The 57,671-nt window shown below is 29.6% G+C and carries 60 protein-coding genes, 1 tRNA gene and 2 riboswitches (1 of these 63 cut by a window edge); of the genes, 13 read left to right on the top strand and 48 right to left on the bottom strand.

Going from position 1 to position 57,671, the window contains the following annotated elements; genetic code table 11:
* From FYJ27_RS02785 to FYJ27_RS02775, 3 genes are all read right to left on the bottom strand, one after another.
* A protein-coding gene (locus FYJ27_RS02785; protein WP_154482785.1) for a Fur family transcriptional regulator crosses the window boundary here: on the bottom strand, positions 1-249 show its 5' portion. The gene continues 222 nt to the left of window position 1, outside the view; only the first 249 of its 471 coding nucleotides appear in the window; it begins with the start codon at positions 247-249; its stop codon lies off the left edge, out of view.
* Between the two features lie 84 nt (positions 250-333).
* A complete protein-coding gene (locus FYJ27_RS02780; RefSeq protein ID WP_154482782.1) occupies positions 334-576 on the bottom strand; it encodes a DUF5320 domain-containing protein in 243 nt (80 codons plus the stop codon).
* A 262-nt stretch (positions 577-838) separates the two neighbouring features.
* Positions 839-2,599 (bottom strand): DUF4153 domain-containing protein, encoded by a 1,761-nt coding sequence (locus tag FYJ27_RS02775; protein WP_154482779.1) that lies wholly within the window; start codon positions 2,597-2,599, stop codon positions 839-841.
* Positions 2,600-2,771: 172 nt separating this feature from the next.
* On the opposite strand from FYJ27_RS02775, the gene FYJ27_RS02770 reads away from it, so the two are divergent.
* On the top strand, positions 2,772-4,700 hold the full coding sequence (locus tag FYJ27_RS02770) for an amidohydrolase family protein (protein ID WP_154482776.1): 1,929 nt from the start codon (positions 2,772-2,774) through the stop codon (positions 4,698-4,700).
* Positions 4,701-4,743: 43 nt separating this feature from the next.
* On the opposite strand, the gene FYJ27_RS02765 is transcribed toward FYJ27_RS02770, so the two are convergent.
* The 12 genes from FYJ27_RS02765 to FYJ27_RS02710 all read right to left on the bottom strand — a co-directional run bounded on the left by FYJ27_RS02765 (position 4,744) and on the right by FYJ27_RS02710 (position 15,648).
* Positions 4,744-5,493 (bottom strand): peptidylprolyl isomerase, encoded by a 750-nt coding sequence (locus FYJ27_RS02765; RefSeq protein ID WP_154482773.1) that lies wholly within the window; start codon positions 5,491-5,493, stop codon positions 4,744-4,746.
* A 56-nt stretch (positions 5,494-5,549) separates the two neighbouring features.
* A complete protein-coding gene (locus tag FYJ27_RS02760; protein ID WP_154482770.1) occupies positions 5,550-5,891 on the bottom strand; it encodes a thioredoxin family protein in 342 nt (113 codons plus the stop codon).
* Positions 5,892-5,962: 71 nt separating this feature from the next.
* Entirely contained in the window at positions 5,963-6,109 is a 147-nt protein-coding gene (locus FYJ27_RS02755; protein WP_154482767.1) for a hypothetical protein, read from the bottom strand.
* 128 nt (positions 6,110-6,237) lie between these two features.
* Positions 6,238-6,834 carry a peptidylprolyl isomerase gene (locus FYJ27_RS02750; protein WP_154482764.1) on the bottom strand — a complete coding sequence of 199 codons (597 nt, stop codon included), beginning with the start codon at positions 6,832-6,834 and terminating at the stop codon, positions 6,238-6,240.
* 92 nt (positions 6,835-6,926) lie between these two features.
* Positions 6,927-8,102, bottom strand: coding sequence for an iron-containing alcohol dehydrogenase (locus FYJ27_RS02745; RefSeq protein WP_154482761.1), 1,176 nt, complete (start codon positions 8,100-8,102; stop codon positions 6,927-6,929).
* A 96-nt stretch (positions 8,103-8,198) separates the two neighbouring features.
* Positions 8,199-9,560 (bottom strand): MATE family efflux transporter, encoded by a 1,362-nt coding sequence (locus FYJ27_RS02740; protein ID WP_154482758.1) that lies wholly within the window; start codon positions 9,558-9,560, stop codon positions 8,199-8,201.
* Between the two features lie 145 nt (positions 9,561-9,705).
* Entirely contained in the window at positions 9,706-10,044 is a 339-nt protein-coding gene (locus FYJ27_RS02735) for a hypothetical protein (protein ID WP_154482755.1), read from the bottom strand.
* 16 nt (positions 10,045-10,060) lie between these two features.
* Positions 10,061-11,089, bottom strand: a complete 1,029-nt coding sequence (gene add, locus FYJ27_RS02730; RefSeq protein ID WP_154482752.1) for an adenosine deaminase — start codon at positions 11,087-11,089, stop codon at positions 10,061-10,063.
* Between the two features lie 26 nt (positions 11,090-11,115).
* Complete coding sequence (recQ, locus tag FYJ27_RS02725; RefSeq protein WP_154482749.1) at positions 11,116-13,248, bottom strand: DNA helicase RecQ; 2,133 nt, start codon at positions 13,246-13,248, stop codon at positions 11,116-11,118.
* A 124-nt stretch (positions 13,249-13,372) separates the two neighbouring features.
* On the bottom strand, positions 13,373-13,873 hold the full coding sequence (gene thiW / locus FYJ27_RS02720) for an energy coupling factor transporter S component ThiW (protein WP_154482746.1): 501 nt from the start codon (positions 13,871-13,873) through the stop codon (positions 13,373-13,375).
* Positions 13,874-13,892: 19 nt separating this feature from the next.
* Positions 13,893-15,206, bottom strand: a complete 1,314-nt coding sequence (gene thiC, locus FYJ27_RS02715) for a phosphomethylpyrimidine synthase ThiC (RefSeq protein WP_154482743.1) — start codon at positions 15,204-15,206, stop codon at positions 13,893-13,895.
* Positions 15,207-15,222: 16 nt separating this feature from the next.
* Entirely contained in the window at positions 15,223-15,648 is a 426-nt protein-coding gene (locus FYJ27_RS02710; RefSeq protein WP_154482740.1) for a thiamine-phosphate pyrophosphorylase, read from the bottom strand.
* Positions 15,649-15,718: 70 nt separating this feature from the next.
* A riboswitch (TPP riboswitch) is annotated at positions 15,719-15,827 on the bottom strand.
* Positions 15,828-15,988: 161 nt separating this feature from the next.
* On the opposite strand from FYJ27_RS02710, the gene FYJ27_RS02705 reads away from it, so the two are divergent.
* Positions 15,989-16,438: a DUF441 family protein gene (locus FYJ27_RS02705; protein WP_154482737.1), complete on the top strand. Its 450-nt coding sequence runs from the start codon at positions 15,989-15,991 to the stop codon at positions 16,436-16,438.
* Between the two features lie 339 nt (positions 16,439-16,777).
* A complete protein-coding gene (gene rpsD, locus FYJ27_RS02700) occupies positions 16,778-17,377 on the top strand; it encodes a 30S ribosomal protein S4 (protein ID WP_154482734.1) in 600 nt (199 codons plus the stop codon).
* A 44-nt stretch (positions 17,378-17,421) separates the two neighbouring features.
* Here the strand turns inward: rpsD and FYJ27_RS02695 are convergent, their stop codons facing one another.
* Together FYJ27_RS02695 and FYJ27_RS02690 are read right to left on the bottom strand one after the other, a co-directional pair.
* A complete protein-coding gene (locus tag FYJ27_RS02695) occupies positions 17,422-18,261 on the bottom strand; it encodes a CvfB family protein (protein ID WP_154482731.1) in 840 nt (279 codons plus the stop codon).
* 66 nt (positions 18,262-18,327) lie between these two features.
* Positions 18,328-18,792, bottom strand: coding sequence for a methylglyoxal synthase (locus FYJ27_RS02690; RefSeq protein WP_154482728.1), 465 nt, complete (start codon positions 18,790-18,792; stop codon positions 18,328-18,330).
* A gap of 138 nt (positions 18,793-18,930) precedes the next feature.
* Here FYJ27_RS02690 and FYJ27_RS02685 point away from each other — a divergent pair, with 138 nt between their 5' ends.
* A complete protein-coding gene (locus FYJ27_RS02685) occupies positions 18,931-20,046 on the top strand; it encodes an amidase domain-containing protein (protein WP_154482725.1) in 1,116 nt (371 codons plus the stop codon).
* Between the two features lie 37 nt (positions 20,047-20,083).
* Here the strand turns inward: FYJ27_RS02685 and FYJ27_RS02680 are convergent, their stop codons facing one another.
* Positions 20,084-20,665 carry a TetR/AcrR family transcriptional regulator gene (locus tag FYJ27_RS02680; protein ID WP_154482722.1) on the bottom strand — a complete coding sequence of 194 codons (582 nt, stop codon included), beginning with the start codon at positions 20,663-20,665 and terminating at the stop codon, positions 20,084-20,086.
* 129 nt (positions 20,666-20,794) lie between these two features.
* Between FYJ27_RS02680 and FYJ27_RS02675 the strand changes: the two genes are divergently transcribed.
* Entirely contained in the window at positions 20,795-20,974 is a 180-nt protein-coding gene (locus FYJ27_RS02675; RefSeq protein ID WP_154482719.1) for a hypothetical protein, read from the top strand.
* Between the two features lie 43 nt (positions 20,975-21,017).
* Here the strand turns inward: FYJ27_RS02675 and FYJ27_RS02670 are convergent, their stop codons facing one another.
* From FYJ27_RS02670 to FYJ27_RS02655, 4 genes are all read right to left on the bottom strand, one after another.
* On the bottom strand, positions 21,018-22,109 hold the full coding sequence (locus FYJ27_RS02670) for a glycerol dehydrogenase (protein ID WP_154482716.1): 1,092 nt from the start codon (positions 22,107-22,109) through the stop codon (positions 21,018-21,020).
* 108 nt (positions 22,110-22,217) lie between these two features.
* Positions 22,218-22,700, bottom strand: a complete 483-nt coding sequence (locus tag FYJ27_RS02665; protein WP_154482713.1) for an AI-2E family transporter — start codon at positions 22,698-22,700, stop codon at positions 22,218-22,220.
* A 251-nt stretch (positions 22,701-22,951) separates the two neighbouring features.
* Complete coding sequence (locus FYJ27_RS02660; protein WP_154482710.1) at positions 22,952-23,713, bottom strand: AIR synthase related protein; 762 nt, start codon at positions 23,711-23,713, stop codon at positions 22,952-22,954.
* 9 nt (positions 23,714-23,722) lie between these two features.
* Positions 23,723-24,232, bottom strand: a complete 510-nt coding sequence (locus tag FYJ27_RS02655; RefSeq protein WP_154482707.1) for an ECF transporter S component — start codon at positions 24,230-24,232, stop codon at positions 23,723-23,725.
* Between the two features lie 201 nt (positions 24,233-24,433).
* Here FYJ27_RS02655 and FYJ27_RS02650 point away from each other — a divergent pair, with 201 nt between their 5' ends.
* Complete coding sequence (locus tag FYJ27_RS02650) at positions 24,434-25,849, top strand: alanine/glycine:cation symporter family protein (protein WP_154482704.1); 1,416 nt, start codon at positions 24,434-24,436, stop codon at positions 25,847-25,849.
* 25 nt (positions 25,850-25,874) lie between these two features.
* Here the strand turns inward: FYJ27_RS02650 and FYJ27_RS02645 are convergent, their stop codons facing one another.
* The 4 genes from FYJ27_RS02645 to FYJ27_RS02630 all read right to left on the bottom strand — a co-directional run bounded on the left by FYJ27_RS02645 (position 25,875) and on the right by FYJ27_RS02630 (position 31,393).
* Complete coding sequence (locus tag FYJ27_RS02645; protein WP_154482701.1) at positions 25,875-27,296, bottom strand: carbon starvation CstA family protein; 1,422 nt, start codon at positions 27,294-27,296, stop codon at positions 25,875-25,877.
* Between the two features lie 134 nt (positions 27,297-27,430).
* Positions 27,431-28,198 carry a LytR/AlgR family response regulator transcription factor gene (locus FYJ27_RS13005; protein WP_216382893.1) on the bottom strand — a complete coding sequence of 256 codons (768 nt, stop codon included), beginning with the start codon at positions 28,196-28,198 and terminating at the stop codon, positions 27,431-27,433.
* Positions 28,195-29,895 (bottom strand): sensor histidine kinase, encoded by a 1,701-nt coding sequence (locus tag FYJ27_RS02635; protein WP_229775445.1) that lies wholly within the window; start codon positions 29,893-29,895, stop codon positions 28,195-28,197. The genes FYJ27_RS13005 and FYJ27_RS02635 overlap by 4 nt, the downstream gene beginning before the upstream one ends.
* A 34-nt stretch (positions 29,896-29,929) precedes the next feature.
* On the bottom strand, positions 29,930-31,393 hold the full coding sequence (locus FYJ27_RS02630; protein ID WP_154482698.1) for a DUF445 family protein: 1,464 nt from the start codon (positions 31,391-31,393) through the stop codon (positions 29,930-29,932).
* Between the two features lie 215 nt (positions 31,394-31,608).
* Between FYJ27_RS02630 and FYJ27_RS02625 the strand changes: the two genes are divergently transcribed.
* Complete coding sequence (locus FYJ27_RS02625; protein ID WP_154482696.1) at positions 31,609-32,586, top strand: diaminopimelate dehydrogenase; 978 nt, start codon at positions 31,609-31,611, stop codon at positions 32,584-32,586.
* A 43-nt stretch (positions 32,587-32,629) separates the two neighbouring features.
* Positions 32,630-32,707 (top strand) — tRNA-Val (locus FYJ27_RS02620).
* Positions 32,708-32,740: 33 nt separating this feature from the next.
* Here FYJ27_RS02620 and FYJ27_RS02615 read toward each other — a convergent pair.
* From FYJ27_RS02615 to FYJ27_RS02605, 3 genes are all read right to left on the bottom strand, one after another.
* A complete protein-coding gene (locus FYJ27_RS02615; protein WP_154482693.1) occupies positions 32,741-33,748 on the bottom strand; it encodes a calcium/sodium antiporter in 1,008 nt (335 codons plus the stop codon).
* Positions 33,749-33,981: 233 nt separating this feature from the next.
* Complete coding sequence (proB, locus tag FYJ27_RS02610) at positions 33,982-34,767, bottom strand: glutamate 5-kinase (RefSeq protein ID WP_154482690.1); 786 nt, start codon at positions 34,765-34,767, stop codon at positions 33,982-33,984.
* Positions 34,768-34,777: 10 nt separating this feature from the next.
* Positions 34,778-36,019: a glutamate-5-semialdehyde dehydrogenase gene (locus FYJ27_RS02605; RefSeq protein WP_154482687.1), complete on the bottom strand. Its 1,242-nt coding sequence runs from the start codon at positions 36,017-36,019 to the stop codon at positions 34,778-34,780.
* A 175-nt stretch (positions 36,020-36,194) separates the two neighbouring features.
* Between FYJ27_RS02605 and FYJ27_RS02600 the strand changes: the two genes are divergently transcribed.
* Positions 36,195-36,860, top strand: coding sequence for a class A sortase (locus FYJ27_RS02600; protein ID WP_154482684.1), 666 nt, complete (start codon positions 36,195-36,197; stop codon positions 36,858-36,860).
* Between the two features lie 57 nt (positions 36,861-36,917).
* Here the strand turns inward: FYJ27_RS02600 and FYJ27_RS02595 are convergent, their stop codons facing one another.
* The 4 genes from FYJ27_RS02595 to thiM form a co-directional block, all read right to left on the bottom strand.
* Positions 36,918-37,409, bottom strand: coding sequence for a phosphatidylglycerophosphatase A family protein (locus FYJ27_RS02595; protein ID WP_154482681.1), 492 nt, complete (start codon positions 37,407-37,409; stop codon positions 36,918-36,920).
* A 140-nt stretch (positions 37,410-37,549) separates the two neighbouring features.
* Entirely contained in the window at positions 37,550-38,194 is a 645-nt protein-coding gene (locus tag FYJ27_RS02590; RefSeq protein WP_154482678.1) for an HAD family hydrolase, read from the bottom strand.
* On the bottom strand, positions 38,184-38,831 hold the full coding sequence (thiE, locus tag FYJ27_RS02585) for a thiamine phosphate synthase (RefSeq protein ID WP_154482675.1): 648 nt from the start codon (positions 38,829-38,831) through the stop codon (positions 38,184-38,186). Before thiE ends, FYJ27_RS02590 begins: the two co-directional genes overlap by 11 nt.
* Positions 38,818-39,642 (bottom strand): hydroxyethylthiazole kinase, encoded by an 825-nt coding sequence (thiM, locus tag FYJ27_RS02580; protein ID WP_154482672.1) that lies wholly within the window; start codon positions 39,640-39,642, stop codon positions 38,818-38,820. Before thiM ends, thiE begins: the two co-directional genes overlap by 14 nt.
* A gap of 86 nt (positions 39,643-39,728) precedes the next feature.
* Positions 39,729-39,838: riboswitch (TPP riboswitch) on the bottom strand.
* 111 nt (positions 39,839-39,949) lie between these two features.
* Here thiM and FYJ27_RS02575 point away from each other — a divergent pair.
* A complete protein-coding gene (locus FYJ27_RS02575) occupies positions 39,950-40,369 on the top strand; it encodes an OsmC family protein (protein WP_154482669.1) in 420 nt (139 codons plus the stop codon).
* A 47-nt stretch (positions 40,370-40,416) separates the two neighbouring features.
* Here FYJ27_RS02575 and FYJ27_RS02570 read toward each other — a convergent pair whose 3' ends face one another.
* The 7 genes from FYJ27_RS02570 to FYJ27_RS02540 form a co-directional block, all read right to left on the bottom strand.
* Entirely contained in the window at positions 40,417-40,662 is a 246-nt protein-coding gene (locus FYJ27_RS02570; RefSeq protein WP_154482666.1) for a hypothetical protein, read from the bottom strand.
* A gap of 23 nt (positions 40,663-40,685) precedes the next feature.
* Positions 40,686-41,108, bottom strand: coding sequence for a winged helix-turn-helix transcriptional regulator (locus FYJ27_RS02565; RefSeq protein ID WP_154482663.1), 423 nt, complete (start codon positions 41,106-41,108; stop codon positions 40,686-40,688).
* 52 nt (positions 41,109-41,160) lie between these two features.
* Entirely contained in the window at positions 41,161-42,399 is a 1,239-nt protein-coding gene (locus FYJ27_RS02560) for a cytochrome c biogenesis protein/redoxin (RefSeq protein WP_154482660.1), read from the bottom strand.
* Positions 42,400-42,583: 184 nt separating this feature from the next.
* Complete coding sequence (locus FYJ27_RS02555; protein ID WP_154482657.1) at positions 42,584-43,171, bottom strand: HD domain-containing protein; 588 nt, start codon at positions 43,169-43,171, stop codon at positions 42,584-42,586.
* A gap of 110 nt (positions 43,172-43,281) precedes the next feature.
* Positions 43,282-44,745 carry an NAD(P)/FAD-dependent oxidoreductase gene (locus FYJ27_RS02550; RefSeq protein ID WP_154482654.1) on the bottom strand — a complete coding sequence of 488 codons (1,464 nt, stop codon included), beginning with the start codon at positions 44,743-44,745 and terminating at the stop codon, positions 43,282-43,284.
* Between the two features lie 133 nt (positions 44,746-44,878).
* Positions 44,879-45,271: a hypothetical protein gene (locus tag FYJ27_RS02545; protein ID WP_154482651.1), complete on the bottom strand. Its 393-nt coding sequence runs from the start codon at positions 45,269-45,271 to the stop codon at positions 44,879-44,881.
* A gap of 15 nt (positions 45,272-45,286) precedes the next feature.
* A complete protein-coding gene (locus FYJ27_RS02540) occupies positions 45,287-46,081 on the bottom strand; it encodes a J domain-containing protein (RefSeq protein ID WP_154482648.1) in 795 nt (264 codons plus the stop codon).
* Between the two features lie 167 nt (positions 46,082-46,248).
* On the opposite strand from FYJ27_RS02540, the gene FYJ27_RS02535 reads away from it, so the two are divergent.
* On the top strand, positions 46,249-47,685 hold the full coding sequence (locus tag FYJ27_RS02535) for a leucyl aminopeptidase (RefSeq protein ID WP_154482645.1): 1,437 nt from the start codon (positions 46,249-46,251) through the stop codon (positions 47,683-47,685).
* Positions 47,686-47,816: 131 nt separating this feature from the next.
* On the top strand, positions 47,817-48,926 hold the full coding sequence (gene mnmA / locus FYJ27_RS02530) for a tRNA 2-thiouridine(34) synthase MnmA (RefSeq protein ID WP_154482642.1): 1,110 nt from the start codon (positions 47,817-47,819) through the stop codon (positions 48,924-48,926).
* Positions 48,927-48,962: 36 nt separating this feature from the next.
* Here the strand turns inward: mnmA and FYJ27_RS02525 are convergent, their stop codons facing one another.
* The gene (locus FYJ27_RS02525; RefSeq protein WP_154482640.1) at positions 48,963-49,349 is read right to left on the bottom strand and encodes a helix-turn-helix domain-containing protein; all 387 of its coding nucleotides are present in this window, start codon (positions 49,347-49,349) and stop codon (positions 48,963-48,965) included.
* Between the two features lie 129 nt (positions 49,350-49,478).
* The gene (locus FYJ27_RS02520) at positions 49,479-50,621 is read right to left on the bottom strand and encodes an MFS transporter (RefSeq protein ID WP_154482637.1); all 1,143 of its coding nucleotides are present in this window, start codon (positions 50,619-50,621) and stop codon (positions 49,479-49,481) included.
* A gap of 271 nt (positions 50,622-50,892) precedes the next feature.
* On the opposite strand from FYJ27_RS02520, the gene cls reads away from it, so the two are divergent.
* Complete coding sequence (gene cls, locus FYJ27_RS02515) at positions 50,893-52,428, top strand: cardiolipin synthase (RefSeq protein WP_154482634.1); 1,536 nt, start codon at positions 50,893-50,895, stop codon at positions 52,426-52,428.
* A gap of 22 nt (positions 52,429-52,450) precedes the next feature.
* On the opposite strand, the gene FYJ27_RS02510 is transcribed toward cls, so the two are convergent.
* The 6 genes from FYJ27_RS02510 to FYJ27_RS02485 all read right to left on the bottom strand — a co-directional run bounded on the left by FYJ27_RS02510 (position 52,451) and on the right by FYJ27_RS02485 (position 57,551).
* Positions 52,451-52,678: an ATP-binding protein gene (locus tag FYJ27_RS02510; protein ID WP_326831026.1), complete on the bottom strand. Its 228-nt coding sequence runs from the start codon at positions 52,676-52,678 to the stop codon at positions 52,451-52,453.
* A 14-nt stretch (positions 52,679-52,692) separates the two neighbouring features.
* Positions 52,693-53,025: a lantibiotic immunity ABC transporter MutE/EpiE family permease subunit gene (locus tag FYJ27_RS02505; protein ID WP_154482631.1), complete on the bottom strand. Its 333-nt coding sequence runs from the start codon at positions 53,023-53,025 to the stop codon at positions 52,693-52,695.
* A gap of 45 nt (positions 53,026-53,070) precedes the next feature.
* Complete coding sequence (locus tag FYJ27_RS02500; protein ID WP_459410823.1) at positions 53,071-53,724, bottom strand: lantibiotic protection ABC transporter ATP-binding protein; 654 nt, start codon at positions 53,722-53,724, stop codon at positions 53,071-53,073.
* Between the two features lie 128 nt (positions 53,725-53,852).
* A complete protein-coding gene (locus tag FYJ27_RS02495; protein WP_154482628.1) occupies positions 53,853-54,512 on the bottom strand; it encodes an N-acetylmuramoyl-L-alanine amidase family protein in 660 nt (219 codons plus the stop codon).
* A gap of 168 nt (positions 54,513-54,680) precedes the next feature.
* Positions 54,681-55,829 carry a DUF4932 domain-containing protein gene (locus tag FYJ27_RS02490; protein WP_154482625.1) on the bottom strand — a complete coding sequence of 383 codons (1,149 nt, stop codon included), beginning with the start codon at positions 55,827-55,829 and terminating at the stop codon, positions 54,681-54,683.
* Between the two features lie 432 nt (positions 55,830-56,261).
* Positions 56,262-57,551: an IS110 family RNA-guided transposase gene (locus FYJ27_RS02485; RefSeq protein ID WP_154482622.1), complete on the bottom strand. Its 1,290-nt coding sequence runs from the start codon at positions 57,549-57,551 to the stop codon at positions 56,262-56,264.
* Positions 57,552-57,671: the final 120 nt, after the last annotated feature.

Below are 57,671 nucleotides of genomic sequence, written 5' to 3'. Positions count from 1 at the left end.
ATCGACTCTAAATTCTTTTAATATGTCTAAATCTACAAATATATTTATATTCCTATATACTGTTGAGATTCCAATTCCATTATCTTTTAGCATGTCATAAACTTTTTCTGCACTTAAATGATTATTTTTATTTATAATAAATTGAGATAATATTTCTCTTCTTTGATAAGTCATTTTATATCCATTATCTTCTATTAATTTTTTAATCAATAAATAGCTTTCTTTCTCATGTGCATTAAATTCTTTCATAGCATCAACACCTTTTAAAATAATAGAAAATATAACTATTTCTTATGTATCTGAGGAAAATAGAATTCTATTTTCCCCAATATACTACTCTTCTTCGTTTTCTAATGTATCTAGGGCTTTATTTATATACTCAAGTCTTTCCTCAAGTATTACTTTTTCATCTTCAAGAAAAGATTTTTCACTGCCATCTAATCTTCTATTGCAACCTAATCCATATCCTAGTCTTCTTGGTCGTCTATCGTCAAATTTTTCTGTTCCACATCTCCCTAATCCTCTTCCTGTCCTTGGTCCCATGCCTAATGGTCCAGTTCCATTTCTTCCAGCCATTTTAATAGCCTCCTTTTTTAATTTTGGGTTTATGTTCATTATAATTACATTATATATGATTATGGGCATATGTCAATAACATTTTCCTATTCTATATTTTAAAACTAAAAAATAAATTAATATAATAGTTTGAAAATATACTTAAATTAGTTTATAATTTTAGAGAATAATAAAAAAATTTGAACAAATAAAATATTCAAATTCAAATATAGAATACATTTGCTTAATAATAATGAGTCAAGGAAAAATCCTTGACTCATTATTACTTGATTTTAAGGACAATATCTAGTCCTATATCATTTATATTTTCAATAAGCCCCTCACCACTACTTTCCAAAGAAATATTATTAAATATAAATTTAATCTTTACTTTTTCATTTTCATCTTCAAATGTCATGTCTTCAATGTTTATCTCACTATTATCTAATTCATTGTTATACTTATTAAATATAATTTTTATAAATTCTTCTATATTTTTTTCATAGATTATATCTTCGCCATCTTTTATTTTTAACACATGGTTATATACTGTACAATTGATTTTTTCTGATATTTTAATTTCTACTCTACTATTAATTAAGTCATTTATACTAACTAAATAATCATAGTCTTTTATTTCAATAGTCTTTTCTAATTTATCGCTAGCAAAGTAATGATATTTTTTCCCATAGCCATTTTCAGCGAAAGTATAAGGAAAACCAAAAACCTCTGTCATATCATCTGTTTCAAAATTATTAGGAAGATATTTTACATTATTTAAACTATGTTTATCCTTAAAATATGATAAAATCATGCTCATCTCTATTTTGTCTTTTTCTGGTAACTTGGCTTTAGGCTTAACTATCTTCCCATTGTAGAGCATATTATTCTTAACTAATATTTCTTCAAACCTTTTATTCTGGCTATATTTAGATATGGAAAAACTGCTCAATGGTCCGAATACTGCGTTTAAAACTATTATTGAAAGAGATATAGGAATTATTATATTTTTCATTTTTCTTGCTGCTGAAAAATATATCATAATACCTAGAACCCATATTCCTAGAACAAGTACAAAATATCTATTTTCTGTTATACCATATTCTCTTATTCGAATTCCTATAGAGACAAACATCATGAAAATTATTGGAATAATAATCTTTGGAATCCAAAATGTAAAAACTTTAGCCAACTTATTCTTATCTACTAATGGATGAATAAAGAATACTACACCAACTGTTATGACTGAATACCATAAAACCAAGTGGGACACCAAACCCTCTGGCCAGTTTCTAGTTACAATTATCTTTATAAAATAAGCATAAAGTATGGTTGTATATATTGTAATAAGAGGGATTACTATATATAGTAACAGTACTTTGAGAGCTTTAGGATAATCAACTTTTGAAAAGTCATGATTATTATAAGGTATCTTAGCTAAAAACATAGATGGCATAAGAACTATGAATACAATAAGGGCCATATAATAATATATTTTCCATTCTATGTTTATTGAAAAAAGCTTGTCTATAGTAAAAATTATAGCTGAAAATCCAAAATAGATTACTACAGCATAAATAACTGTAAGAAAAAAGTTTCCCAATACCTTTATAATATAGTTTTCATAGTGCTTTTTATTTCCCAACCATGGTATATAGAGAAATCCAAGGTATAAGAAAATGCTTAGTCCTATATATCTTATTATGCTTGTGTCCTTAAAATCATTTAATAAATAAAAATAATATAATACTAAAGCTCCTATTCCTAGAATATAAATAAATACTTCATTTAATTTTTTCATGTCCTTCTTTTCAAATATCAATTTAAAACACAAGGATAATGGTATTCCAAGAGATATTATCATATTGATTCTTTGAATAATTTCAAAAGCTTCTTTACTTAAATTAGATTGATTTTCATTTGTTATAATAAGCATTATAACAAGAAGTATGCATACTCCTATAGTTATAGGAAATCTTTTAGTGCTTTCATATATAGATTTTACACTATCTTTTAAAAAGTTTTTTAATTTTATATTGACCAACCCCTTTCCCTTTATTTAATATTGTTGTGTATATTTTAATTGAAACAAAACAATAATACAAGAAATACTTATTCAAATAGGAAATCCAACTTGTAATCTTAGACATTTTTAAGAATCTCTAGTAAAATAAAAGGTGTGAAGAATTTTTACGCTAGAAAAAGGGGTGAAAGCTATGAGGAATAAACAACAGAGGGGACATGTAATAGCATTTATATTAGTAGGAATTTTAATATTTAACTTATTTCCATTAAATTTATATGCTGAAGGTGAAAATACATATGATATTGTAATTAAAGGTGGTACTATATATAACCCTTCTACAGAGCATGAATTGAAAGGATATAATTTAGGTATTATAGGTGATAAAATAGCAAGAATAACTATGGAAAATATTTCTGGAAAAGAAGAAATAGATGCCAGTGGTCTTGTTGTATCTCCTGGATTCATAGATCTTATATCCTATGATCCTAATCATGTAGGAATTAGATTAAAGGTGCTAGATGGAGTAACTAGCAACTTAGCTATGCATGGTGGCACTGATGATGCTGAAAATTGGTATAGAATCTGGTCTAAAAATAAAGTAATTACTAATTTTGGTGCCTCGTCATTTGTTACTAGACATCGCTGGCCTATTATAGGACAAAATGTAGACGCTACCATTGAAAATGAGGAAGATATTAATAAAATAGTAGAAGATGTTAGAAAAAATATTGAAGCTGGTGCCCTTGGCATATCCTTTAGCTTGGAATATGTACCAGGAGTTAAAAATGAAATAATTCCACTACTCAATTTAGCCAAGGAACTAAATGCTCCTACCTTTTTCCACCTAAGATATTCTGATGAAAAAAATGGACTAAAGGGAATAGAAGAAGTGGTGAACTATGGAAAAAAGACTGGAGCTCCTATACATATTATGCATATTAATAGTACTGGTGGTACTTTTCATATGGATAAAGCACTGGAAATGGTTAATGATGCTAAGAATGAAGGATTAGATATTACAACCTGTGTCTATCCTTATGATTTTTGGGCTACTTATATTGATTCAGCCCGTTTTAGACCTGGATGGCAAGATAGATTTAAAATCAGTTACGAAAATTTGCAAATTGGTGGAACAGATATAAGAATAACTGAAGATACCTTTGATAAATATAGAAGTCAGCATTTGTTAGTAGCTGCTCATGGCTCTTTACCTGAAGATGAACTTATTATGTCTTTAAAAGACCCAGAAATAATGATAGGTAGTGACACTATCATAGAACCTTCTGGAAATAACCACCCAAGAGGTTCTGGTACTTATAGTAGATTATTTGGTAGATACGTACGGGAAAAACAGGTCCTATCTATGATGGATGCTATAAAAAAGACATCCTATTTACCTGCAAAAAGAATGGAAGATATTGCACCTTCCATGAAAAATAAAGGTAGGATTGAAGTCGGCTCCGATGCAGATATTACTATATTTAATCCTGATACAATAATAGATAAAAGTACTGTTAAAGAATCAGATATGCCCTCTGAAGGGGTGGAATATGTTATTGTAAATGGTGTAGTAGTAAAAAATAGTGATGGAATAGTAGAAGGAGTCTATCCAGGGAGACCTATTAAATCATATTTTGCTGGTGGTATTCCTGAAAATAAACCTATAGACTTTAGTTTGAACATCAATGATAAAGCAGGAGATTTAAAAAATGTATATAAAGTCAATGATGAAACTTATATATCAATAAAAGAGCTTTCAACGGCTTTAGACTTAAATATTAAAGATGATAAAGACGGCAATATAAATTTAAATGACTCTTTAAATATTAAAATAGGGAATAGGAAAGCAGTCTTAAAAAATAAAGATATAAATTTAAAAACTGAGCCAATTATATATAAAGGTAATGTATATATTAACTCTTCAGATTTGGATACTATACTAAATGATAAATACAATATTGACATTTCGAATAATACAGTTTCTTTAAAATATAAGGAGGAGGAAAGTTCAGAAAAGCCTTCAACTTCTGATAATAATAAAAAAACCTATCTAGGTATATCAGCTTTTTCAATACTACTTATTGCCTTTGTCTTAACTCTTGATAAAAACAAAAAGTAGAAAAAATTCGCCTTAATTATATAAGGCGAATTTTCATATTTTATTAAAGGTTTATTTTTACTTCGTATTTGTTTCTTAGTTCTTCAGTTTTATTTAAATATTTTTCTTGTTGTTTCATAGCAACAATTTGTTGTGAAATTTGGTCTTTAACTTCTTCTAAAGTTCTAGTACTTGATTCTTTTTTATATTGAACTTTAATTATATGGTATCCAAATTGAGTCTTTACAGGTTCACTTAGTTTACCTTCTTCAATACTGAAAGCTGCTTCTTCAAATTCTGGTACCATCTTGCCTTTAGTAAATTCTCCTAAATCTCCACCATTGTCTTTTGAAGGACAAATAGAATACTTTCTAGCAGCATCTTCAAAAGATAGACCGCCATTTATTTCATCAACTATTTCTTTAGCTTTTTCTTCTTCTTCAACTAGTATATGACTAGCTCTAGCTGATTCTGGCATTTTAAATTGTTCTTTATTGTCTTCATAAAACTTAGATACTTCTCCTTCTGTAGCAGATATATTTGATAAAAGTTTATTTATAGAATATTGTTTTAAAACAAATTCTTTAACTTTCTCTAATTCTGCTTTAAAAGTTTCTTCTTCATCAAGTTTGTTTTCAATAGCATCTAGATACATAACTTCTTGGTTCACTAGCTCGTCTACTACTTTTTTTATACCATCTGGTGATTGAAATTGCATAGCAACTTGTGGTCCTAATCCATTTATAAAAGTATGTACCTCTTGTTCTGTAATTTCCTTGCCATTTACTGTTGCCAATACTTTATTTTCTTCCATAATTTAAATTCTCCTTTATTGTTTATTCGTCATAATTTTACTGCATATAAAACGTATCATATAGGATTTTCATTGTCAAATAACAAATTATAATATCTTAAAATTTTGTTGTCTATATCCTGTATGCTAATATGTCTAGCTTCTCTTATAGTCTCTTTTCCTTCAATGAATAAAAGTATAGCAGGAATAGTAAAAATATTATAACTGGCTGCTATCTTTAAAGATTTTTCCACATCAACTTTAAGGCTTTTTATTTTAGGATATTTTTTAAGAATTTCTTCCACCTTTGGTTGCATATCAGTACATACGCCACAATTATTGCTTCCAAAATAGAGCAATACTATTTTATTTTCATTTATTAACTCTTTTATAACTTCATTTGAATCAACAATATCCATTTTATAACCTCCTTTTAGCAATTATAAAACCTTCTACCCATTTTTAGAAAAGTAGAAGGTTTTAAAAATATCTATATACTACAAGGACTATAACCACAAGCTGGACAAACAAAACATCCACCAGATGGAGCCATCATACTTCCACATTCTGGACATGTATTTTTATTATTTCTTCTAATATTCTTAACTTTTTTTACTTTTGATTTAGCTTTAACCACACTATATTCCCCTTTCAAGTTTAAACTGTACTATATATTGTATATTATTTCAAATACCCTATCAACTCTATTTTAAACTTTTATAAAAAAAGTCTCAGATATTATTTTCTGAGACTTTTATATCTATATTAATATTCAACTATATTTACTCTCTCCATTACTACTGGCTCTATTGGTCTGTCATTCATATCTGTATCTACCTTTGCAATTTTATCTACTATATCCATTCCTTCAAAGACCTGACCAAATACTGTATGTCTACCATCTAGCCAATAAGTACCTCCAACTTTTTCATAATTTTCTATTACAAAATCAGGATAACCATTCTCTTCTCCTAATTCTTTCATCTGTTTTATAATATCTTTGTCTACTTTGGAGTTTTGTACTATAAAAAATTGGCTTCCATTTGTATTGGGACCTCTATTGGCCATAGACAAAGCACCTTTAAAATTTCTATAGTTTAAATCAAACTCATCTTCAAAAGGACTACCCCATATACTTTCTCCACCTGCTCCTGTTCCCTCTGGATCTCCTCCTTGAATCATAAAATCTTCAATAACTCTATGGAAAGTAACACCATTATAATAATCATTCTTTGCATGAGTTTTAAAATTTTCTACTGCCTTTGGTGCTACATTTGGAAAAAACTTTATTTTTATAGTCCCATAGTTTGTTACTATTTCTCCTATTTCTTCACCTTTTTTCGGTAAATCAGTAAGTTGCATTTAATTTTCCTCCTCACTTTAATTTCATATATGTTCTATTATATCCAATGAAATCCTATTATTACAGAGTTTTTTTATATAGTACAGAAATACTATAAAGAAGCCATATATATATTTAAGACATCTTCATATGTAAGAGGTTTAAAAGAACCTACTGTACCTTTATTGTGATCAACAGCCGCTTTAGCCATTTTTTCTAAGTTTTCTTTTCCAATGCCCACTTCTTTCAAAGTAGATGGAAGTCCCAATGAATTAAAATATTCTCTAGTCTTATCTATAGCTTCATTAGCTATAACATAGTCACTTTTATTTTCATCTATACCCCATATATTAACACCATATTCTACAAATTTATATACATTTTCGTCATCTAAAACATGTCTCATCCAATTAGGATATAGTATTGCAAGACCTACTCCATGTGTAATATCATAATAGGCACTCAGTTCATGTTCTATGGCATGAACGCTCCATCTGAAATCTTTCCCTTTACCATAACCTAATAGTCCGTTTATTGCAAGACTTGAAGCCCACATTATATTGCTTCTTGCTTCATAGTTTTCAGGTTCATCTATAGCTATCTTTCCGTATTTTATACAGGTTTTCAAAAGTGCTTCTGCCATTCTATCTTGTAAATAAGCCTCTTTTGTCCTACTAAAGTAGGATTCAAATATATGGCTCATAATATCTGCTACTCCTGCTGCTGTTTGACTCTTTGGAACTGTAAAAGTATATGTTGGATCTAGTATTGAAAATTTAGGAGCCATACTTGGATGACCTACACTTAACTTTTGATTTGTTTCCATATTAGTAATTACTGCGCCAGCATCCATTTCTGAACCTGTAGCAGATAATGTAAGTATCGCACCTAATGGAAGAGCTTTTTCTACTTTTGCTTTTTTAATTAAAAAATCCCAAGGATCTCCCTCATAATAATAGCCTGCAGCTATAACTTTTGCACAATCTATAGAACTGCCCCCACCTATAGGTAATATAAAATCTATACCTTCTTCTCTACAGATTTTTATTCCTTCTCTTACACTTGTTATTCTAGGATTAGGATCTACACCTGCCAATTCCCAATATTCTATATTATTACTTTTAAGTATATTTACTACTTCATCATATATACCAGTCTTTTTTATACTCCCTTTGCCATAAACAAGGAGAACTTTTGAACCATATTTTTTTATTTCATTACCTAGTACTTCTATCTGTCCATCTCCAAAAAATATTTTTGTTGGAATAGAATAATTAAAGTTTAGCATATTGCCAACTCCTTTCTAGATATTTAAACAGTATCTATAATATATTACCCTATTTTTTAAATACAAAACTCCCTTTATCTAAAAGGGAGTAACTTTTTAAGCGCTTATAACTTTTTCTTGCCAATTTTTCTTCTTATAAATAAATATTCCATATAAACATATTATTAAATTACTAAAACTCATGGAAAACCATATTCCTGTAGGACCTGCCTTTGTAAAATGCTTAAATATAAGTATCATAGGAAGTCTTACAAACCAAAGTCTGCCTACCTCCATTGACATAGAATACTTAGTATGACCTGACCCCTGGAATATTCCTTGAAGTACACTAAAAATCCCCATAAGTGGCATAGAAAAAGAAATATATCTAAGATAATTAATTCCTTGGGATATAACTTCTTTATCATCCTTTGAACGTATAAAAAAATTAATTATTTCATTATCTTTCCATAATATAAATAAAAGTCCTACCAGCGAAAAAGAAATCGTTAATATAAGTGATTTTTTAAATGCTTCTCTCACCCTGTCTAACTGATCTGCACCTATATTTTGTCCTACAATAGAAGTTAGTGCAGCTCCAATCCCCATAGCCGGCTGTGATATAAGTGAAGTAATTCTATTGACCATTCCAAAAGCAGCTATAGTAGCCGTTCCATAAGAAGCTATAAAACCATTAAGAACCATAAAACCCAGTGCTGATCCAGACTGCCCTAAAGAAGCAGGTAGTGATATATTTAAAATTCTTTTTATTATATTTTTATCAAATTTAAAATTTTTAAAACTTGGTTTAATTGTCTTTGAATGTTTTAACAATATGTATATACTAGCTAAAGCTAAGAAAACCCTTGAAATTATTGTTGCAATAGCAGCTCCTGCAATTCCCTTATTAAAATTAAATATGAAAATAGGATCTAATACTATATTCATTATGGCACTAATACCACTAATTATAGTTGGTAAAAGAGTATTTCCTTGAGCGTTCATAATAGAATTAAAATTAAAAAATAAAAACATAAAAGGTAAATCTATAAAACTTAATCTTAAATATATATTACTATATTCAGCTAAATCACCTTTCCCTCCCATTAACTTAATTACAAGAGGTGTTATTACATATCCAATGATAGTAAAACAAATAGCAGCTAATACAGATATTGCAATAAGTTGGCTAGAATATTTATTAGCTTCTTCTTCTTTTGAAGCTCCTATCAATTGTGACAAAATAGAAGTTCCAGCTACAGAAAGTCCTATTCCTATAGATATAAATAAATATAGTACTGGCCAAACAAAAGCTGTGGCTGCAAACTGGACTGAACCTAATTTACTTACCCACATTCCATCTACTAGATTATAAAGAGTTTGAATTAAATTGTTAATCATAATAGGTAATGATAGCGTAATAATTACCTTATACAAATTTCCCTTGAGCATAAGCTCTTTTCTTTGACCCTCTTTCATATAATTCCCCCAATTATAATTTATTTAGATACTCGAAGTAATATTTATATTATATCACTTTTTATTAAAAATTGCTTGGAAAATAATAAAAGACCACCTTCAACAATATAAAATAACTCTATACTATTAAAGGTAGCTTTTTATTTTAATAATCTTTATTCTCATATTTATTATATATACGTCTATAAACAATGACTAATATAAACAATCCTAATGTAGCTGATATAGCTGAAATTATTCCGCCTATATTGCTATCAAATATCAATGAAATTATAGCCGATATAATGAATATTAAGCCATATATAATCCACATAATCCCATTAGCCTTATTATATGCTTTTATATCAGAAATTTCTTCAGTTTTCACTATTGTTCCAGACCAAAAATGCATTGGTGTTTTTTTTTTTAATGCATATATGCCAATACAAATAAAAACTATAGCACATATAAATAAAATTACTGCTAATGGTATTATAGCCTCCATATAAAACACCTCTCGTTTAGGAAGATTTTAGGTTTTCTAACCCATTTTCTATTATTCTTTTTAAATAAGCCTTTTCTTCTTTAGGTAAGAATGTAGCTTCTGTTGAATTCTTTATAAGTTTTATTATATCTTCAATAGAAAATCCTAACTCATTTATTAAAAGCTCATATTCTTTATCCAATGAAGTATTTGAAACAGTTGTATTATCAGTATTTACCGTTACTAATATGTCATTATCTAAGAATTCTTTTATAGGATATTCATCTAATGACTCTACTGCTTTAGTCTGTAAATTACTTATAGGGCACATTTCTAAAAATATATTTTTATTTTTTATAAGTTCCATTACTTCTGGACTTTTTATAGCTGCTATTCCATGACCTATTCTCTCAGCATGTAAAAGTTCTATTGATTTAGTTATATTTTCATGTCTTCCAGTTTCCCCTGCATGGACCGTTATATTATATCCCTTTTTATAGGCAAGGTCAAAGGCCTCCTTGTGATTTTCTGGTGGAAACCCTTCTTCTGCTCCTGCTAAATCTACTGCTACAACCCCTTTTCCAAGGAACTTTTCTCCTTTTTCAACTAGTTCTATACTTTTCTCTACACTTTCATGTCTCATACATACCAGTATAGCATTTGATAGTATATTAAAATCTTCTTTAGCCCTTTCCATTCCCTTCAATACACTTTCTACAGATTCATCAAAGCTAAGTCCTTTTTCCATAAAAAGAAATGGAGCAAATCTTATTTCTACATATTTTACATTTTGTTTACTTAAGTCTTCTAAAAGTTCATATGTGATTCTTTCTATATTTTCTTTTCTTTGCATAACTTTCAAAGGATAAGAAAATCTTTCTAAATACTCAACTAATGAATTACACTCATCTACAACTTTAGCCATCTTCTCAAATTGCTCCAAGGAGATATCTTCCATATCTTCTCCTTCTTCTAATAACAGTTCATACATAGTTTCTGGTCTTACACTTCCATCTAAATGACAATGTAATTCGATTTTAGGAAGTTTTTTTAATATATCTTTCATAATTTTCCTCCTAGATTAATTATATTTTATGAATAAGTTCTTTTATATAATACTTTTTTTATGTCTAAGTACGAAATACTATCTGGTAATTTTTCTTTAATAGGTTTTAAATAACTTGAGCCTACTTCATCAACTACTTCCAGCACTTGTTTCTCTATACTTTCATCTACCATATTTGACCAATCTACTTTTTTTCCTTCGTTTTGGCATTTAACTAAATGATTAAAAATTGTTTCCTCAACTAAATTTCTTTCTTTTGCAATTTCTTCTATTGATTTTCCTTCAATATATAAATTATAGCTTATTTCATGGCTTTTTATTTTTCCACTATTTGATTTTGCACTATTATCTTTTTTCAACTTCTTAGGCGCATCTGAACCTGTTTTTTCCCTATACTCTAATATAGCATCTAAAAATATTTCTCCATATCTTTCATACTTTACATTCCCTATACCTTTCATAGTAAGCATTTCTTCTTTATTTTCTGGTAAATAGGTACACATCTCTCTTAGAGTACTATCTGAAAATATAACATAAGGAGGTACACTTTTTTTCATAGCTATTTCCATACGAATACCTCTAAGCTCTTTAAATAGCTCTCCATGTATAGGTAAATCTCTCTTAGGCAATTCTTCTTCCTTTTCTACTCTTTGATATACCTTCTTCTCTCCCTTTAGTATCTCCATAGATTTAGGAGTTAATTGGACAACAGGAAATTTTCCTTCTGTCATATGGAGGTATCCATCTGCTATAAGGAGTAAAATCATATCCTTTATAACTTTTTCAGTATATTCATCCATAATTCCATAGGTTGATAGTTTGTCTAATCCAAATTCTAAAATTCTTTTATCTCTTGAACCCATGAGAACTTTAGCAACCATAGTAGTGCCATATCTTTGTTCCATTCTATATACACAAGAAATTATCTTCTTTGCTTCTAAACTAATATCTTTTAGTTCCCTATCATCTAAACAGTTGCTGCAAAAATTACAGTTTTTATTTCCCACTTCATCGCCAAAATAATTAAGAAGCCTTCCCCTTAAACAATCTCTAGTATGGCAATAGTCTATCATATGTTGAAGATTTTTATATGATACTTCCTGTCTTTTAGGGTTATAAATACTTTGTTCAATAAGATATTTCTGTTTTATAACATCTTGAGGTGAGTATAGTAGAATACAATCACTTTTTTCTCCATCCCTTCCAGCACGTCCAGCTTCTTGATAATAGGCTTCTATATTCTGGGGCATATTGTGGTGGATTACAAATCTAACATTAGATTTATCTATACCCATTCCAAAGGCATTTGTTGCAACTATGACTAAAATTTTATCATATATAAAATCCTCTTGGGTTTTCTTCCTTTCTTCATTTGTTAGGCCAGCATGATATATGCCTACATTAAATCCTCTTTCACTTAAAAAGTTTCCTACACTTTCTACTTCTTTTCTAGTAGCACAATATATAATTCCCGATTCCTCAGGACTTTTTTCTAAGTAATTTAATATAAAAGATTTTTTATCTGAAGACTTTTTAACTTCAAAATATAGATTAGGACGATCGAAACCAGTTATTATCTTCAGTGGATTATTAAGATTTAATATCTTGCAAATGTCTTCTACTATTTCCTCAGTAGCCGTAGCAGTAAAAGCTCCTATTACTGGTCTATAATCTAGACTAGATATAAATTTAGGAATCTCCCTATAACTAGGACGAAAATCATGTCCCCATTGACTAATGCAATGGGCTTCATCTACAGCAACTAAAGGTATTTTTACCTTTCTAACGAAATTCAAAAATATCTCAGAATTAAGCCTCTCTGGTGCTATATATATAAGCTTGTATTTCCCTTTTATACTTTCATCTATTCTTAAGTTCTGTTCCTTTATAGATAATGTACTATTTATAAAAGTAGCAGGAATTCCAAATTCATTAAGTGCATCCACTTGGTCTTTCATTAAAGATATTAATGGGGAAATTACTAATGTGATGCCATCTAATAATAGAGCAGGAATTTGATAACATAATGATTTCCCTCCACTAGTAGGCATTATACCTAGTACATCTCTTCTACCTAAGGCCCCTTCTATTAGTTCTTTTTGTCCACTTCTGAATTCTTCAAATCCGAAATACTCCTGTAGTACTGCTTCTGCCTTCATTTAAATTTTCCCCCTTATAACCATAAAATAATACTAATAACTATTGTATCAAATAACATTTAAAAATAAAATAAGCCTATATCCAACAGGGTAACATTTCATTGGATATAGGCTACTAGGCCAGCTATTTAGCCTCTACTTGAAATTCTTTGTTCTTCTCCATTATTTTTAAAATAACTAAAGATAATATACTTCCTCCTATACTACTTAAGATAAAAGGATATATGAAGAAAAATGCTCCTACTTCATTTCCCATTATATATTTTGCAATTGGAAAAGCAAATAATCCTCCAAGGATTCCTGTCCCAAATACTTCTCCTACAGCTGAAATATATTTGTTTTTTGTATATCTATAAAGTACTCCAGCAAGAAATGCACCTATCATACTACCTGGAAAAGCTAATAGACTTCCTGTACCTAATATATTCCTTAAAAAAGATATTGAAAATGCTATTCCTACACTGTATAACGGACCTAATACTATAGAGGATAGAACATTTATAGCATGCTGAACAGGAAAACATTTTGAAACTCCAACTGGAATATATATTAAATTTCCAAGGGCTACTCCCATGGCTATGAACATTCCAGATATAGCCAACCTTTTACTCTTCTTTTCTACCATTTAGACCACCTTCAATTTATTAATCATCGTTTCTTAAAATATTTATATCTTTTCCGTCCATTATCCTATTCATATTCCTCACAGAACACATCTTTCCACACATTGTACAGCTATCCTCATGTTCTGGAGTAGATTCTTTTCTATATCTTCTTGCCTTTTCTTCATCTATTGCTAAGCTAAACATTTTCTCCCAATCTAATTTTCTCCTTGCTTTACTCATTTCTAAATCCCATTCTTTCGCTCCAGGTAATCCCTTAGCTAAATCCCCTACATGGGCCGCAATCTTTGAAGCAATAATTCCTTCCTTCATATCATCTAAATCTGGAAGTCTTAAATGTTCTGCTGGTGTTACATAGCATAGAAAATCTGCTCCACTACTTGCAGCTATAGCGCCTCCAATAGCACTAGTTATATGGTCATATCCAGGTGCTATATCAGTAACTATTGGTCCAAGAACATAGAAAGGAGCACCATGGCATAGTTTTTTCTCTAACAATACATTTGCTTCTATTTCTTCTATAGCTATATGGCCTGGTCCTTCTATCATAACTTGTACATTCCTTTCCCATGCTCTCTTTGCCAATTCTCCAAGAACTATAAGTTCTTCTATCTGTGGACCGTCTGTACCATCTTCAATACTTCCAGGTCTTAAAGCATCTCCAAGACTTATGGTCATATCGTATTCTTCACATATATCTAAAAGCTCATCATAGTATTCATAGAATGGATTTTCTTTATTATTTAATTCCATCCAAGCATATAAAAGTGATCCTCCTCTTGATACTATATTGGTAACCCTGTTATTCTTTTTAAAAACTTCAGCTGTCCTTCTATTCATTCCTGCATGAACTGTTATAAAATCCACTCCATCTTCCCCATGCTTTCTTGCTACATCTAAAAATTCCTTTGAAGTAATATCTTTTAATTCCTTATCATAAAAACCTACAGCATCATATACTGGAACAGTTCCTACTATAGCAGAAGACATTTCAACCAATCTTCTTCTAAATTCTTCAGTTTTTCCAAAAGAACTTAAATCCATTATGGCTTCTACATCCATATCTATAGCAGATTTTACTTTTTCAAGTTCTGCATCTACATTTGGACAATCTCTGGAAATACCTAAATTTACATTTATCTTTGTTTTTAGTCCTTCACCTATTCCCTCTGGACTTAGAGAATTATGTTTTTTGTTAGCAGGTATAACAATCTTGCCTTCAGCTATTCTACTTCTTAAAACTTCAATATCCATTCTTTCTTTTTCTGCTACCACCTCCATTTCCTTTGTAATAATTCCTTTCTTAGCTGCATCCATTTGAGTTGTATAATCCATTTTGAAACCCCCTTATTTATTTTTTAAAATCTGTTTCATCTTTCTTCATATTTAAAAAAACTTTCTTTTCCAATGTATATACTCTAAATCTTAATTCTTCATAGGCTTTTGATTCTTCATAATATTCTATGATTTTTAAGCATTCTTCAATGCTTCTTAACCCTTCCTCAACCCTTTTAAAATTAGAAACAATTAAATCTTCTATACTTCCTTTTCTATCTAAGCTACTTTCCTTTGAAGTTTTAAGTCCTACATCTTTTGAGGCCTCTCTACTTTTGATTAACTCTGTACTAGGAAAACCTTTCCTTACTAGATGGCGTATTTCCCTTAATTCTCTTGATATTTCAGCATCTTCAAATATAAATCTTTCTATATCCTCTATAACCCTAAGTCCTTCCGATACCCTGTTTATATTGGCATCTATTATCCTATATACACTCAAGTTAACACCTGCCTTTCAGACAAATAAAAAACTGTATATTCCAACAGAATATACAGTTAAGTATCAAAATAAATATAAAAAAACTGATCCCTCCGTTGGAATTACCCAAATCAGGTTCTTAGGGTCAGGAATAACATTCCTATCTCAGCCTATCAGTATAAGCCCCCCTTTAAGTTCCATATTAAGTTTTAATTTTAACAACTCCATCATATCATCTTTTAAAGATTATGTAAAATTAAATATATTAAATAAAAGATATAGTTGTATATTGATGTAACATATTTCCTAGGTATATGAATATTATATAAAGATACATATTATTTTGATTGGAGATATTTATATGACTAATAAGATTGTAATATCCATTATAATTTTAATATCTTTTCTAGCAAAAAATAAATCTATGGTTTTTGCTGGATTTGTTATTTTGTTGTTATCTTTTTTAAATAATGATAATTTAAATAATCTACCTAAAAACTATTTTTTAAACATAGGAATGACTTTTTTAATGATTTGGATGCTATCCCCTTTATTAGATAAGGAAAACAATCTACAACTATTAAATATGAAAAGCTATTTAAACATAGAAGCTATCGTTTCTTTCATAGTTGGTTTTTTTATTGTAATTATTGCTGCAAAAGGACTAAATTTTTTAAATAATAATCAATCTGTTTTAACCGGTGTAATAACTGGTTCTATTATTGGAGTAACCTTTTTTGGTGGAATCCCTGTAGGTATATTAACTGCTTCTGGTATAACTTTTTTAATAATAAAAATTATTAAACATTAACACTTTCCCATTAAAGAACATAGTCTTATAGTAGGAATTGGATTTTCCTATTCCTTATCAGGGGGTGTTGAGAGATGGCAGATAAACAATGTGGATGGAATAGAGGTTCTCCAGATACCTCACTATTATTCTTCTTTCTACTGCTAGTTGTTATTTTCTGTGACTATTGTTACGGATATTAGTGAAAAAAAGGGTCAGAGGCATATGAGCTATATGCCCTGACTTTTCTTTTTTTATTTTTATAAATGATAATAGTTATCATTTACATTAAGTTACTAATATGGTATACTATTATCGGTTTCAAATTATCGCGGCAAATATATTATTGGAGATGATAATTTGGCAACTATGCAATATCCTAGATTTAAACAATCTAGAAGATTAGGATTAAATGTTTGTGGTCATCCAAAAGCTATGAACAGGGCTCATAAAGGTACTTCAAGAGATGATAAAAAGCTTTCAAATTATGGAATGCAGTTATTAGAAAAACAAAGACTTCGTGCTTATTATGGAGTAATGGAAAAACAATTTCTAAGATATGTAAGAGAAGCAAAAAAAGCCGAAGAGCAAACTGGTCACGCTCTAGTTAAAATACTAGAGTCTAGGCTGGACAATTTAGTATATAGATTAGGATTTGCTTCATCTATCAGACAGGCAAGACAAATGGTTGTACATGGTCATATACTATTAAATGGTAAAAAGGTAGATATACCTTCCTATAGAGTAAAAATAGGAGATACTATTTCTTTGAAAGAAAAATCACAGAATGTAGAACTATTTAGGGACAATTTTTACTCCAGTTTCCCTATTAACTATCCTTATCTAGATAAGGATAAAGAAAATTTCTCTGGTAGATATTTAAGATATCCAGAAAGAGATGAAGTACCTATTGAAATTGATGACCAACTTGTAGTTGAATACTACTCAAAACTTATATAAATAAAAAAAGCACTTGGAGATTCCAAGTGTTTTTTTATTATAATTTATCTTTTGATTCTAATACCTTTTTTAGTAAATTCTATTTGTCTTTCTTTTAGTAGTCTTCCTACTGCCCTTTTAAATGAGCTTTTACTCATATTTAATTCTTTATAAATTTTCTCTGGCGAACTATTGTCATTTAATCCTAATTCACCATTGTTGCTTCTCAACTTTTTCAAAATTCTAGTTGCATCTCTGTCCATTTGTTTATATGATTTTTTTCTTAAACTTAAATTTAGTTTCCCATCCACTCTTACCATAGTTACCCTAACTTCTACTTCGTCACCAATCTTATATACACCATATAATTCATTTTTAGGAATTAGTCCATCATATTTATTATCAACAGCTACAAAAGCTCCCATATCATGGTTTATTCCATAGATTGTACCTTTGACCCTGTCATTTTCCTTATAAGGGGATTTGCTACTTAATATATTTTTTATTTTCATAGTAGCACAAGGTCTATTGCTTTTATCTATATATACTCCTACTAAATATTCTCTTCCCTTTTCAACTTTACCTATTTGCTCAGTAAAAGGAAGAAATAGATCTTTGTCAATTCCCCAATCTAAAAATGCACCTATTTTGGTATTTTGAACTACTCTGAGAAGCCCTATTTCACCAACAGTTAATTTAGGCTTCTTTGTTGTGGCTAAAATTTCATTCTTAGTTCCTTTATATATAAATACTTCTATCATATTTCCTTCCTTAGTATCTTTAGGCATTTCCTTTTTAGGAAGAAATATATCATCTTTGTTTTTCTCATCTTTAGTATTTAAATATAATCCTGATTGTGTTATTTTTACAACTTCTAATTTTTGTATTTTTCCAATTTCTATCATAATTCACCTTCTCTTTTTTATACTCTTATATAGCATTACATATTATAGAAAAATTATCAAGATATTTTATTTCCTATGCATTCTTTTAGAAAAATCTATTATTTTTCTATCATATTCTTCATACATTAATGGAGATGAAAGTAAAAAGTCTGCTGTCGATTTATTAGTTGCAATAGGTATATCATAGAGAACTGCAATACGAAGCAATGCTTTCACATCTGGATCATGAGGTTGGGCTGTCAATGGATCCCAGAAAAAAATCATAAAATCTATATCTCCCTCAACTATGCGGCAACCTATTTGCTGATCTCCCCCTAAAGGACCACTATTAAAAGCTTTAACAGGTAGATGGACTGCATTTGTAATCATCTTTGCAGTAGTTCCAGTTCCACATAAGAAATGTCTGCCAAGTTTGTCTTTATTAGTACTTACCCATTCAATTAAATCTTCTTTTCTATTATCATGAGCAATAAGAGCTATATGCTTTTGTTTTTTCATAGTAACTATTTGAAAATCCTTATCTACTTTCATATAAGTTCCCCCCTATGTAAGACTCCTTAATCACATTATACTATATATTTTATCTAATCTCCCAAAAATTATATTCTTAAGGAATAGTAAATAAATTTTATACATATAATCTTATGAGTATGTATCAGGAGGAATAAAATGATTGTTTTTATAAGGTTAAAGAAATTAAAAATTTTCTTTCTAGTTATAATCATCATATTATCTTGTCTACTTGGAGTCCATTTGTTGAATAACTTTTCTAAATCTTCAACTACATTTGCTAATAAAGATTTAGATACAGAACTACAGGAAATCTTTAATACTAGAAATCAGGCTTTGTTAGAAAAAAATATAGATATATTATCAGATCTATATAATAAAGAAGTTCGAAATGGACTATGGGCTTATGAACACGAGCTAAAAAAAATGGAGTGCCTTAAGAAATGGTCTGATAGGCAATCTGTCCAGTTCAAAAGAATCGATTCAGAAGTTATTTTAAGAAATGCTAAGAAAAAAGAAGATGGATATTCAGTCAATCTATTAGTTTCTACAGAATATGAATATGTATATAAAGATGATATCAATACAAGTAATTCCTTTAGAATAGGTACATATCATTCTTTAGATTTAATAAAAAATAAAGATAAATATATTATTACAAGGGAATGGTATACAGATCCTTTTGCTGATTCATTACATTTAGATGAAATGGAAAGTAAAGAAATCAAAGATACTATCTTATCAGGTAAACCTAAAGATTTATCTGATTTAAGTGAAAGAAGAAAAAAGGCAGTAGAATATGCATATAAATATAGTGGTGCTGCCAATTTACCAAAGTATGGCTTCCAGTATAATTCTGAATATAGAAATTATAATAACGAAGGAGGCGACTGTACTAATTTTGCTTCCCAAGTATTCTATGAAGGTGGTGATTTTGAAAAAAATTATACATGGAACTATAAAAAAGGATCTGGTAGTAAAGCCTGGGTAAATGCCCAAGCCTTCCATAACTACATGATATATAGTGGTAGAGCTTCTATAATTGCTGAAGGTAGCTATAATGAAGTTTTAAAACATTCATATGAACTTTTGCCTGGTGATTATATAGCTTACAAGAAAAAAGGAAAAGTGGAACATATATCTATTGTAACTGATATAGATTCTAAAGGATATTCTTTGGTAAATTCTCATAACTCTGATAGACATAGGGTACCTTGGGATTTAGGTTGGAACAATAAAGATATAATATTTCACTTGGTCCGTGTTCATTATTAAAAAAGCTAGTCCATAGGACTTAGCTTATATTTTTTTGTTAATTTATGATTTTCTTCACAGTTTCAAAAAGAATAGGCTTCATTTCATCTATATCCGCAGGCTCATTTAATATTATAGAGCTATAACATACAGAACCTGTCAACTCTAAAATAATAAACAATATCTTTTCAATATCATCATTGTGTAATGGAGATTTTTCATATCCTCTTTCAAACATAAGATATATTTCATGTATTTCTTCATAATCATTATAAGCTTTTTTAAATACTCCCCAAGATAAATTTTTATATATCAACTTCAACATAAGCTTATCTTTTCTTAAATATTCAATTATATAATCTATAAAATATAAAAGTTCTTCCTCAAAATCCTTAAATTCTCTGGCCTTCGTATGTCTAATAGCCTCGCTTAATACATGAGTGCTTTTATTTAAAATTATTTTATCCAATATATCGTATTTATTCTTAAAATATAGATAAAAAGTCCCTTTCCCTACTCCTGCTTTTTTTATTATATCACTTATAGCTGTATCATTTATTCCCTTTGTAGTAAATAAATCATAGGCCGCCTTATATAAAGAACTTTCCTTTTGTTTCTTGTTCTTTTCAACTTTAGACAATAAAAGATTCCTCCTTAATTTAAAGTATCACCTATCAATAAATATTATATCAAATTAATTATCTATTAGGTATTATTTTTAGGTATTTGGGAAATAATACTTATATATATGGATGAAAGGAAGATATATATGAATCAAAAATTTGTTGTAATAACTGAGGGAAAGTTTTCTCAACCTATGTCTAGGGAAGAAGCTGTAAAAACTGTTAAGGAATATGATCAAAAAGATATTATAGCATATGTAGTATCTGAAGAAGAAGCTAATAGAATAAAAACCCCTGATAATTTTAATGAACCTAAATGGAAATAACAAAACTGGACATGAAATATTTCATGTCCAGTTTTGTTATATATTACTTATACAACCTGCCTAAACTATCTGCACCTAATATAGCAGAATATACATCTTCTGGTTTTACTTCAAAAGGCATGTTATAAATAGTTTCGCCTTCAGCACATGCCAATTCAGCTACCTTCATAATGTCATCTTCTTTTATTTCCTTTATTCCCATATCTTCTAATGTTACAGGAAGTCCTATTTCTAAGCAAAAATTGATTACTTCTTCTATTTCCTCTATTGGACTATTTTCCAAAACTAATTGTACTAAAGTTCCAAAAGCTACTTTTTCTCCATGATATAGGTCATGGCTTTCCTCAAGAGCAGTAAATCCATTGTGAATAGCATGAGCAGCAGCTAATCCACAACTTTCAAAGCCTATTCCGCTTAAATAAGTATTTGCTTCTATAATATTTTCTACTGCTTTTGTAGATGTTTTATTTTCTACTGCTAATTTTGCTTTTAATCCATCATTTAAAAGGGTTTCATAACATAGTTCTGCAATGGCAAAAGCTGCTTTAGTGGCTTTTCCTCCTGCCATAGTGTTAGCATCAGATCTAATACAAGCCCTTGCTTCAAAATATGTGGCTAGAGCATCCCCTATACCTGCAACTAATAATCTGGCAGGAGCCTTTGATACTATGGATGTATCTACTAAAACTACCTCAGGATTCTTAGGTAACAATAGATACTCACTAAATTCCCCTTCTTCTGTATAGATTACAGATAATGCACTCGTAGGAGCATCTGTTGAAGCTATAGTAGGTACTATAACTACAGGGACATCATTATAATGTGCTACAGCTTTAGCTGTATCAAATATCTTGCCACCACCAACACCTACTACTACATCACAATTATTATTCTTTAGTACTTCTCCAAGTCTATCTATTTCATTTCTAGAACATTCCCCGTTGAAAGGTTCAAATACTAAATCAATATCACTACCCTTAAAACTTTCCTCAATTGTAGCTCTAGTACGTTTTATTCCATTTTCACTAGCCAATATTAAAATCTTATTACCTAATGAATGAATATGTTCATGTAAATTTTTAAGCTCTCCATTACCTTGAATATATTTACCAGGAGATATAATCACCCTTGTCATATTCTCACCTCTTTTATATTTTATAGTTCAATTTATAATATACCCTCCGCAAACCAATTTATAAACTAAAAATATGCTTTTTAAACAAAATTTTATAATTTATAATAATTAATTTCTTCTATCCCATTTCTTTTTTACTCTATATATTGAACTTATAATTACAGCTATCATAGGTCCAACTAAAACACCTATTGGTCCAAGTACTAGAGAACCTAATATTGTTGCTGCAAATGTATAAAGAGGTCTTATACCAATTTGATCTCCAACGATTTTAGGTTCAATTGTCTGTCTAAAAATAGATAAAATAACATAGAGTATTGCTAATTGAATACCTGTATCTGTATTTCCTTTTATAAAATTAATTATTGACCAAGGTACCATAACAATACCACTGCCAACAACTGGCATAATATCAAGTATTGCTATCACCAGTGCTATTAGTATTGGCCAAGGCATTCCTATAATTATAAGGCCAATACTAAGGACTAAAAAAGTTATTGTCATAAGTATTAGTTGAGATTTAATATATCCTTTAAGACCTTTTCCAGTATCATTAATTATCTCCATTATTAAATCAAAAATATTATTCAATATAAAAGCCCCTTTCTCCCTCTTTAATATTAGGTTTTATGATGGTTAAACTTCACTAATAAATACCCTTTACTTTATTGGTTAATCAATGAGTTTAATATTTCTTTATTATTCTATGGTCTTTTTTATAAATTAAACTAATTTTATATATTGTACAAAAAAAGATCCTATAATAATAGACTTTTTTTAATTGTCTACTATATAGGATCCATTTTAAATCCTTTGGTCTTTTAATAATTCCTATAATGTAATTATTTCATAGTCCTTTGTACAAATCTTCCTATTTTATTTACTGGTATGGAAAAGTTATTTTTAAATTCTTCATATTTATCTTCTTCTATAGATACCAATACACAGGTTGATGGTCCTGCTGATTTTTTAAGGTCTATATTTATATTTTTCTCTAATTGGAAATCTATATTGTTTGTTTTAGCCATTTCTTCTAATTCATATAGTATCCCTTTTGAACCTACTGGAAGAATCTCTTTTATGTATTCTTTTTCTTTTAGCTCTAATAATCTTGAAATATTCATTATAGTACTATTTTTGTCAGCTATTATTTCATCTCCTATTTTAGGTATTCCAACTACTGCAGAAAGTAAACCAGCCTGTGTATATGGTCTTTCCCAATTTTTCCTGTCAACAATCCCTATTATAGTTATACCCATTCCAGTTTGAATTACTGGGAAATTTTCTTCTGTACTACCTGTTATCACACTAGACATATCAAAATCTAGAGGTTCTAAGGCTTTCTTTATTCCATTTATTATCTTTTTCCCTGTATCATCCATTTCTACAGATAAGGTGTTTACAATTGTAATAGGTTCGGCCCCAAATGAAAGAATTTCCATAAGGGATACTTGAGTTGCATAATACCCTGTAACCTCTGGAGACACTTTCACTATATCCTTTTCTTTATTCCCTATTGCACCAGAAGAGTCACAAGATATTACTAACATTTGATCTTTATTTATATCTACTAATGTTAAATCTCTGTGTTTAGTTATTTTCATATTCTCACCCTATCTTGCTCGCTTTTCTATTATTTTATATATAATGCATGCTAGTATAATATTTACTGCAGATGCCAATGATAATGGTACTACCATAGCCATAATAAAGACTTTCCCATTTAAAGGTAATTGTAACCATGTAGTAATAGGCGCAAGAATCAACACTGACCCTATCCCATTTAACAATATACCTACTATGGATGCTATAATACCGTTAGATTTTTCATATACTACTCCAAATATGTAAGCAAATACTGCCATTTCCAATGTTATAACAATATGGATAGGAACTGTTAATAAAAAACCACTTGTAGCTGCTGTAAGTATATGTCCCAATCCTGCAACTAACGCTCCATATACTGGGCCTAAAAATAATGCTGCAAAAAATCCTGGCATTGAATCAAGGGCTATACTACCTTGTATTTTTATTAAAGAACCAACAAATGAAATTGCTATTAGCATACCAGTATATACTAGTTTAGTTGTAGTACTTCTAAGCTTTACATTTCTAGAATTCAATATTATCCATCCTTTCAAATATATTTTCTTCTCCTCATATATCTATTTTATCAGCGAAATCCTTAACTATCAATTTTATTTTCAATAGGCATTAAATACCATTGCTTTGATTTGGTAATAAGTTATTGAATCTATATGTTATTTTTGATATGATATAAACTTAATAATCAAAAAATTGCAATTGTAAAAGGAGGATAATTCATGACGAAATGGTTGAATACTTTAGTAGAATCTGCAAATACTTTTTTATGGTCCTATATATTAATCGGTCTTTTAATTTTATTAGGAATTTATTTTACTATTAAAACTAATTTTGTGCAATTTAGATATTTCCGTGAAATGTTTAGATTATTATCTGAGCAAACAGATAGTAAAAATAATGAAGAAGGTATTTCTTCATTTCAAGCTTTCTGTATCAGTGCAGCTTCAAGGATAGGTACAGGAAATATGGCAGGGGTTGCATTAGCTATTGCAATAGGAGGTCCAGGTTCTGTATTTTGGATGTGGATTATTGCACTAATTGGAAGTAGCTCCAGTTTTGTTGAAAGTACTCTAGGACAGATATATAAAGTAAAAGATGGTGACGAATTTAGAGGTGGACCAGCCTACTATATTGAAAAAGCTTTAAACAAACGATGGTTAGGTATTATCTTTTCAATATTAATAACTATTTCCTTTGGATTTGTATTTAATTCAGTACAATCTAACACCATAGCCAGTGCTTTTCAACAAGCATTTGGAATTAAAACATCTATAACTGGGCTCATTTTAGTTGTTCTCTCTGGATTAATCATATTTGGTGGTGTAAAAAGGATTGCCAATGTATCTTCCGTAATAGTTCCTATTATGGCTCTAATATATGTAGGTTTATCTATCTTTATCATGATAAAAAATATTACTTTAATACCAGAAATGATAAAAGTGATATTTACCAATGCTTTTGGTATAAACCAAACTATTGGTGGAACATTAGTCGGAATCATGCTTCAAGGTATAAAAAGAGGACTTTTCTCTAATGAAGCCGGTATGGGAAGTGTGCCAAATGCAGCAGCTGCTGCTGATACAAGCCATCCTGTAAAACAAGGATTGATACAAACCCTTGGTGTTTTTACAGATACCCTTCTAGTATGTAGTGCTACTGCTTTTATTATACTTTTATCTGGAATTTATAAAAATCCAGGAAATTTAACAGGGATTCAATTGACTCAAGCTGCTGTATCATCCCAAGTTGGTTCTTGGGGAAATTCATTTATAGCTGTCTCTATTTTCTTATTTGCCTTTAGCTCTATTATAGGTAATTATTACTATGGTGAAACAAATATAGAATTTATTAAATCAAATAAATCTATTCTTTTTATTTATAGAATTATTGTTCTATGTATGATCATGCTAGGTTCTATAGCTGAACTTTCAACTGTTTGGAATATGGCAGATCTTTTCATGGGACTCATGGCTGTAATAAACTTAGTTGTAATAGCTAAGCTAGGACCTATTGTTTATGAATCACTTAAAGACTATACAAGGCAAAGAGAAGAAGGAAAAAATCCTGTTTTCAAAGCAAGTTCTATACCTGGACTTAAAAATGTAGATTTTTGGAAAGAGGAGCATAAAAAATAGTCATTCCAACTGGAATGACTATTTTTTATGCTCCTTGGTAACTTTCTTTTTTATTTGCTTTTTTTATAAAATAAACTAGTACTACTATAGCTACTACAAATCCTACTGGATATGAAATTTTAGAAGATAGCTTAAATCCTTCTGGTGCCATCATTATATAAGTAATACTTACTGCTGTCATAAAAGTTGCTGGCAAGCTGGCAATCCAATGAGGCTTTTTAACTTTAACTAAATATGCTGCTGAAGCCCATAATACAATCATAGCTAAAGTTTGATTTGACCAAGCAAAATATCTCCATATAATATTAAAATCAATCCTTGTTAAAAGAAATCCAACTGCAAACAATGGTACAGCTATTGACAATCTATTTTTTATTGGCCCTTGATCATAACCAGCTGCATCTGCTATTGTTAATCTTGCACTTCTAAAAGCAGTATCTCCTGAAGTTATTGGTGCTGCTATTACTCCCAACATTGCCAATAGTCCACCTACTTTCCCTAAAAGAGAAGTGGAAATTGTATTTACAACTCCTGCTGCTCCACCACCATTAGCCATTGCTTCTCCTAATTGTGGTACACCACCAAAGAAAACCATAGCCGCTGCTGCCCAAATCATTGCTATTATTCCTTCTGCTATCATTGCACCATAAAATATCTTTCTACCTTCTCTTTCATTGTCTAAACATCTTGCCATCATTGGTGATTGAGTAGCATGAAATCCACTTATAGCTCCACATGCAATAGTAACAAATAACATTGGCCATAAAGGCAATCCATCAGGATGTAAACTAGATAGGGTAAACTCTGGCAATGTATATCCATCTATTACAAGTGCACCACCTATTCCAACTGCCATTATAAGCAGTGCTAAACCAAATACTGGATAAAACTTTCCTATGATCTTATCTACTGGTAGTATTGTAGCTAAGAAATAATAGGCTAATACTATCCCTAACCAAATATTTGCATTTCCTAATCCAAATAACTTTAAATTCGCCAATAAATCAACTGGTCCCATCATAAATACTGTTCCAACTAGTACAAGAAGTACAACTGAAAATACTCTCATTATTTTCCTTGCACCTTCTCCTAAATAAATGCCAACAATCTCTGATACACTTTGGCCTTCATGTCTTAGAGAAAGCATCCCTGAAAAATAGTCATGAACCCCTCCTGCAAAAATACTTCCAAAAGCTATCCAAAGAAATGCTGCCGGTCCAAATAATGCTCCTTGAATAGCTCCAAATATTGGCCCTAACCCAGCAATATTAAGTAACTGGATTAAAAATACTCTTGGCCAACTCATAGGAACATAATCAACACCATCATTTATTGCATTTGCAGGTGTTTCTCTACTTTCATCTACTCCGAAAGTCTTGTCTACTAATTTACCATAAGTAAAATAACCTACTATTAAAACTATAATACCTAGAATAAAAAAAGACATTAAAAAACCTCCTTATAATTTATATATAATTCACATTTATAATTATATATCTTTATTAATTATATAGAGGTTTTTTAGACAAGATGTCTATTATAAAATCTAAAATGCAATAATAAAGGATAATATGCAAAATTTCAATCTATATTCATAATACTTTTAAACTCTTTAGACTGACTCCTACTAACTGGTATCTTCTCCACAATATCTTTTAATTTAAGATTAAAAGTTGAATTGAACCAGGGTTCAATAACTTCAATTAAATTTAAATTAATTAAATAGCTTTTATGGCTTCTGAAAAAATTTTCTCTCCCTAACTTATCAGAAAGCTCTCCCAATGTATAGTTTGTTTCAAATTTCCCTTTTTTGCTGAAAATAACAGTGTTTTTATCTTCAATAGTAGCATAGATTATTTCTTTTGCATCTAGGGGAATAATTTTTCCATTATCTGATACAGATATTCTAATTTTATTTTCTGTTTCTTTATCTTTTAAGGTTTTAATTAGCTTATCAATTTTGCCAAGATAATCGGATTTGCCTATATTTATATTATTAATAATCTTATTCATACTTTTTGATAGTCTCTCTATTGAAATAGGTTTTAATATATAATCTATAGCATTTACCTCAAAAGCTTCTAATGCATGTTCTTCATAGGCAGTTACAAATACTATCAACGGAATATGAGGTTCTTGTAATATCTTCCTCGCCACATCAATACCACTAATCTTGGGCATTTGTATATCTAAAAATATTAAATCTGGTTTAAGCTTTCTATTTAACTCCAAAACTTCTACTCCATGAGAAGCCTCTCCTATAATCTCAATATCTTTAAAATTTTGTAAGATATAGATTAATTCCTCACGAGCAGGTACTTCATCATCTACAACTATAGCTCTAATCACACAAATTTCCCCCTTTGTTTCTTAGGAATTGTCATTGTAACTATTGTACCCTTATTCAATTTACTATCTATTTTTAATCTATACTCTTTACCATATTTATTTTTTAGTCTACTATTTACATTATTAAGACCTATACTATCTGAATTGTTATCCTCATTAAATAAAGAAGATAGTGTTTCGGGGCTCATTCCTACTCCATCATCTTTTACTATAAGTTCAGTTTCTATTTCGTTATCTATAGCAGTTATTTCTACAGTACCTCCTTCTATCTTCTCTAAAACACCATGTTTTACAGCATTTTCTACAATTGGTTGCAATAATAATGGAGGTAGTAGACAGTCTATTTCCTCAGGAATATTATATATTATTTTTAGTTTATCTCCAAATCTTGCTTTCTCTATTTCTAAATAAGAATTTATATTTTCTATTTCCTTATGAAGTTCTACTTCATCATTTCCTTCTTGTAAATTGTTTCTAAAATAATTTCCTAAATGTATAAGTAGATTTCTAGCGTTATCAGGTTGAGTACGTATTAAAGATACTATAGTATTTATTGCATTGAATAAAAAATGTGGATTTATTTGGGCTTGTAGCGCTTTTAATTCTGATTTTACTAACATCTCTCTTTGAAAATCTACTTTGCTAAGTTCAATTTGAGTAGAAAATATTTGGGCTAGTCCTAATGCTAACTCTTTTTCTACTTTAGTAATGGAATTTTCTTCTGTTTTATATAGTTTTAATGTTCCAATAACTTTATTCCCTTCAGTTAAAGGTACAATTATTGCAGATTTAAGGCTACAATTTTCATTTTCACATCCTATCTCGTCTTGAAAATTAGCCACTGAATATTTACCTTTTTTTATTGTTTCCCTAGTTAAATTAGTTTTTATTGGACTTCCTGGAAAGTGGTGATCTTCTCCAACCCCTACATGAGCCAATATCCCTTCTCTATTGCTGAAAGAAACAGCCTTAACATTAGTCATTTCTTTTATTATTGTAGCTGTTTCATATGCAGTAGTTTCATTGAATCCCTTTCTAAAGTACTTTAAAGTTTTATTAGCTATTCTCAATGCTAACTGGGCTTGATAAGCAGCAGCCGTTTCTAAATCTTTAAAAATACTATCAGTTATAGCAATAAAAACAGCTATACCTATTCCATTTGTAATTATCATAGGTATACCTATGATTTTAACTAGGCTTAATGCTTTTGAAAAAGGTTTAGCAAAAATCAATATAATTATCATTTGTAAAACTTCTGCTGCCATTCCTGTAATTAAAGAAAATGCTAATTTATCTTCATATTTTTCCATTCTCTTTTTTAAAAAACCAGCCATAATACCTTCCATTAAAGTAGACAACGCACAAGCAAAGGCAGTAAATCCCCCTATATCTATTAAATATCTATGGCCTCCTGCTATTATTCCAGATAAAACCCCTACGAAGGGGCCTCCTAGCAGCCCTCCTACGAAAACGCCAACTACCCTAGCATTGGCAATGGCTCCACTTATAGGTATACCAGTATAAGTACCAATAATGCCATAGATTCCAAATATAAAAGACAATAGTATTTTATCTTTTACATTTATATCTTGTTTTGAAATTAACTTTCGGAACAATCCTATTTTAGACATGAAAAAAGCCAATAAAATTATTATTGCTACTCTATTAATCAAGCTTTTGAAAATTATTAATAACAATTTTCATCATCCTTAAATTTATATTATATACATACTATATCAATTGTAAAATAGGTGATAATATACCCATTATTCCTCCAAGAAGTGCACCTAGCCATGTTATTGCTTTTAATTCCTTACTTGCTATTTCAAGTATAATTTCTTCGGCAAAAGCTACATCAAATTTATTTATTTCATCTTCAACAACTTTTGAAATATTAAATGATTCGATAATATCAGGTAATTTGTTTTTTATAAACTTTTCAAATATGACCTTGGAAAAATTTATAATCTTTTCAACTGTAGTCTCCTCAACACTTTCTAACATATATGAAATAGGTTTTTCTACGAATTTTTTTAGACTGTCGTGTATGATTGATTTTATATTATTGTACAGTGTTTCGGAATTTAAAATTCCATCAATATTATCTGATATTAAATCTATAATACCTTCCTTAATATCTGATTCTGAAAATTTTATTTTTTCCTCTACTATGCTAAATACTTTTCCTTGATTTTCCTTATTTAAAATACGTTCTAATATAACATCTGAAATTTCCCATCTATTTTCATCATCAATATTTGATGAAATACTTAAAACTATATTGGATATCTCACTTTCTAGTAATTTATCTATTAAAGATTTAATTATTAATATAATGTTTTTATTGTTTTCTGGATTATAAATATACTTTTCTATGCTATCAAATATCTTATTTGAAATCATTTCACTGTTTATAAATATAGTTATAGCTCTACTTACATTTTGAGAAACAAATTTGTTAATGGATTCCCTAATTTTCATATTTATTGATGGACTTTCAAATAGGTCCCTCAAACTATTTGCAATATATTCACTATTTTTATCAATATATTCATTAATCGAGTTAACTACATCACTAGGTATTACTTCCTCTAAAGTTCTATCATCCTGTGATAATTCATATATCTTTTTATCTATAGTATTTTTAACTTCTACTCTTATTTCATCGGATTTGGATAGATTGGACATAAATTTCTCTACTTTTTTCTCCATAGGTTCATAAAAGTGCTCAATAGGTTTATGAGATATTCTATCTTCAATTAAATTCATTGTCCCATTTTTAAAGCTTTCTCCCTTTAACTGTAAATATATAAAATCTGTAATTTTCTTTTCTAAGATCTCTAATGACTTACTATAATTTTCATTGTCAAAATCCATGATAAAGTCTTTTATAGTCATATCACTTTCCTTTAATCTATTTATATTACATATAATCCAAGACCTTATTTGATTATTTATTTTATTACTAGATATAGCTTGTGTAACTACTTCAGGAGACAAAAGATAAACACCTATTGTATTCCCTACACTTTTAGCTATCCTACTTTTTTCCTTTGGAATAAGACCTGGTGTGAAAGGTACATGGATACCTAGAAACTTCTTCTCATAGTAAGGTCTAAATAACATTTTTATAGCAAGCCAATTAGTAATATATCCAATAACTCCTCCAACTAATATTGGTATTATGAATTTCATTTTTCCACTCCTTATACTAGTAGTATTTTATTTGTTTCCCTTTACAGATTACAATTATAATACTATCCCTAAAAAAATACAATTATCCAAATTAAATAACATATTTTAACCATCTTATTAGATATAGTATTGTTTAAAGTGGATAAATAAAATAAACTGTGCTAAACTATTTATAACAAAATCAAGGAAAATTTCTAATTAGAGGTGGCTATACTATGGATAAAAAAATACGAGTAGGAATAGTTGGATATGGCAATTTAGGTAAAGGGGTAGAGTTAGCTCTTAGGGAGAATAAAGACTTTGTACTAAAAGGTATATTCACTAGAAGAGATCCTTCACTTATAGATACAAATTCAAAAGTAATCCCCCTTTCTAAAGTATTAGACTATAAAGATGAAATAGATGTTATGTTTCTTTGTGGTGGTTCAGCTAATGACCTTCCCCAACAATGTCCAATACTTGCAGCTTGTTTTAATACTATAGATGCCTATGATAATCATAGTAAAATACCTGATTATTTCAATATGGTAGATGATATTGCTAAGGATTCTAATAAGGTAAGTTTAATTTCTATAGGTTGGGATCCTGGCCTATTTTCACTTAATCGTTTACTTAACCAAGCTATATTCCCAAATAGACAAAGTTATACTTTCTGGGGTGAAGGGGTGAGCCAAGGACATTCTGAAGCTGTTCGAAAAATAAAAGGTGTGAAATATGCTGTCCAATATACCATTCCATTGGAGGAAGCTATGGAAAAAGTAAGGTCAGGTAACAATCCTCAACTTACATCTAGAGAGAAGCATAAAAGGGTTTGCTATGTAGTACCTTTGGATTTTAATGACACTAATAGGATTGAAGAAGAAATAAAAACTATGCCAGATTATTTTGCAGAATATGATACTACAGTCCATTTTATAACAGAAGAAGAATTCCTAAAAAACCATTCTAAAATGCCCCATGGAGGATTCGTCATTTCTACTGATATAAATAAAAACAATCATAAACAAAGAATTGAATTCAATCTATCTTTAGAAAATAATCCAGAGTTTACTGCTGCTGTATTAGTTGCTTTTGCTCGTGGAGTTTATAGGATGTCTTTAGAAGGTAAGAAAGGAGCATTCTCTATATTTGATATTCCTCTTTCATATATTTCTCCAAAATCCAACGAGGAATTGAGAAAAGAATTGTTATAATTGAAAAAAGAATAATTTTATGATAATATATGAGTAACTTTGTGGGCGATTAGCTCAGCTGGTTTAGAGTGCCACGTTGACATCGTGGAGGTCATTGGTTCGACTCCAATATCGCCCACCATATTACTCTTTCATTTCTTTAATACATTCTCTTTTAAATCCAAACATAGTTTAGTATTAAATAAACAAAATACATTCCTGATAGAAAAGCACCTTCTGTTTTTGTAATTACCTCATCTTTATTTTTAGCAAATATATGGAAAGCAACCAGTACAATTAACATAGTTGGTATTTGTAATTTATAAAAATTAGTTGGTACCAATAGTCCTTCTTTTGTTACTGCTGCAGCACTTCCAATAACAAATAACACATTTAGTATATCTGCACCAATAATATTACCTACTGCCAGTTCTCCATGCCCTTTTCTAACAGCAGTAATAGCAGTTACAAGTTCAGGTAGACTTGTACCAAATGCAACTAAAGTTGCTGCTATAACGCTCTGTGGAATTCCTATGCGAATAGCTGCTATTTCAACACTTGGAATAAGCACTTTAGATGAAATAATAACTAAAGTTATTCCTATAACTAGTTTAATCAATTGTATAAATAAAGAACTTTCCTCTCCTTCAATTTCTGATGAAACTGCTTCATTAGATTTTTTTGCCCAACTAATTGTTCCTATAATATAGAGAATCAATAAGCCAATAAAAAGAAAACCCATCCACTGAGTAATTATTCCATCAGGACCTTTAGAAAAAAAGGGTAAACTTACAATAGCTAACAATATACCAGACATTAATTGTAGACTACCTTGACGTTTAATAGTATTTCTATCTATTGGCAATCTTCCTATCAATGCTGCAATACCAATGATTAGACCTGTATCTGCAATAATTGATCCAATTGCGTTTCCTAAAGCTAAATCTGGATTACCATTAATTGCAGCAAATACTGAAACAGTTGCTTCAGGTAATGTAGTTCCTAAACTTACAATAGTAGCACCTATAATCATTTTAGGAACGCCCCAACGAATAGAAAGACCAACAGCCTCATTAACTAAAATATCTGCTCCTTTACTTAATATGTATAAGCTAACCCCAATAACAATAAATAAAACCAATGTTGAAACTTCAATAAGAGTAGAATGAATTAACCCTTCCATTATTTTTCTCCTTTCATATTGTTAAATTTAAAGTACATAAAAAAACTCCACAGTTTATTTATATAAGAATAAACCGTAGAGTCTCACTAAGCCAAACTAACTAGCCACCAAAGCCGGGATACTATCCGTCATGACGACTTTGGTTCCATATAGGAAAGTTACTCCCTCTAGTATAGAGAATTATATAGGGTTTAAAAGTAGTTGTCAAGATAGCTTCTGTTAAAAGCTAGTTTCTATATAAAAAGTGTTCCCTTTTCTTCTCCACTTGCTAGCTTTTCTATTATATTTTCTTTCTTCCCATTGGCTACTATCATGTTTATGCCATATTTATTTACAAGTTTTGCTGCTTTTAACTTAGTTGATATGCCTCCAGTTCCAAAAGAACTAGACTTACCTATTGATATATGCTTTTCTAATTCATCTACATCATCTACTAGTTCAATTAATTTAGCATCCCTGTTTTCTACAGGACTTTTATCATATATTCCATCTATATCGCTGAGAATTATGAGTAAATCTGCATTCCATAATACTGTAGTTTGAGCTGCTAGCATATCATTATCCCCTATTTTTATCTCATCTACACAAACCGTATCATTTTCATTTACTATTGGTATAACCTTTTCGTCTAATAATGTAAATAATGTATTTCTTATATTTAATGTTCTTGCATGATTATTAAAATCTTCTCTAGTCAGTAATATTTGAGCAACATGGGCATTATACTTGTTAAAAATTATTCTATAGGAATCCATAAGTTCTACTTGGCCAATGGCACATAGTGCTTGTTTATAGTTTACATCCTCTTTTCTTGACCACTTATCTATAGTTGATACTCCTGCAATTCTAGCACCTGAAGATACAATAACCACTTGCTTTCCTTCATCTACTAAGGACTTTACCTGCTTAGCTAGACTATCTATAAATTCCTTATTTATAATTCCATCTTCACTAGTTATTGTACTGCTGCCAATCTTTATAACTATTTTATTGCTGTTTTTTATTATATTCTCTGCCATATAAATCCCTCTACTTTCTTATTTGTCCATCTCCTATTACTAAATACTTATATATTACTAACTGTTCTAAGCCAACTGGTCCTCTTGCATGGGTTTTTTGAGTACTTATCCCCATTTCTGCACCAAATCCAAACTCTCCTCCATCAGTAAAACGGGTTGATGCATTTACATAAACTGTTGATGCATCTACTTTTCTTAAGAAAATTTTAGAATTAGTAAAGTTTTCTGTAACTATTGCTTCTGAATGTTTAGAACCATAGACCCCTATATGATCTATAGCTTCATTAATATCTTTAACAACTTTCACCGCTATTATATAGTCTAAAAATTCTTCTTTCCAATCAGATTCTTTTGCTTCTTTTGCTTCTATTATTTCCCTAGTTTTAGTACATCCTCTTATTTCTACAGTATCTTTAAATTTATTATAAATCATAGGCAAAAATTCATCTGCTATAGCCTCATGGACTAATAATGTTTCACAGGTATTACATACTCCTATACGCTGTGTTTTTGCATTATTTACAATATTCAACGCCTTCTTAATATCTGCACTTTCATCTACAAATATATGACAATTGCCTACACCTGTTTGCAATGTAGGTACAGATGAATTTTCCACTACAAAATCTATTAACTCTTTTCCACCTCTAGGAATTATTAAATCAAGATATTCATTGGCCTTAAGCATATCATTAACATATTGCCTATCTTTTTCTTCTATAAATTGGACTACATCTTCCGATATATTACTTGCTCTTAAGCCTTCTTTTATAGCATTTACTAAAGCTTTATTAGAATGGATAGCACTGGAACTTCCTCGTAGCATAATACAATTGCCACTCTTTAAAGCCAAACTAAAAGCATCTACCGTTACATTAGGTCTCGATTCATATATTATGCCAATTACCCCCAATGGAACTGTCATCCTCGATATAGTTAGTCCATTTTCTATAGTCCATACTTTATCACTTTTCCATATAGGGTCTTGCAATTTAATTACTGTATCAATGCTTTCTATTATACCATCTAACCTACTATTATCTAGTTTTAATCTGTCTATTAATCCAGCTTTCATATTATTCTTTTCCGCTAGTTCTATGTCTAAAGCATTGCTTTCCAATATATCTTTTCTATGGTTTTCTAAGCTTTCAATAACTTTTTTAAGGGCCCTATTCTTATCCTCTGTAGAAGCTGTAGAAAGCTCTGTTTCTACTTTTCTTAACCGTCTTCCTTTATCAGATATATAAGTCATAATTTTTCCCTCCTTATTATTTTAATTTTATTTATTTCTCCTATTATATCAAAAATATTATAAATAACAAAAGCCTCTCAAACCAATAATATAGGCACTTTATCCTTTAGTTGATAAAATAAGTATATTCATATATAATTTGCTTATAATAATTTCTCATGTGGAGGTCAATATTTTGAAAAAAATAGTAGCAACAATATTGATAATAATTGGTATAATCCTAATACTAACCCCTTTTTTAACTGAACAGATAATTAAATACTATAATAAAAATATTTCTATAGATGAAATAAGTATGGAAAACATAGAAGCAAATGATAAATTAGAAGGAGAATTTGATTTTTCGAGTGTAGAAGATGTTGATATAAGATCTATAATAAATGGTACTATGAACTTTGATAAAAATCTTGTTGTTGGAGTACTAATAATTCCCGATCTAAATATCAACCTTCCTATACTTAAAGGATTAAATGATTCTAATCTTATGGTTGGAGCAGCTACAATGAAACCTGAACAATCTATGGGAGAGGGAAACTATACCTTAGCAGGACATCATATGAAAAATAAAGAGCTCCTTTTTGGAAGCCTTATGGATATACAAGTTGGAAGTAAAGTCATTATATCGGATAAAAAAAATATTTATGAATACAAAATATATGATACTGTTGTAGTTCCCGATACTGCTATGGATATGATTGAAGATGAAAAGGCAGAAAAAAAAGGTAAACCAATAATATCTTTAATGACTTGCTATCATTCTTCTAGGACTGGAAAGAGATTTTTTGCTTTAGGAGAATTAGTCAATAAATATCCTTTTGAAGATAATAATGCCATCAACTAATTTAACTTTGTAGTTATAAAAAACAGCCAACATTGGCTGTTTTTTTGTTGTCTTCACTTATTTCCTAACAGAGTGGGCTATTCTACTAGCTGCTGCCGCTGCAATTGCTGCTACTAAATCATCTAAAAATGTATTTACTTCTTCACCTTTAGCCTCATCTAACTCTTTTATTATTCCTATCTTCTTTTTATCTAAATATCCATAATTGGTTAAGCCTATAGTCCCATAAACATTTACAATGGATAAGGGAATAATTTCATCAATACCATATAATCCTTCATCTGATTCTACTATACTTTGAAGAGGTTCAGGTAGAAGTTTCTTCTCTGCCAACTCATCTAGAGCTATACCTGTTAAAATTGCATGAATTATTTCTCTCTTCTTAAGTACAGCTTCTACACTTTCTAAACATATTTCCAAAGTTAAATCTGGATAATAATCTTCTTGAAGATGTAATACTATTTCTCCAATATCCTCTAATTTCACTCCTCGCTTTTCAAGCATTTCTATTGTCATCTTATTCAATTCTTCCATATTATATCTTTCCATAACATACCATCCTTTTCTATTATTTAATAATATAAATATTTATTATAATTTCACACTAATTATGTATACCCAGTAACTACTAAACTATATTATAGTTTTAAACAATTTATAAAATATTATGAAGTAAAAACCGTTCTAATTTAATTGAAATTAAATTCTTTAAAAGATTCTATATAGCCATCACTTATTTTCTTTATTTCTTTTCTATCTTCCCTTGCAGATTCATCTTCTACACCTATTACATAAAAATTAGCTTCTTTAGCAGCTTTAATACAATGAAGTGCATCTTCATATACTATTATTTCATTTGGACTATATCCTAACATTTCTGAGGCTTGTAAATATATTTCTGGATTATCCTTAGGGATTCCAGTTTCTCCACTAGTCAATATAAACTCAAAGAAATCTAATACTTTAAGCCTAGTAAGTACAATTTCTGATAACGCCTTATCCGTTGCAGTAACAATACACATTTTAATATTTTTTGATTTTAGTTTTCTGAGATAATAGACTACACCTTCTTTAAGACCTATCTCATATCTATACTTATCTTCTACCATTCTATTAAACTCATATATTATCTCATCTACAGATAGATCTAAGTTGAACTCATCTATAAAATATTTTGAAGACTCTTGAAAGCTCATGGTCTTTAATGTATCAGAAAGATTTTTGGGTGGAATTTTTCCTTTAGATTTCAAAAACTCTTCTCCAATATTTTCCCATACAGCCATGGAATCTATAAGGGTTCCATCTAAATCAAAAATTGCTCCTTTAAACTTCATAGTCTACTATTCCTTCTGACAACTTTCTTAATCTCTTTGTAGCTTCAAAGATATTGGCCTTTGAAAATATTGCAGATATTACACAGATACCATCTATATTTGTTCCCTTTAACTCTTCTATATTCTCTTCATTGATTCCACCAATGGCAACTATAGGTATAGATATAGCCATAGATATTTCTTTCAACTGTTCTAAAGAAATACAATTAGCATCAGACTTTGTTGATGTTGGAAATACTGCCCCTACCCCTAGATAATCTGCACCTTCTTGTTCTGCCAATACTGCCTGTTCAACTGTTTGAGCTGAAACCCCAATTATTTTATCTTCACCAATTAGCTTTCTAGCCTCTTTCACACTTATATCCTCTTGCCCTACATGTACTCCATCTGAATCAACAGCTAAAGCTACCTTTATATTATCATTTATAACAAAAGGTATATTATACTTATCAGTAACCGTCTTTATTTCTTCAGCTTGTTTTACAAAGTCATTGAAGGATAGATTTTTTTCCCTCAATTGAATAAAAGTAGCTCCTCCTTTTATTGTATCTTCAACTTGATTTGATAAAGTTTCACCTTTAAGCCAAGTCCTATCAGTTATTGCATATAAAAGCATAGACTTTCTATCTAATTTCAATTTTAGCACCTCCATTTAATATTTCGCTATCCATCTTACTCATAAAATCAATAATATATGTTCCATAAGTTGAAGTGCCACCACCAACTTCTTCTAACTTGTCATGGCCTAATTCACCACAAATACCCATGGCACAAACAGCTGCTGCCGTTGCTTCAAGAATATTGTTACTATTTGCGCCACAGAAACTACCTATAACTGTTGTTAGCATACATCCTGTACCTGTAACTCTAGTCATAAGTGGATGTCCATTCCTAATTATATAAGTCTTTTCACTACTTGATGCTATATCAATCGCCCCAGTAACTACAATAACTGCTCCTGTTTTCCTACTTAATTTTTTAATAAAAGCTATAGTTTCATCAATATTTTCATCAGTTACTATATCATTTTCATCAACATCTACCCCTTTAGTTATACCTTTTCCTCTATAAATTGTTTTTATTTCCGATATATTGCCCCTTATAACTGAAAAATCTACCTCTTTTAATAAGTCAAAAACAAATTTTTTTCTAAAACTTGATGATCCTACTCCTACAGGATCAAGTATTACAGGATGTCCTAATTCATTTGCCTTTTTACCCGCTTTCAGCATCGCTTGAGTTGATTCTCCATTTAATGTACCTATATTAATAACAAGCGAATTAGCAATAGATGTTATATCTTCTACTTCATACTTACTATCAGCCATTATTGGTGAGCCTCCAGCTGCTAATATTATATTAGCGCAATCATTAACTGTCACATAGTTTGTTATAGTGTGGACAATGGGCTCATTCTCTCTTACATTTTCTAAAATTTTCTCAAACATAAGATATCCCTCCATTATATAAAATAGAGATCTGTATAATACCAATTTTCTAAAAAAATATGGAATCTACCAAAGGGTAAATTCCATTAAATTTCTAAAACTTTCCCTACGTTGGCATTATCCAAATCAGGTTTAGGGTCGAAGCTGCAATTAGCTTCCTCTCAGCCTGTATGCACAAGCTCCCCAATATTTATTTGTACTATATATATATTAACATAAAAATAGAACCAATTCTAATCTATAAAACCTTTTATTTATCAATTAATTGGGTAATAGAATTATAAGGTATATTAGAAGGAGTGATTTTATGGAAAAGAAAAAACTTCATGCTAAATTAAAAGGAAATATGGGATTTGAAATGGACCTTGATGGTCATAAATTCATTACTGATGCATCTGAAGAAATAGGTGGAAATGATCTTGGACCCCGTCCAAAACAACTTCTTTTAGCTGGATTAATTGGATGTACAGGTATAGATGTTATGTCAATTTTGAAGAAAATGAAAGTTGAACTAGATGATTTAAATATTGAAGTAGAAGCTGATAATACAGAAGAACATCCAAAGGTTTATGAAAATATTCACCTAACTTTTAGATTTAAAGGTAAAGATCTTCCTAAAAATAAAATAGAAAGGGCTGTATCATTGTCTCAAGAAAAATATTGTGGTGTTTCAGCTATGTTAAAAAAAGCTACACCAGTTACCTATGAAATAGTATATGAAGAATAATTTTAAGCATTGAGGATCTATTAAAAGACCTCAATGCTTTTTTTATTTCACTGTTTTTTCTTCTTTTCTTGAAAATCACATATAGTATATAGTACTAATGATACAATAAATAAACCTATTGCTATATACATTATTGGACGATTGTCGTCTATGGGACATACTCCCTGTGGCAATCCTCTTCTACTTATATAAATTTTATAAAGTCCATAAACTGCTACTAAAAGACCTGTATAAAAAATATAGTTACTTATTTTCTCTAAATTCTTTTTTACATAGTTTAGAATATTATCCACCGCCTCTCACTTCAACAAATAACTCAATAATCTTTCACTATTAGATCGTCTACATATTCATCACAGTTTTCACAATAATATTTAATTTTTACTTGCTTTCCACATTCTCTATGGCATAGGGTTCTATTACAATTATCTAAATATTTATTTGCCCAAAGTATCATAGAATTAAACACATGATTAAAATCTTTCCCTTTTTGTGTCAGCATATATTTATATCTAGGTGGATGTTCATTATATAGTTCTGAGTATATAAGTTCATTTTCTTCAAGGAGCTTTATCCTATTAGAAAGTATATTTGTAGGAATAGAATCTAAAGATTCCTGTAATTCTTTAAAAGTGTTTTTATTTTTAGATATTCTATGAAGAACTAACATAGTCCATCTATCCCCTAAAATATTAAGTGTTTGAGCTAGATTACATTCTAAATCATAAGTAACTTTCAAAATACCATCTCCCTTGTAACTCTATGTTAACTACCAATTTATATAAAATATATTAATCTGCAACATCTATAATATTCTCCATTGTTTCTTTACTCATAGCTCCTAAAACATAATCTACTATATTTCCATCCCTATCTATTATAAATGTAGTAGGTAAAGACTGGATACTATATGTTGCCATAATATCCCCAGTTTCATCAAATACTACTGGATATGTGTAGCCTTCTTCTTTTAAAAATTCAATTATTTCTTCTTTAGAACCTTCTCTTCCTAAGTTTGGACCTGCTACACCTAATATTATAACATCTTCAGCATTTTTCCCTCTTTCTTTATAAACCTCCTCTATATCAGGCATTTCCATCCTACATGGAGGACACCATGTAGCCCAGAAGTTTAAAAATACTACCTTACCTTTATAGTCACTTAGAGTATGGGTTTCACCATATTGGTCTACTAAAGTAAAATCTATTGCTGGAATTTTATTTTCTTCATTTTCTGTACTTTCTTCTGAAGGTTCTTCTTTATTAATATCTTCCTCAGTATCCTCATCTGTTACTTCTTGACTATATTGTGTTGGATTCTCTTCTGACTTTTTAAAATATCCTGCTATCTTATCAGTTCCTCCTAAAGCCATTACTAAACCAGTTATTATAAGAATAGCCCCTCCAATTTTTTGAATTGTTTTCATATTACGTTTCACGTTATCTACATATTTTAATAACCTATTATAAAATATAGAAATAATTATAAAAGGCAATGTAAATCCTATAGTATATACTAAAATCAATAGGTTCCCAATCAATGCACTATCAGAGCTTGAAGCCATAATAAGTGCAGAAGCAAGCATAGGACCAATACATGGACTCCATCCGAAGCTAAAAGTAAAGCCTAATAAATAAGCTGTCCATGGTTTCATCTCTCGTACCCCTACATTAAACTTCTTTTCTTTTTGGAGAAATGGTAGATTTAAATATCCTAAGTAGAAAAGTCCCATTATAATTATAAGAATTCCACCTATTGTAGTCATAATCTCTTTATTACTTGTAAAGAAATGTTTAAATGCATTTATTGAAGAGCCTAGTATAAAGAAAGTTGTAGATATACCTAGTACAAATAGAATAGTATTTTTAAGTAATGGACTATCTTTTAATTTAACATTTCCTTCTTTTAAATTCTGTACACTACTACCTGACAATATGGCTAGATATATTGGTAAAATTGATATGACACAAGGTGAAAAGAAAGAAAGTAATCCTTCAACAAATACAACAATAAAATTTATATGCTCCATACCCAAAGCCGCCTCCTTTTCATATTAAATATAGTATTAACTTTATTTTTCGAAGTCACTTTATTTTTTAAAGTTACTCTTCATTATAAATGTATTATATGATTAAGTCAATAATTTTATTATAAAAAATGGAAAATAAAAAAGAATGCTAAAGCTTTAGCATTCTTTTCACATAATTTTAAATTTAAACCTCTACATTGCCTTTCAATCCAATTTCATCTGCTACTTTTTGCATTCCCTTTATTGTTTCTTCCATAACTTCATTTAAATCCATTCCAAGCATTTCAGCGCCTTCAGCAATAACTTCTCTATTTACTCCAGCAGCAAATCCTTTGCTTTTCCATTTTTTCTTCAAAGATTTTACTTTAAGATCTAGTATACTCTTGCTTGGACGCATTAAAGCAGTAGCAGTTATGAGTCCTGTTAGCTCATCAGTTGCATATAATACTTTTTCCATTGTTTCTAAAGGTTCTACATCGGAACATATCTTCCATCCATGGCTCTCTATTGCTCTAATATAGTCTTCAGGCCAATTTTCTTCTATTAATATCTCCCTTGTTTTTTTACAATGCTCTTCTGGATACATTTCATAATCAAGATCATGTACAAGTCCTATTATTCCCCATTTTTCTTTATCTTCCTCATTAAATAGTTCTGCAAAGTGGAGCATAACAGCCTCAACAGCTAATGCATGTCTTATTAGACTTTCATTTTTATTGTACTTTTTCAGTAGCTCATAGGCTTCCTCCCTAGTTGGAATCTTCTCTACCATTCTCCATCCCCTCCTGTCTTTTAAACTAATACAATTTAATATTATTTATAATAATATCTGTTATGTCAAACTTTGTCAATTTCAATTAATATAAATTTCAACGTATAGGTTTATTCTTCTTCAAGACTGTTTAAATAATCTAATAGCTCCGACTTTTGAACCCTATTTACTCCACTATGTTCTATATCATAGGAAGGATCTATTTTTTCACCATATTCCCTTTCCATAACTTCAATAACCCTTGGCTTACAAAAATCACCTTGGCACCAGCCCATAGTAGCTCTAGTCCTTCTTTTCACTCCATCAATGGTCTTTACTTTTATACCTCTATGCAATGCATCTACAATTTCTTCCTCTAGCACTTGTTCACATCTACAAACAATCCTTCCTTCAGAGCCTAATGGAAGTTCTATTTTATCCTTTATTTCGTTAAATGGTTTTAAAGGCTTCTTAATTATAATCGGCTTCCTATAAGGATCGAAGTTTGGATTCTCTTCTAATTTCAATCCAGCATCTTGAAGAATTCCTATAACCATTTCAGCAATAGCTGGTGATGATGTTAGACCAGGGGATTGGATACCTGCTACATTAATAAAACCTTTAACTTTTGTTTCCTCTATAATAAAATCATTTGTTGAACTTCTAGCCCTAATTCCAGTAAAACTTCTTATAAATTGCTTAGGATTGATTTTATCATATAAACTCTTAGCTTGTTGGTATATCTTGGCTATTCTTTCCACATGGGTTGATGTATCTTCTCTTTCAATTTCATCATTTGCATCTGGTCCAATAAGAAGATTTCCATAGTAAGTAGATGTAACTAATACACCTTTCCCAAGTTTAGTTGGAAGTTGGAAAATAACTGTATTTATAGGATCACCTGTACCTCTAGTAAACAAAATATACTCTCCACTTCTAGGAAGAATTTCAAAATTATCTACCCCAACCATTTTAGAAATCTTGTCAGAATATAGTCCTGCAGCATTTACTACATATTTCCCATAGTATTCTCCCTTATCTGTCGTTACTTTAAATCTATCCTCTATCTTTTCTATATCTATAACTTCATTCTCAAGTTCTAATTTAACACCATTCTTTATTGCATTTTCAGCCATGGCAATAGCCATTTCATATGGTGAACAAACCCCTGCCCCTTTACAGTACAATGCCCATTTAGCATCATGGGTTAATTCTGGTTCAATTTCTCTTATTTCTTCAGAACCAATAATACTTAAATCATCTAGCCCATTTTTAATACCATTTTCCATTAGCTTTTCCAGTGGTTCTTTATCATCTTCTGTACTAACTACTAATGAACCAGTTTCTTCAAAACCAAAATTTAATTCTTCATTTAGTCTCTTAAATTGTTTTCTTCCTTTATAACATAACCTTCCTCTCAAGGTTGAGTGGCTTTCTGCATATCCTCCATGGACAATTGCACTGTTGGCCTTTGTAGCTCCCATGGATACATCAATATCTTTTTCAATGATTAATACTTTAGTGTTATATCTAGATAACTCTCTTGCTATATTAGTACCTATTATACCTGCTCCAATTATAATTACATCGTACATTTTTCACACTCCTTTTAATATAAATGCTGCTTTAATATTATATTTACACATGATTTCATAGCTTTTTACAAAAATGCTTATAAAAAATGCTTATAATTTATTAATAATTTAGAAGTATTTTTATCTATTGTTTCTAAGATTTTTTAATCATTACAAGTTTACATTTTGGACATGTAATAGAGATCTTCCCTTTTCCTCTGGGAACACGAAGGGTTTGCTTACAATTAGAACATTTAAAGTATTTATAGTCCTTTAAATCTTTTATTCTTTGAATCCTCTTATTTACTTTTCTTTTTATGGGATTCCAAATGTTTAAAAATTTAATATTTTCCTGATATCGTTTGGATATGTTTTTAGAAAATATCCTATAAATAACTATTACTGAAATAATTGTACAAAATATATTTAATATAGAACTATTAAAAAATCTCAATAAAATGGTACAAATCAAATTAACTACTATTAATGCAATTGACAACTGATCTACTCCGTACCTGCCTACCATAAATTTCCTTAGCCAATTCATCTATAACCCTCTTTTCTAAGACATTCTCCTATATCTTTCTATATTGCTATCACTTAAAAACTCATATGCATTATTTATCTTTTGAAACATAACTGTTGCATCTGGTGATTTATTTAAATCTGGATGGTATTCCTTTGCTTTTTTCCTATATGCTAGCTTTATTTCATATTTATCTGCATCATATTTAACACCTAGTAAATCACAACTTTCTTCATATTTCTTTTTAAATTCAATAGTTGGATCTTGGTACATATTTTGATTACTATTGCCAGCATTTTGTCCATACCATTCATAGTCAGAATAACCGCTGTTTTGTCTTTGATACTCAGACCATTGTCTAAACCTTTCTTCCCATACTCTCTGTTGTTCATTCCAACGTTGTTGCTGTTCTCTTCTCTTTCTCTCTTCTTCCATTCTCCTATATTTATCCTTATATTCACTAAATGATTCAAACTGATAACTTATTCCATCAATAAGATATCTTGCACGATCAAATAAAAACTCTGTCACAATATACTTTATATATTTTAAATAAGATACAAACTTGGTTCCCAATAATGGAAATATAACAAAAAATAAAATAGCAAAAAGAACTAAAGGATTCATTAAAAGTAAAAGACCAAGGGGACCAGAAAATATGAAAAGTAATAGACAACCTCCCATACCTATAAAAGCAATAAGCCCTTTAGTAACATTGCCTAGAACTGTCACTATAGCTTCCACTACTTTTATAAAAACATCCAATACTACTGATAATAACTTGGCAATACCATATAAAATCTTACCTGCTGCTTTTTTTAATATATTCATATATAACCCTCTTCACTTCTAATATTCATTCATATGTTTATAAATTATATCATATAGACAACATGTATTTCTAGCTTTTAAATAAATCCCTTAAATATCACTCTTATATTTGAGCTTATATATATAATCTGATAAAATTAGACTAAATATTGGGAAGGAGTGATTTTATGAACTTTAAACTTCAAAAAGGTGGAGAGGTTAAAATAATACCAGTTACTAAAGAAACAAAAGAATTAGAAGATGCTAATGAACTATATTCATATTTAATGAAAAAAGATTTATTCAAAGGTAATTGTGGTGAAATTTATTCAAATGCTTTATATTCTAAAGATAAAGTTATATTATTAGGACTTGGTGAAAAAAATAAGATAACCTGCAACTCTCTTAGGAAAGCTTTTTATAATCTGGGAGTAGAATTAATGGATTTAAAAATTGAAAGTGCAGATATTTCTATACCTATCTTTAAAAACATTGACTATAAAAATACAGTTCAAGCTATTGTTGAAGGATTATTACAATCAGAATATAGTTTTGAAAAATATTTAACTAAAAAGAAAACTATACCTAGTGTAGAGAATATTTATCTTGATATATTAGAAGAAAAGAAAGAAGAAACTATTGAAGCTATAGAAGAAACAAAAAATTTAATAGAAGGTATCTTTTTAACAAGAAATCTTGTAAATGAACCTGCTATGTATATGACACCTAAAGCTCTTGCAAATAATGCAAAAAAAGAATTAGAACAGGTTGGAGTAGAAGTAAAAGTTTATGGAGCAAAAGAAATTGAAGAATTAGGCATGGAAGCTTTTCTAGCAGTTTCCAAAGGCTCTTCACAAGAACCTCAACTAATTGTAATGAACTACAAAGGCAATCCTAATTCAGATGAAAAATTAGCCCTTGTTGGAAAAGGTTTAACTTATGACTCTGGTGGATACTCTATTAAAACTTCTAATGGCATGGTTACTATGCACTCAGACATGGCTGGTTCAGCATCTGTTATAGGAGCTATGAAATCAATAGCAATGTCAAAGCTTAAGAAAAATGTAGTTGGAATAATAGCTGCTTGTGAAAATATGATTTCTGGTAAAGCTTATAAACCAGGTGATATTATTGGCTCTATGTCTGGAAAAACTATAGAAGTATTAAATACAGATGCAGAAGGCCGACTAACTTTAGCTGATGCGCTATGGTATGCTGCTGATGTAGTTAAAGCTGATAAAATAATAGATATAGCAACTCTTACTGGTGCATGTGTAGTAGCTTTAGGAAATATAAACACAGGTGCCATTACAAATAATGATACTCTTATGAACAATGTTAATAAAGCTGCTGAAATTGCAGGAGAACCAGTTTGGGAATTGCCACACAATGATGAATATAAAGAATTAATTAAAGGAACTTTTGCTGACTTGAAAAATTCAGGTGGTAGAGGTGCCGGAACTATAACTGCTGGACTATTTCTTCAAGAATTTGTAAAAGATACTCCATGGGTTCACCTAGATATTGCAGGTACTTCATACCTTTCTTCTAAAAATGCTTACCTGCCAAAAGGTGCTACTGGAGTACCAGTTAAAACTTTATACTTTCTAGCAAAAGAATATTAGTATATAATACTTCCTAGTTAAGTGAAAGCTTAGCTAGGAATTATTGCTTTAAAATAAGTATATGATTAAAAAACTATGGTACAATATTTAATATAAATACAATATATTTTTAAAGAAAAGAGGAAATATTTATGAAAAAAAGGGTAATATTAGGCATGAGTGGAGGTGTTGATTCTTCTGTTTCTGCACTACTTCTTAAAGAAGCAGGTTACGAAGTAGTTGGACTTTTCATGAAAAATTGGGATGAAAAAGATGAATATGGTGTATGTACAGCAACAGAAGATTCTGACGATGCAAGAAAAGTAGCTCATCAACTTGGAATTGCCTATTATACTATAAATTTTGAAAAACAATATTGGGATAGGGTCTTTACCTATTTCTTAGATGAATATAAAAAAGGAAGAACTCCTAATCCAGATGTAATGTGTAACCAAGAAATAAAGTTCAATGCTTTTTTGGACTATGCTTTAAAGTTAGATGCAGATTATATAGCTATGGGACATTATGCACAGGTAGAAGAAAAAAATGGAAAATACTATCTTTTAAGAGGAGAAGATAAAAATAAAGATCAAAGCTATTTCTTATCTCGAATAGGACAAAAAGCCCTTTCAAAAACTATATTTCCTGTAGGACATTTAGAGAAAAAACAAGTTAGAAAGTTAGCTGAAGAACATGGTTTATACACTGCTAAAAAAAGAGATTCTACAGGTATATGTTTTATAGGAGAAAGAAACTTTGACGAGTTTTTAGATAAATATCTTTTAGCAAAACAAGGAGATATGTTAGCTGTAGATGGAAATAAAGTAGGCACACATAGTGGACTTATTCATTATACATTAGGTCAAAGAAAAGGTATAGGTCTAGGGGGAATAGGGACTGGAGAACCTTGGTTTGTAGCTGGAAAAGATTTAGAAAAAAATATATTATATGTAGCACAAGGAAAAAAACATCCTGCCCTCTATTCTACTTCATTAATTGGAGAATCTCCAAAATGGATATTAGAAGAAACTCCCAATATGCCACTAAAATGTACTGCAAAATTTAGATATAGACAATCTGACATACCTGTAACAGTAAACATATTAGACAATGGAAATCTCCATATAAAATATGACTATCCAGTAAAAGCTGTAACACCAGGACAAGTAGCAGTATTGTATCAAGACGAAGTATGTCTTGGTGGTTCTATAATAAAATCTATAGAGCCTTTGGACAAAAAATATTCATATTTAAATCAATAGTAAATAAACAAGATGCCCCTTTATGGAGCATCTTGTTTATTTACTTCTATCAATTTTAACTGCTACATAATAAAAGATTGGAACTGTTAAGTATAATATCCAGCCTGGATGCCATAATTTATATGAAAATCCCAGTATAAGATATATAATTGTAACCAATACTGGATAAGGAAACTTTACTAATTTTTTCTTATTATTTCCTTCTTCAGCATCTTTAAATCCATCTATATTAAGTAATTCATCCAATCCTATTCCATATATTTTAGAAAGTAAAATAAGATTATCAGTATCTGGACTTGCTTCTCCTCTTTCCCATTTAGATATAGCCTGTCTACTAATACCAAGTTGTGCTGCCAATTCTTCTTGAGAATAACCTTTTTCTTTTCTTAAATTTGTAAGTCTCTCAGCAATTTCTAAATTCATACTGTGTCTCCTCTCATTTTTATTATCGTGATTTTATTATATATTTATACTTTAGTTGCTACTACCAATTATAGTTTACATCTACGCAACTATTAGTTGCAAAGCTGATAGCATTCTCATTTGTATAAGTTATCTTTTTCTATTTATAAAGAAAAATAATATTAAAACCAGTCCTAATATATTTAAGGCTCCACATACCCCTATGGCTTTTTCCAATGAAACATCTGAAGCTCTACCTATGACTAAATTTGAAAGTCCCCCAATTATATTCCCTATCATAGCATAAACAGAAAGAATTGTAGCCCTATTAAATGTATCAATACTTTCATTCTGTATTGTATTTGATAGTGGCTGAGTTATAGCAAAAGCACCTTCTATTATAAATATCATAGCTATAACCAACAGCCAATTTCTAATATATATAAGCAGTATATTTGCTCCTATTATCATCAAAATTAGAATAGTATATAGATTCTTTGTTTCAACTTTCTGATTTAGCTTATATGCTTTTGCTGATAAAAGACAAGATATTTGCATAATTGCTGTCAAGATTCCAAAATATCTAATATCAATACCACTTCTTAAATATATAGGTTGATTTAAGAAAATACATAATGCATGGGTACTTTCTGAAATTAAAGCTATAGATATTATAAAAATAAATATGATTTTATTATGTTTTAAACTTTTAAAACTATCTATTAGACCAATCTTTTCTTCATTTCTATGTTGATGAATATCTACTAAGAAAAATGAAAGAATAAAAGCTATGCCATATGGAATAATAGTTAGAAATGCAGTTAGATCTAAAGAATATTTCACTATAAATGAATTCATAAATGAAGCAACTAAAAATCCACTTGTAGAAGAAGCAGAATAATAACTAAAAGCTTTATCACTATCTTCCCCATCTATAGAAGTATAGATAAGGGCCGAATCACAACCAGATATACCTGATATTGATATAGCTACTATAATACTTTCTAATAAGAATATACTAAAAGAATGGGCATTATAAAATATTATTTTTGATAAGAAAAATAGGAAAAAAGATACTATCAATGTATTTTTGTAGCCAATTCTATCGCCAATATATCCCCATGGCACCTCAAATATAAACATAAGAACTATGAAAATAGTCTCTAAAATAAAAATATTATTTAATGAAAGTCCTCTGTTCTGTCTAAATAGTGTAGCAACAGGTCCATAAAAAACTAACCCTTGCAAAAAAGCTATAGTACAAAGTAAATACAAATTTCTATTTCTATTCATTTTAGCACCTCCACAATTAATTGCATAACAAAAAAGCCTTATATAATAAGGAAATTTATAATGTTATTTATGCAATCAATGTTTAGATGCCGCCATAATCAGATTCTCCTTTAAATAATATCTAAATTCTATATATTGAAATTATAACATAATTTATAGATATTAAATCATTATTAAAGTATAATAAATTTATAATGTATTTAATATCAATTTCTTATAATTTCTTACCAATACTTATTATTAGACACAGATATAATATGGAGGTGTATAAATGCGTCAAAAATGGTTATGGACTTTAATCCATAGACGGATATTAATTTCTTTACTTCTAGTAGTTCAATTTGCAATTATTATATATCTTGTTTTCAGTAGTAGTAAAAATTCAATGTTTATTAACTGGGGACTGAAAGCAATTAGTTTATTAGCCGCTTTACATATTATTAGCAAAAAAGAAAAAGGCGCTTACAAGTTGACTTGGGTTTTCCTAATACTTGTTTTCCCAGTATTTGGAGGATTGTTTTACCTGTTATTTAATTTTCAAATCTCTACAAGAAAAATGAGCAGAATATTGTCATGTATTGAAAATGAAAGTAAGCCGCTATTCCTTATGTCAGGAAATATCTTTGAAGATGCTTGTAATGAAGCTCCTGAATATATACCTCAAATTCAATACTTACAAAACTTTGCTGATTTCCCTATATATAGTAATACGAAAACTAAATATTTATCTCCTGGAGAAGAAATGTTTAAACACCTTATAGAGGAACTAAAAAAGGCAGAAGATTATATTTTTCTTGAATTCTTTATTGTTCATGAAGGCATAATGTGGAACACAGTTTTAGATATTCTAATAGAAAAGGCAAAAAAAGGGGTTGACGTTCGTCTTATTTATGATGATATAGGATGTTTTTTCTTATTACCTAAAGATTATCCTCAAAGACTTGAAAAATTGGGAATAAAATGCGTTGTATTTAATCCTTTCCGTCCTTTTCTTTCAACAAAACAAAATAATCGAGATCACCGAAAAATTGCTGTTATAGATGGAAAAGTTGCATTTACAGGAGGTATCAATTTAGCTGATGAATATATTAATGCTGTTGAAAAATATGGACATTGGAAAGATGCAGCCATTATGGTTGAAGGGGAAGGAGCTTGGAGTTTTACACTAATGTTTTTACAAATGTGGGCTTTATGTAGTGGTATTGAAGAAGATTTTACACAGTATTATCCTTGGAAAAAAGAACCTTGTACAATAGAAAAAGATGGACTTGTACAACCATATGCTGATAGTCCTATGGACAAAGAAAATGTGGGAGAACATGTATATTTACATATTATTAATAATGCAAAAAAATATATTTATATAAATACTCCTTACTTGATTATAGATGATAGTATGCTTTCAGCACTAACACTAGCTGCTAAAAGTGGTGTAGATGTTCGTATAGTAACACCCTACTGCTGGGACAAACGTATCGTCCATATAACAACTCGTTCTTACTACAGAGACCTTATTGAAGCTGGAGTAAAAATCTATGAATATTCTAAAGGATTTATCCATTCTAAAACCTTTGTATCTGATGATAAGGTTGCAACAGTTGGCACAACTAACCTAGATTTTAGAAGTCTCTATCTACATTTTGAATGTGGCGTGTGGTTATATAAAAGCAAAGCTGTTATGGAAGTTCGTGATGATTTTATTGAAACTTTAGAAAAATGTTATCAAGTAACAGAAGAAGACTGTAAAAACAATGCTATTATCCGATTTATACAAGAAGTATTTCGTCTATTTGCACCACTAATGTAAAAATTCCACTTTTATAATTATACTATTTATATAAAAGTGGAATTTTTACAATAACTTTTCCACCGCCATTTACACTATTGGATAATATAAGTTCTCCATTATGTTTTTTTATAATAGTATCTGCTATATATAATCCTAAGCCATGATGCCCATTCCGCTTCCTGCTTTCCTTTCCCATTAAAAGCTGATTTTTTCCATCCTTTAACATCTTTTTAGAAAATCCTTCTCCTTGATCTATTATTTCAATAATCCATTGTGAATCATCTATACTATTACAATCCCTATCATAAATATTAAACTAGTAAATATAAGTAAAATACTAATATATAATATCTTACCTAGCCATATAGAACCTTTATCCTGTGGATATAGAAAAAGCCCTTTGTAAGAAAGGTTCTTTTCCCTTGTAATCACTTGGGCGGAAATAATAGCCAGCATACCAGGAAGAAACATAACATACCACCAGTTATATGCCCCATTTTGACCTCCACCCCACAAAAGACATAACAAAAATGTAAGTAGGGGTGTTACTATAATAAATTTATTAGTTGATGTTCTTTTACTCTTTTGAAATTCTGCTTTGATTATATCTATCATTAGTTTTCACCCCTATTTCTTTCTACAATTTCCATAAATAACTTTTCAAGATTGTCTTCTTTTTTTGATTTTTCCACTATACCCTATAACACCATTAGATATAATTCCTATTTCGTCAGCTACCTGTGCTGATAAAATATGACTAGATAGAATAACTGTCATACCTTTAAAAGGGAAAGACCTAATAAGCTCTCTTAACTCTTCAATCCCGATTGGATCTAATCCATTAGTAGGTTCGTCAAGAATAAGCAACTTTGGATTATTTATAATAGCCATACCAAGTCCTAACCTTTGCTTCATTCCCATAGAAAAATTCTTCACTTTCTTTTTACCTGCTTTCTCAAGCCCTACAATATTAAGGACTTCTTCAGCTCTCATCTTAGGAAGTCCATAAAGAGTACAGGCAAGTTTTAAGTTTTCCATCGCTGTTAAATTTGGATATATTGCAGGATTTTCAATTAATGCTCCAATATTTTCTAAATCTTTCCTAGTCCATATATGATTGTCAAATAATATTTCTCCGGCAGATGGCTTCATAATTCCTGTAATCATTTTTAATGTAGTAGATTTTCCTGCACCATTCGGTCCTAGTAAACCAAATACAGAATTTTTTCTAATAGATAAAGAAATATTATCTACAGCTATTTCATTTTTAAATTTTTTTGTTAATCCTCTGGTTTCTAAAATATATTCTGACATACTGATTCCTCCTAATTATCTCTTATATTAAATCTATAATTATAATATAAAGGATAATTATAAGGATTTTATAAGGATTAATTTTTTGTATAAAAAAAGACCTTTTATAAGGTCCTTTCTAAATATTTTTAAAACCTATCAATATAATTTTCTAATCCTTTTACTATACCATTAACTATCTTTCTTTGATATCTATGGGTCCCTAATAAATTTGCCTCATCTTCATTTGATAAAAAACCACATTCTACTACTATAGCAGGCATATTAGTTTGATTTAGTACTATTAAATCTTTTCTTTCTACTATCCCCTTACTATTAGCCCCAGTGTTTCTCAAAACTTCATCTAACACTGTTTGAGCAAATAATTCGTTATTTGTAGCTTTGTTACTAGGATAATATAAAACTTGAATACCATTAGCACTACTATTATTTTTAGCTGAATTGCAATGAATACTAACAAATATCTTAGCCTTTTCCTTGTTTGCCAACTTCGCCCTTTGAATATTTTCAATATATTCATCTGTATCCCTTGTTATAATGACTTCATAACCTTTCCCCTTTAGTTTTTTATATAATTTCTTTGATATATCTAAATTTATATCTTTTTCTAAACTATTGTTAATGCCTATGGTTCCAGGATCTTTTCCTCCATGTCCTGGATCTATCACTATAATATTGCCTTTCCTTGATAGACTTCCTATTAATGAAGAAACCCCACGGAATATTTGAAAGACCATAAATACTAAGACAATTGCAACCAATATATTTCGTATATTTAACTTTTTCATTTGTTTTCCTCCGCTGTACTTAATTTAATACTTCTCGTTCTGCAAAATATAATACAATCAATAGTTAACCTATTATGAGTATTTTAAATTTATTTATATTATATAGTTAAAGGGCTAATAAGTAAATTCCAAGATTAGTTTAAAAATTTTATTGAGATTAAAATTAGTTTACATATTGCTATTTTCAATATAATAATCTAAAGATTTTAGCAATTCTGGATAGAAAGATTCAAATGTAGGGTATATATCCCTGTTATTATCATATTCATCTAATTTTTCAAGTAATTTATCAATATATATAAATCCATTTTCTTTTTCCCATTCTATTGTATTATCCCCTAAACTTTTATCTTTTTTATAATTAAATCTAGCAGTTATGGCACGAATTATATGTTCATTCAAACAACTTTCCCAATCACCATATGCCTCTTTTTCCATTGTATCTTTTACTGGAATATATAATTTAGAATATTTTTTTGCTTCATTCCAATATTTTTCTGTTAGTGGATTTATAAAAGAATGGCTAAACTCATGTATTTGAATAGAGTTAAAATTTGTTTTTGAACCAAATCCTACATTACTGTTAGATACTGTTGGTCCTATAACACTATATATTTCATACCCTTCATCTGCAACAGTTCCTAATCTTATACCAAAACCAACTTCAGTATACAAGGAAACTAAAATTAAATTATAGCTCTTCTGTTTTATTCCATAATATTCTTCTAATTCTTTAATAATATCATTTTCGCCATCAATTGTATGTGAAACATTTTCTACTAAAGAAAAATAATATTCTTCATTTTCATCATAAAAATCATTAAATTTTGTGTCTCTAAAAAAATCGTATAAAGATTCATAAAACTCTTCTAATTCCTTTTTATTTTCTATCAAATACTCACTCATATCAATATCTTCACGTAGTTTAAATTTATTTGTCATATATAACATAGTTTCTGGAGGTATATGGTATAAAAAACCTTTATCACTTAATCTATCAAATAATTTTACTGCTTTATGTTCTTTAAAAGGTGTAAAATACTCATCTACTCTGCCCCTATATTCAAAGTCGTATTTTGTCATCAAATCATATTCTTCATCATAATTACTCAAATATTGAACTATAGACAATAATTCTATACGTGGATCAATCATAATATTTAATGAGTTCTTGGTTATATTTATAGGTTTCTTTAGACTTTCTTTATAATTATTTATTGAACTAATCTCTTTATCATTATTACAACCTATTATTAATCCCCCTATTAATATGGAAATAAAAATAATTATTGATATCTTACTTTTTATTTTATACATGACTTATCACCTCCTCTTTAAATCAAGTATTATTTTTCAATACTTGTGATTAATTTTTTATTGTTTTCATAGATTATTTAAAGTAAAATAAGCTTATTTAACATTAAATATCTATTTTAATCCTCACTTAATAAAAGTAGCATCTATATATTTTTTATGAACAGTGACTTTTCGCTCACTATATATAGTAGTAGAACCTCTTTCTAACAGGATTTATCTCCCAAACTTCCTTCGTCCAACTTAATCTATATGTGAGTCCCGTTATGCTCGTATGCAGGATTGTATCCTAATGGAGGAATTACAGGATCGTCACTTTTGTTGTTTTTATAATTGTAGATTTTAATTCAAGTTCTATTTTAGCTACCATATTTAAATAGAATCTTTTAAAACATTAATAACTCACATTTAATTCAATCCATTATATTGATAGGTTTAAGCAGCCTCGTTTAAGAATTCATCTGGATAACTTATTTGTGACATCATTTTACTTTCATCGTAATCAACATCTTTCATAATTATTGCATGAATTATTCTCAATAGTTTTCTGCATAATGCTATTATGGCTTGTTTTCCAGTAAGCTGATTTTTCCGTCTTGTAGTATAATAAATATACATTTCTTTAAATGCAGAATTTGTCCTTATCATCCCAAGTATTACCTGGTACAATAATCGACGGAGATCTTTACGCCCTCTTCTGCTTATAGATGTTGTACCTTTTACCTTACCTGAACTATTTTCTGTTAAAGAAAGCCCGGCCATTTTTATCATTTGTTTTGGAGTTTTGTACTTTCTAATATCTCCTAATTCAGCAACTATACCACTTGCTGTCACAATTCCTATACCCTTTATTTGAGTTATCTTTGATGTTTCATCTAGATTGCTACAAATATCAGTTACATAGTTATCTATTTCCTCTATCTGTTGTAGAAAACCTTCATATTTTTCTAATAGATAATTTATTTCTATTTTTGCAAATGAAAGTCCCTCTTTTATTCCTATACTGTTTTTACTAGCTGTTACAAGCCTTTCTATCTTCCCAAGACCTACACTTCTTCTCATCTTTGGGGGTAGCATCTCATAGATTTGATTTGGTGGTATCCTTTCAATTACAGACGGAAAGATATACTTTTTAATTATCCTTATAAATGATTTAGACTCCCAGCTGGCATATGCTTCTTTGTATTCTGGAAAGTATCTGTCTAGCCAATTGTGAATCTGGTTTTTTGTACGATTTAAATCCTTTACTACAACTTGTCTCAAATTCTTAGCATTCCTAAGTTCTTCATACTCACCTTCAAGTAAATTTGGAGTAGAATATCTTGCGTCTTTTACTAGCTGTGCAATTATCTTTGCATCTTTTTTATCTGTTTTTGTTTGAAGGTTATCATCTAACTCTTTTATCTTTTTTACATGCATTGGATTTACTGTAACCACTGTATAGTCATTAGCTTTAAGATATCTTGCAATATTTAGCCAGTAATGTCCTGTTGGTTCCATACCTATAATTACTTGTTCCTTCTCCTCAACCACTTTAATTTCGTTGATCCAACTCTCAAACTCTAGATATCCTGAAAGAGAATTGTTGAATTTAATTGATTTCCCAAACTCTATGCCTCTAACATCTTGTGCTCTTGCTACATGAAATTCTTTTGCTATGTCAACTCCAACAATTAAAGTTTCATCTGTTAATTGATTTAATCTATCATTTTGTTTATAATTCATAGTGAATCCTCCTTTAAATTAAGAAATTGTTTTCTCTCAATTACAATTATACCTTAATTTATTTGTGAGGATTTTCTATTTTTATCGTATCACAGGAAGCTCGTATAATAATGTTATAGT

Origin of the sequence: Anaerosalibacter bizertensis, from assembly GCF_009696605.1 — a bacterium.
GTDB classification, from domain to species: domain Bacteria; phylum Bacillota; class Clostridia; order Tissierellales; family Sporanaerobacteraceae; genus Anaerosalibacter; species Anaerosalibacter bizertensis.
This window is presented reverse-complemented; position numbering and strand designations above follow the sequence as displayed.

What these genes read in the sequence shown, in the direction of transcription:
- FYJ27_RS02605 (WP_154482687.1), bottom strand. Translation starts at nt 36,019, where the DNA reads ATGACTTATATATCTGATAAAGGAAGACGGTTAAGAAAAGTAGAAACA.
- thiM (WP_154482672.1), bottom strand. Translation starts at nt 39,642, where the DNA reads ATGTTTGAGAAAATTTTAGAAAATGTAAGAGAGAATGAGCCCATTGTC.
- FYJ27_RS02645 (WP_154482701.1), bottom strand. Translation starts at nt 27,296, where the DNA reads ATGTCTTTTTTTATTCTAGGTATTATAGTTTTAATAGTAGGTTATTTT.
- FYJ27_RS02485 (WP_154482622.1), bottom strand. Translation starts at nt 57,551, where the DNA reads ATGAATTATAAACAAAATGATAGATTAAATCAATTAACAGATGAAACT.
- FYJ27_RS02615 (WP_154482693.1), bottom strand. Translation starts at nt 33,748, where the DNA reads ATGGAAGGGTTAATTCATTCTACTCTTATTGAAGTTTCAACATTGGTT.
- FYJ27_RS02520 (WP_154482637.1), bottom strand. Translation starts at nt 50,621, where the DNA reads ATGAATAGAAATAGAAATTTGTATTTACTTTGTACTATAGCTTTTTTG.
- FYJ27_RS02690 (WP_154482728.1), bottom strand. Translation starts at nt 18,792, where the DNA reads ATGAAAGTAGATAAGGATTTTCAAATAGTTACTATGAAAAAACAAAAG.
- FYJ27_RS02540 (WP_154482648.1), bottom strand. Translation starts at nt 46,081, where the DNA reads ATGAATATATTAAAAAAAGCAGCAGGTAAGATTTTATATGGTATTGCC.
- FYJ27_RS02705 (WP_154482737.1), top strand. Translation starts at nt 15,989, where the DNA reads ATGACTAATAAGATTGTAATATCCATTATAATTTTAATATCTTTTCTA.
- thiW (WP_154482746.1), bottom strand. Translation starts at nt 13,873, where the DNA reads ATGGTAGAAAAGAAGAGTAAAAGGTTGGCTATATCTGGAATGTTCATA.
- FYJ27_RS02590 (WP_154482678.1), bottom strand. Translation starts at nt 38,194, where the DNA reads ATGAAGTTTAAAGGAGCAATTTTTGATTTAGATGGAACCCTTATAGAT.
- FYJ27_RS02505 (WP_154482631.1), bottom strand. Translation starts at nt 53,025, where the DNA reads ATGATAGATATAATCAAAGCAGAATTTCAAAAGAGTAAAAGAACATCA.
- FYJ27_RS02545 (WP_154482651.1), bottom strand. Translation starts at nt 45,271, where the DNA reads ATGAATTGGCTAAGGAAATTTATGGTAGGCAGGTACGGAGTAGATCAG.
- FYJ27_RS02500 (WP_459410823.1), bottom strand. Translation starts at nt 53,724, where the DNA reads ATGTCAGAATATATTTTAGAAACCAGAGGATTAACAAAAAAATTTAAA.
- FYJ27_RS02555 (WP_154482657.1), bottom strand. Translation starts at nt 43,171, where the DNA reads ATGGTAGAGAAGATTCCAACTAGGGAGGAAGCCTATGAGCTACTGAAA.
- FYJ27_RS02550 (WP_154482654.1), bottom strand. Translation starts at nt 44,745, where the DNA reads ATGTACGATGTAATTATAATTGGAGCAGGTATAATAGGTACTAATATA.
- FYJ27_RS02670 (WP_154482716.1), bottom strand. Translation starts at nt 22,109, where the DNA reads ATGACAAGGGTGATTATATCTCCTGGTAAATATATTCAAGGTAATGGA.
- FYJ27_RS02660 (WP_154482710.1), bottom strand. Translation starts at nt 23,713, where the DNA reads ATGAAAATAACTAAACACAGAGATTTAACATTAGTAGATATAAATAAA.
- FYJ27_RS02595 (WP_154482681.1), bottom strand. Translation starts at nt 37,409, where the DNA reads ATGGAAAGATATAATATGGAAGAATTGAATAAGATGACAATAGAAATG.
- FYJ27_RS02560 (WP_154482660.1), bottom strand. Translation starts at nt 42,399, where the DNA reads ATGGAGCATATAAATTTTATTGTTGTATTTGTTGAAGGATTACTTTCT.
- FYJ27_RS02650 (WP_154482704.1), top strand. Translation starts at nt 24,434, where the DNA reads ATGACGAAATGGTTGAATACTTTAGTAGAATCTGCAAATACTTTTTTA.
- mnmA (WP_154482642.1), top strand. Translation starts at nt 47,817, where the DNA reads ATGAAAAAAAGGGTAATATTAGGCATGAGTGGAGGTGTTGATTCTTCT.
- FYJ27_RS02745 (WP_154482761.1), bottom strand. Translation starts at nt 8,102, where the DNA reads ATGCTAAACTTTAATTATTCTATTCCAACAAAAATATTTTTTGGAGAT.
- FYJ27_RS02525 (WP_154482640.1), bottom strand. Translation starts at nt 49,349, where the DNA reads ATGAATTTAGAAATTGCTGAGAGACTTACAAATTTAAGAAAAGAAAAA.
- FYJ27_RS02735 (WP_154482755.1), bottom strand. Translation starts at nt 10,044, where the DNA reads ATGGAGGCTATAATACCATTAGCAGTAATTTTATTTATATGTGCTATA.
- FYJ27_RS02675 (WP_154482719.1), top strand. Translation starts at nt 20,795, where the DNA reads ATGAATCAAAAATTTGTTGTAATAACTGAGGGAAAGTTTTCTCAACCT.
- recQ (WP_154482749.1), bottom strand. Translation starts at nt 13,248, where the DNA reads ATGAAGGCAGAAGCAGTACTACAGGAGTATTTCGGATTTGAAGAATTC.
- FYJ27_RS02490 (WP_154482625.1), bottom strand. Translation starts at nt 55,829, where the DNA reads ATGTATAAAATAAAAAGTAAGATATCAATAATTATTTTTATTTCCATA.
- cls (WP_154482634.1), top strand. Translation starts at nt 50,893, where the DNA reads ATGCGTCAAAAATGGTTATGGACTTTAATCCATAGACGGATATTAATT.
- FYJ27_RS02625 (WP_154482696.1), top strand. Translation starts at nt 31,609, where the DNA reads ATGGATAAAAAAATACGAGTAGGAATAGTTGGATATGGCAATTTAGGT.
- FYJ27_RS02630 (WP_154482698.1), bottom strand. Translation starts at nt 31,393, where the DNA reads ATGAAATTCATAATACCAATATTAGTTGGAGGAGTTATTGGATATATT.
- proB (WP_154482690.1), bottom strand. Translation starts at nt 34,767, where the DNA reads ATGGCAGAGAATATAATAAAAAACAGCAATAAAATAGTTATAAAGATT.
- FYJ27_RS02685 (WP_154482725.1), top strand. Translation starts at nt 18,931, where the DNA reads ATGATTGTTTTTATAAGGTTAAAGAAATTAAAAATTTTCTTTCTAGTT.
- FYJ27_RS02695 (WP_154482731.1), bottom strand. Translation starts at nt 18,261, where the DNA reads ATGATAGAAATTGGAAAAATACAAAAATTAGAAGTTGTAAAAATAACA.
- FYJ27_RS02495 (WP_154482628.1), bottom strand. Translation starts at nt 54,512, where the DNA reads ATGAAAAAGTTAAATATACGAAATATATTGGTTGCAATTGTCTTAGTA.
- FYJ27_RS02575 (WP_154482669.1), top strand. Translation starts at nt 39,950, where the DNA reads ATGGAAAAGAAAAAACTTCATGCTAAATTAAAAGGAAATATGGGATTT.
- FYJ27_RS02760 (WP_154482770.1), bottom strand. Translation starts at nt 5,891, where the DNA reads ATGGATATTGTTGATTCAAATGAAGTTATAAAAGAGTTAATAAATGAA.
- add (WP_154482752.1), bottom strand. Translation starts at nt 11,089, where the DNA reads ATGAAAGATATATTAAAAAAACTTCCTAAAATCGAATTACATTGTCAT.
- FYJ27_RS02765 (WP_154482773.1), bottom strand. Translation starts at nt 5,493, where the DNA reads ATGGAAGAAAATAAAGTATTGGCAACAGTAAATGGCAAGGAAATTACA.
- FYJ27_RS02750 (WP_154482764.1), bottom strand. Translation starts at nt 6,834, where the DNA reads ATGCAACTTACTGATTTACCGAAAAAAGGTGAAGAAATAGGAGAAATA.
- thiC (WP_154482743.1), bottom strand. Translation starts at nt 15,206, where the DNA reads ATGGATTATACAACTCAAATGGATGCAGCTAAGAAAGGAATTATTACA.
- FYJ27_RS02770 (WP_154482776.1), top strand. Translation starts at nt 2,772, where the DNA reads ATGAGGAATAAACAACAGAGGGGACATGTAATAGCATTTATATTAGTA.
- FYJ27_RS02740 (WP_154482758.1), bottom strand. Translation starts at nt 9,560, where the DNA reads ATGAAAGAGGGTCAAAGAAAAGAGCTTATGCTCAAGGGAAATTTGTAT.
- FYJ27_RS02780 (WP_154482782.1), bottom strand. Translation starts at nt 576, where the DNA reads ATGGCTGGAAGAAATGGAACTGGACCATTAGGCATGGGACCAAGGACA.
- FYJ27_RS02535 (WP_154482645.1), top strand. Translation starts at nt 46,249, where the DNA reads ATGAACTTTAAACTTCAAAAAGGTGGAGAGGTTAAAATAATACCAGTT.